General features: G+C 66.7%; 56 protein-coding genes and 1 pseudogene (1 of these 57 running past the window's edge). 37 read left to right on the forward strand and 20 right to left on the reverse strand.

Annotation, left to right across the window (positions count from 1 at the left end; translation table 11 throughout):
* The 3 genes and pseudogenes from AC0KUR_RS23175 to map form a co-directional block, all read right to left on the reverse strand.
* Window positions 1-613, reverse strand: a pseudogene (locus tag AC0KUR_RS23175) (pseudouridine synthase); the annotation flags it as partial.
* A 16-nt stretch (window positions 614-629) separates the two neighbouring features.
* Window positions 630-3,206, reverse strand: a complete 2,577-nt coding sequence (locus AC0KUR_RS23180) for a [protein-PII] uridylyltransferase (RefSeq protein WP_034188850.1) — start codon at window positions 3,204-3,206, stop codon at window positions 630-632.
* Window positions 3,207-3,251: 45 nt separating this feature from the next.
* Window positions 3,252-4,067 (reverse strand): type I methionyl aminopeptidase, encoded by an 816-nt coding sequence (gene map, locus AC0KUR_RS23185; protein ID WP_021159103.1) that lies wholly within the window; start codon window positions 4,065-4,067, stop codon window positions 3,252-3,254.
* A 377-nt stretch (window positions 4,068-4,444) separates the two neighbouring features.
* Here map and rpsB point away from each other — a divergent pair, with 377 nt between their 5' ends.
* The 16 genes from rpsB to AC0KUR_RS23265 all read left to right on the forward strand — a co-directional run bounded on the left by rpsB (window position 4,445) and on the right by AC0KUR_RS23265 (window position 20,073).
* On the forward strand, window positions 4,445-5,185 hold the full coding sequence (rpsB, locus tag AC0KUR_RS23190) for a 30S ribosomal protein S2 (RefSeq protein ID WP_006483818.1): 741 nt from the start codon (window positions 4,445-4,447) through the stop codon (window positions 5,183-5,185).
* A gap of 162 nt (window positions 5,186-5,347) precedes the next feature.
* Window positions 5,348-6,229, forward strand: coding sequence for a translation elongation factor Ts (gene tsf / locus AC0KUR_RS23195; RefSeq protein WP_034188848.1), 882 nt, complete (start codon window positions 5,348-5,350; stop codon window positions 6,227-6,229).
* Window positions 6,230-6,385: 156 nt separating this feature from the next.
* Window positions 6,386-7,099: a UMP kinase gene (pyrH, locus tag AC0KUR_RS23200; RefSeq protein WP_011352459.1), complete on the forward strand. Its 714-nt coding sequence runs from the start codon at window positions 6,386-6,388 to the stop codon at window positions 7,097-7,099.
* Between the two features lie 91 nt (window positions 7,100-7,190).
* On the forward strand, window positions 7,191-7,751 hold the full coding sequence (gene frr, locus AC0KUR_RS23205) for a ribosome recycling factor (protein ID WP_027787089.1): 561 nt from the start codon (window positions 7,191-7,193) through the stop codon (window positions 7,749-7,751).
* 49 nt (window positions 7,752-7,800) lie between these two features.
* Complete coding sequence (gene uppS / locus AC0KUR_RS23210) at window positions 7,801-8,583, forward strand: polyprenyl diphosphate synthase (protein ID WP_034188847.1); 783 nt, start codon at window positions 7,801-7,803, stop codon at window positions 8,581-8,583.
* The gene (locus AC0KUR_RS23215) at window positions 8,577-9,398 is read left to right on the forward strand and encodes a phosphatidate cytidylyltransferase (RefSeq protein ID WP_069706323.1); all 822 of its coding nucleotides are present in this window, start codon (window positions 8,577-8,579) and stop codon (window positions 9,396-9,398) included. The genes uppS and AC0KUR_RS23215 overlap by 7 nt, the downstream gene beginning before the upstream one ends.
* 15 nt (window positions 9,399-9,413) lie before the next feature.
* Window positions 9,414-10,610 carry a 1-deoxy-D-xylulose-5-phosphate reductoisomerase gene (locus AC0KUR_RS23220; RefSeq protein ID WP_049031464.1) on the forward strand — a complete coding sequence of 399 codons (1,197 nt, stop codon included), beginning with the start codon at window positions 9,414-9,416 and terminating at the stop codon, window positions 10,608-10,610.
* An 11-nt stretch (window positions 10,611-10,621) separates the two neighbouring features.
* Window positions 10,622-12,007, forward strand: coding sequence for an RIP metalloprotease RseP (rseP, locus tag AC0KUR_RS23225; protein ID WP_473376466.1), 1,386 nt, complete (start codon window positions 10,622-10,624; stop codon window positions 12,005-12,007).
* 61 nt (window positions 12,008-12,068) lie between these two features.
* Window positions 12,069-14,378 carry an outer membrane protein assembly factor BamA gene (bamA, locus tag AC0KUR_RS23230; RefSeq protein WP_034188843.1) on the forward strand — a complete coding sequence of 770 codons (2,310 nt, stop codon included), beginning with the start codon at window positions 12,069-12,071 and terminating at the stop codon, window positions 14,376-14,378.
* Window positions 14,379-14,442: 64 nt separating this feature from the next.
* Entirely contained in the window at window positions 14,443-14,940 is a 498-nt protein-coding gene (locus AC0KUR_RS23235) for an OmpH/Skp family outer membrane protein (protein WP_034188842.1), read from the forward strand.
* A 16-nt stretch (window positions 14,941-14,956) separates the two neighbouring features.
* Window positions 14,957-16,036: a UDP-3-O-(3-hydroxymyristoyl)glucosamine N-acyltransferase gene (gene lpxD, locus AC0KUR_RS23240; protein ID WP_034188841.1), complete on the forward strand. Its 1,080-nt coding sequence runs from the start codon at window positions 14,957-14,959 to the stop codon at window positions 16,034-16,036.
* Between the two features lie 129 nt (window positions 16,037-16,165).
* Window positions 16,166-16,633 (forward strand): 3-hydroxyacyl-ACP dehydratase FabZ, encoded by a 468-nt coding sequence (gene fabZ / locus AC0KUR_RS23245; protein WP_006495559.1) that lies wholly within the window; start codon window positions 16,166-16,168, stop codon window positions 16,631-16,633.
* A gap of 58 nt (window positions 16,634-16,691) precedes the next feature.
* Entirely contained in the window at window positions 16,692-17,480 is a 789-nt protein-coding gene (gene lpxA / locus AC0KUR_RS23250; RefSeq protein WP_034188840.1) for an acyl-ACP--UDP-N-acetylglucosamine O-acyltransferase, read from the forward strand.
* 3 nt (window positions 17,481-17,483) lie between these two features.
* Window positions 17,484-18,653, forward strand: a complete 1,170-nt coding sequence (gene lpxB / locus AC0KUR_RS23255; protein WP_473376467.1) for a lipid-A-disaccharide synthase — start codon at window positions 17,484-17,486, stop codon at window positions 18,651-18,653.
* Window positions 18,650-19,294 (forward strand): ribonuclease HII, encoded by a 645-nt coding sequence (gene rnhB / locus AC0KUR_RS23260; RefSeq protein WP_473376468.1) that lies wholly within the window; start codon window positions 18,650-18,652, stop codon window positions 19,292-19,294. Before lpxB ends, rnhB begins: the two co-directional genes overlap by 4 nt.
* A complete protein-coding gene (locus AC0KUR_RS23265; protein WP_049031460.1) occupies window positions 19,291-20,073 on the forward strand; it encodes a TrmH family RNA methyltransferase in 783 nt (260 codons plus the stop codon). The genes rnhB and AC0KUR_RS23265 overlap by 4 nt, the downstream gene beginning before the upstream one ends.
* A 100-nt stretch (window positions 20,074-20,173) precedes the next feature.
* On the opposite strand, the gene ppsR is transcribed toward AC0KUR_RS23265, so the two are convergent.
* Window positions 20,174-20,989: a posphoenolpyruvate synthetase regulatory kinase/phosphorylase PpsR gene (gene ppsR, locus AC0KUR_RS23270; protein ID WP_034188836.1), complete on the reverse strand. Its 816-nt coding sequence runs from the start codon at window positions 20,987-20,989 to the stop codon at window positions 20,174-20,176.
* Window positions 20,990-21,365: 376 nt separating this feature from the next.
* Between ppsR and ppsA the strand changes: the two genes are divergently transcribed.
* From ppsA to AC0KUR_RS23285, 3 genes are all read left to right on the forward strand, one after another.
* Window positions 21,366-23,768 (forward strand): phosphoenolpyruvate synthase, encoded by a 2,403-nt coding sequence (gene ppsA, locus AC0KUR_RS23275; protein ID WP_059561843.1) that lies wholly within the window; start codon window positions 21,366-21,368, stop codon window positions 23,766-23,768.
* A gap of 194 nt (window positions 23,769-23,962) precedes the next feature.
* Entirely contained in the window at window positions 23,963-24,397 is a 435-nt protein-coding gene (locus tag AC0KUR_RS23280) for an NfeD family protein (protein ID WP_473376513.1), read from the forward strand.
* Between the two features lie 33 nt (window positions 24,398-24,430).
* The gene (locus tag AC0KUR_RS23285) at window positions 24,431-25,360 is read left to right on the forward strand and encodes an SPFH domain-containing protein (RefSeq protein ID WP_473376469.1); all 930 of its coding nucleotides are present in this window, start codon (window positions 24,431-24,433) and stop codon (window positions 25,358-25,360) included.
* A gap of 155 nt (window positions 25,361-25,515) precedes the next feature.
* Here AC0KUR_RS23285 and smpB read toward each other — a convergent pair whose 3' ends face one another.
* The gene (smpB, locus tag AC0KUR_RS23290; protein ID WP_006478511.1) at window positions 25,516-25,962 is read right to left on the reverse strand and encodes an SsrA-binding protein SmpB; all 447 of its coding nucleotides are present in this window, start codon (window positions 25,960-25,962) and stop codon (window positions 25,516-25,518) included.
* Window positions 25,963-26,060: 98 nt separating this feature from the next.
* On the opposite strand from smpB, the gene AC0KUR_RS23295 reads away from it, so the two are divergent.
* Entirely contained in the window at window positions 26,061-26,498 is a 438-nt protein-coding gene (locus AC0KUR_RS23295) for a type II toxin-antitoxin system RatA family toxin (protein ID WP_034188832.1), read from the forward strand.
* A gap of 4 nt (window positions 26,499-26,502) precedes the next feature.
* Window positions 26,503-26,826: an RnfH family protein gene (locus tag AC0KUR_RS23300; RefSeq protein ID WP_034188831.1), complete on the forward strand. Its 324-nt coding sequence runs from the start codon at window positions 26,503-26,505 to the stop codon at window positions 26,824-26,826.
* A gap of 44 nt (window positions 26,827-26,870) precedes the next feature.
* On the opposite strand, the gene AC0KUR_RS23305 is transcribed toward AC0KUR_RS23300, so the two are convergent.
* The 3 genes from AC0KUR_RS23305 to AC0KUR_RS23315 all read right to left on the reverse strand — a co-directional run bounded on the left by AC0KUR_RS23305 (window position 26,871) and on the right by AC0KUR_RS23315 (window position 29,890).
* On the reverse strand, window positions 26,871-27,836 hold the full coding sequence (locus tag AC0KUR_RS23305) for a DMT family transporter (protein ID WP_049030790.1): 966 nt from the start codon (window positions 27,834-27,836) through the stop codon (window positions 26,871-26,873).
* A 115-nt stretch (window positions 27,837-27,951) separates the two neighbouring features.
* Window positions 27,952-28,638 carry a Vgb family protein gene (locus AC0KUR_RS23310; protein ID WP_343727417.1) on the reverse strand — a complete coding sequence of 229 codons (687 nt, stop codon included), beginning with the start codon at window positions 28,636-28,638 and terminating at the stop codon, window positions 27,952-27,954.
* A 31-nt stretch (window positions 28,639-28,669) separates the two neighbouring features.
* Window positions 28,670-29,890: a helix-turn-helix domain-containing protein gene (locus tag AC0KUR_RS23315; protein ID WP_124669730.1), complete on the reverse strand. Its 1,221-nt coding sequence runs from the start codon at window positions 29,888-29,890 to the stop codon at window positions 28,670-28,672.
* Window positions 29,891-30,003: 113 nt separating this feature from the next.
* Between AC0KUR_RS23315 and AC0KUR_RS23320 the strand changes: the two genes are divergently transcribed.
* On the forward strand, window positions 30,004-30,768 hold the full coding sequence (locus AC0KUR_RS23320; protein ID WP_473376470.1) for a DUF899 domain-containing protein: 765 nt from the start codon (window positions 30,004-30,006) through the stop codon (window positions 30,766-30,768).
* A gap of 30 nt (window positions 30,769-30,798) precedes the next feature.
* On the forward strand, window positions 30,799-31,602 hold the full coding sequence (locus AC0KUR_RS23325) for a DUF2182 domain-containing protein (RefSeq protein ID WP_473376471.1): 804 nt from the start codon (window positions 30,799-30,801) through the stop codon (window positions 31,600-31,602).
* Between the two features lie 42 nt (window positions 31,603-31,644).
* Here the strand turns inward: AC0KUR_RS23325 and AC0KUR_RS23330 are convergent, their stop codons facing one another.
* Complete coding sequence (locus AC0KUR_RS23330; RefSeq protein WP_034188826.1) at window positions 31,645-31,869, reverse strand: hypothetical protein; 225 nt, start codon at window positions 31,867-31,869, stop codon at window positions 31,645-31,647.
* 10 nt (window positions 31,870-31,879) lie between these two features.
* Here AC0KUR_RS23330 and guaB point away from each other — a divergent pair, with 10 nt between their 5' ends.
* The 3 genes from guaB (at window position 31,880) to guaA (ending at window position 35,679) form a co-directional block, all read left to right on the forward strand.
* Entirely contained in the window at window positions 31,880-33,340 is a 1,461-nt protein-coding gene (gene guaB / locus AC0KUR_RS23335) for an IMP dehydrogenase (protein WP_034188825.1), read from the forward strand.
* A gap of 6 nt (window positions 33,341-33,346) precedes the next feature.
* Entirely contained in the window at window positions 33,347-33,952 is a 606-nt protein-coding gene (locus AC0KUR_RS23340) for a hypothetical protein (protein WP_034188824.1), read from the forward strand.
* Between the two features lie 107 nt (window positions 33,953-34,059).
* Window positions 34,060-35,679: a glutamine-hydrolyzing GMP synthase gene (gene guaA, locus AC0KUR_RS23345; protein ID WP_034188823.1), complete on the forward strand. Its 1,620-nt coding sequence runs from the start codon at window positions 34,060-34,062 to the stop codon at window positions 35,677-35,679.
* A 150-nt stretch (window positions 35,680-35,829) separates the two neighbouring features.
* On the opposite strand, the gene AC0KUR_RS23350 is transcribed toward guaA, so the two are convergent.
* A complete protein-coding gene (locus tag AC0KUR_RS23350) occupies window positions 35,830-36,726 on the reverse strand; it encodes a LysR family transcriptional regulator (protein WP_473376472.1) in 897 nt (298 codons plus the stop codon).
* Window positions 36,727-36,843: 117 nt separating this feature from the next.
* Between AC0KUR_RS23350 and AC0KUR_RS23355 the strand changes: the two genes are divergently transcribed.
* Together AC0KUR_RS23355 and AC0KUR_RS23360 are read left to right on the forward strand one after the other, a co-directional pair.
* Window positions 36,844-37,773, forward strand: a complete 930-nt coding sequence (locus AC0KUR_RS23355) for an NmrA family NAD(P)-binding protein (protein WP_473376473.1) — start codon at window positions 36,844-36,846, stop codon at window positions 37,771-37,773.
* A complete protein-coding gene (locus AC0KUR_RS23360) occupies window positions 37,770-38,927 on the forward strand; it encodes an epoxide hydrolase family protein (RefSeq protein WP_473376474.1) in 1,158 nt (385 codons plus the stop codon). Before AC0KUR_RS23355 ends, AC0KUR_RS23360 begins: the two co-directional genes overlap by 4 nt.
* A 264-nt stretch (window positions 38,928-39,191) precedes the next feature.
* On the opposite strand, the gene AC0KUR_RS23365 is transcribed toward AC0KUR_RS23360, so the two are convergent.
* Window positions 39,192-39,755: a TetR/AcrR family transcriptional regulator gene (locus AC0KUR_RS23365; RefSeq protein ID WP_124608938.1), complete on the reverse strand. Its 564-nt coding sequence runs from the start codon at window positions 39,753-39,755 to the stop codon at window positions 39,192-39,194.
* A 159-nt stretch (window positions 39,756-39,914) separates the two neighbouring features.
* On the opposite strand from AC0KUR_RS23365, the gene AC0KUR_RS23370 reads away from it, so the two are divergent.
* Complete coding sequence (locus tag AC0KUR_RS23370) at window positions 39,915-40,352, forward strand: ester cyclase (protein WP_221623295.1); 438 nt, start codon at window positions 39,915-39,917, stop codon at window positions 40,350-40,352.
* A gap of 117 nt (window positions 40,353-40,469) precedes the next feature.
* Here the strand turns inward: AC0KUR_RS23370 and AC0KUR_RS23375 are convergent, their stop codons facing one another.
* The 9 genes from AC0KUR_RS23375 to AC0KUR_RS23415 form a co-directional block, all read right to left on the reverse strand.
* Entirely contained in the window at window positions 40,470-41,087 is a 618-nt protein-coding gene (locus tag AC0KUR_RS23375) for a 3'-5' exonuclease (protein WP_049032646.1), read from the reverse strand.
* Between the two features lie 390 nt (window positions 41,088-41,477).
* Window positions 41,478-41,927 carry an acetyltransferase gene (locus AC0KUR_RS23380; protein WP_049032644.1) on the reverse strand — a complete coding sequence of 150 codons (450 nt, stop codon included), beginning with the start codon at window positions 41,925-41,927 and terminating at the stop codon, window positions 41,478-41,480.
* A 97-nt stretch (window positions 41,928-42,024) separates the two neighbouring features.
* Window positions 42,025-42,513 carry an NUDIX hydrolase gene (locus tag AC0KUR_RS23385; RefSeq protein WP_049032643.1) on the reverse strand — a complete coding sequence of 163 codons (489 nt, stop codon included), beginning with the start codon at window positions 42,511-42,513 and terminating at the stop codon, window positions 42,025-42,027.
* An 8-nt stretch (window positions 42,514-42,521) separates the two neighbouring features.
* A complete protein-coding gene (locus AC0KUR_RS23390; RefSeq protein WP_473376475.1) occupies window positions 42,522-43,400 on the reverse strand; it encodes an NAD(P)-dependent oxidoreductase in 879 nt (292 codons plus the stop codon).
* Window positions 43,401-43,497: 97 nt separating this feature from the next.
* Complete coding sequence (locus AC0KUR_RS23395) at window positions 43,498-43,776, reverse strand: gamma-butyrobetaine hydroxylase-like domain-containing protein (protein ID WP_069706312.1); 279 nt, start codon at window positions 43,774-43,776, stop codon at window positions 43,498-43,500.
* The gene (locus AC0KUR_RS23400; RefSeq protein WP_473376476.1) at window positions 43,773-44,768 is read right to left on the reverse strand and encodes a HEAT repeat domain-containing protein; all 996 of its coding nucleotides are present in this window, start codon (window positions 44,766-44,768) and stop codon (window positions 43,773-43,775) included. Before AC0KUR_RS23400 ends, AC0KUR_RS23395 begins: the two co-directional genes overlap by 4 nt.
* Window positions 44,769-44,799: 31 nt before the next feature.
* Entirely contained in the window at window positions 44,800-45,045 is a 246-nt protein-coding gene (locus tag AC0KUR_RS23405; RefSeq protein WP_034188813.1) for a 4Fe-4S dicluster domain-containing protein, read from the reverse strand.
* 11 nt (window positions 45,046-45,056) lie between these two features.
* Window positions 45,057-46,796 carry a fumarate reductase/succinate dehydrogenase flavoprotein subunit gene (locus AC0KUR_RS23410; RefSeq protein ID WP_473376477.1) on the reverse strand — a complete coding sequence of 580 codons (1,740 nt, stop codon included), beginning with the start codon at window positions 46,794-46,796 and terminating at the stop codon, window positions 45,057-45,059.
* Window positions 46,793-47,563 (reverse strand): GntR family transcriptional regulator, encoded by a 771-nt coding sequence (locus tag AC0KUR_RS23415; protein WP_069706309.1) that lies wholly within the window; start codon window positions 47,561-47,563, stop codon window positions 46,793-46,795. The genes AC0KUR_RS23410 and AC0KUR_RS23415 overlap by 4 nt, the downstream gene beginning before the upstream one ends.
* A 289-nt stretch (window positions 47,564-47,852) precedes the next feature.
* Between AC0KUR_RS23415 and AC0KUR_RS23420 the strand changes: the two genes are divergently transcribed.
* From AC0KUR_RS23420 to puuE, 8 genes are all read left to right on the forward strand, one after another.
* Window positions 47,853-49,070, forward strand: a complete 1,218-nt coding sequence (locus AC0KUR_RS23420) for an MFS transporter (protein WP_473376478.1) — start codon at window positions 47,853-47,855, stop codon at window positions 49,068-49,070.
* 280 nt (window positions 49,071-49,350) lie between these two features.
* A complete protein-coding gene (locus tag AC0KUR_RS23425) occupies window positions 49,351-49,752 on the forward strand; it encodes a DnaJ family domain-containing protein (RefSeq protein ID WP_473376479.1) in 402 nt (133 codons plus the stop codon).
* Window positions 49,749-50,345: a tRNA adenosine(34) deaminase TadA gene (gene tadA / locus AC0KUR_RS23430; RefSeq protein ID WP_049034427.1), complete on the forward strand. Its 597-nt coding sequence runs from the start codon at window positions 49,749-49,751 to the stop codon at window positions 50,343-50,345. The genes AC0KUR_RS23425 and tadA overlap by 4 nt, the downstream gene beginning before the upstream one ends.
* 82 nt (window positions 50,346-50,427) lie before the next feature.
* The gene (ldcA, locus tag AC0KUR_RS23435; RefSeq protein ID WP_034188808.1) at window positions 50,428-51,366 is read left to right on the forward strand and encodes a muramoyltetrapeptide carboxypeptidase; all 939 of its coding nucleotides are present in this window, start codon (window positions 50,428-50,430) and stop codon (window positions 51,364-51,366) included.
* A gap of 307 nt (window positions 51,367-51,673) precedes the next feature.
* Window positions 51,674-52,378 (forward strand): GntR family transcriptional regulator, encoded by a 705-nt coding sequence (locus AC0KUR_RS23440; protein ID WP_034188807.1) that lies wholly within the window; start codon window positions 51,674-51,676, stop codon window positions 52,376-52,378.
* Window positions 52,379-52,527: 149 nt separating this feature from the next.
* Window positions 52,528-54,012: an NCS1 family nucleobase:cation symporter-1 gene (locus AC0KUR_RS23445; RefSeq protein ID WP_069706305.1), complete on the forward strand. Its 1,485-nt coding sequence runs from the start codon at window positions 52,528-52,530 to the stop codon at window positions 54,010-54,012.
* 10 nt (window positions 54,013-54,022) lie between these two features.
* Window positions 54,023-54,814, forward strand: coding sequence for an aspartate/glutamate racemase family protein (locus AC0KUR_RS23450; protein ID WP_034188805.1), 792 nt, complete (start codon window positions 54,023-54,025; stop codon window positions 54,812-54,814).
* A 148-nt stretch (window positions 54,815-54,962) separates the two neighbouring features.
* Window positions 54,963-55,433, forward strand: the beginning of a protein-coding gene (gene puuE, locus AC0KUR_RS23455) for an allantoinase PuuE (RefSeq protein WP_034188804.1). The gene runs 483 nt beyond the window's last position; the window shows 471 of its 954 coding nt (coding positions 1-471); its start codon is at window positions 54,963-54,965; its stop codon lies off the right edge, out of view.

Here is a 55,433-nt window from a genome sequence, read left to right on the forward strand (position 1 = left end):
GGTCGGACGACGGGCGGCGGTCGCCGAAGCTGCGCTTTGCACCTTCGCCGGCAGCCTTGTCGCGATAGGACGGACGTTTGTCGTTGTCGCCACCCGCGCGGCGCGGGCGCGCATCGTCATCGCGGCGCGGCGGACGATCGGACGACGTGCGGCGGTCGCCGAAGCTGCGTTTTGCACCTTCGCCGGCAGCCTTGTCGCGATAGGACGGGCGTTTATCGTCGTCGCCACCCGCGCGGCGCGGGCGGGCATCGTCGTCACGACGCGGCGGACGATCGGACGACGGGCGGCGGTCGCCGAAGCTGCGCTTCGCACCTTCGCCGGCGGCGTTGTCGCGATAAGGCGCGCGCGTGCCGCGTTCGGCACCGCCGTCACGCGGCGCACGCTTGGCCGGTGCGCGATCCGTGCCCGGGCGCTCGGCGCCGGCGGCACCGCGCGGCTTGAACGAGCGTTCGCCAGCGGCGGCCGGGGCGGCCTTCTTCGGACGGGCCGGCTTGTCCCCCGCGGGCGGCGCGGCGGGACGCACCGCCTTGCGGGCGACGAGGCTGCCGGAGCGGACAGGGGCGCGGGTCGGCGACGCCGGCTTCGGATTCTTGACGGTTAGTTTGGTGCGCATAAACGCTGGAATTCATTCAGACTGCGATCGCACGCAGCAATTCGGTTTCGAGCTGGATCTGCAGGCGGTTGTCGGACAGGCCGGCGCCCGCGAGCAGGAAGATGTCTTCGACGCGCTCGCCGAGCGTATTGATCCGCGCCGCATGGACGCCGACCCGATGCTCGGCGAGTACGCGCGCGATCGAATAGAGAAGGCCCGGCCGGTCGTTGGCCGACACGGACAGGATGTAGTACTGGCCGCGCTCGTCGGCCCGCAGGTCGACGCGCGGCGTGATCGGAAACGTCCGCGACAGCCTCGACAGGCGGCCCTTGGACGGCTCCGGCAGCGGGGCGGTTTCGGCAAGCCGCGTCGCGAGCTGCTGCTCGACGAGATTCGCGATGTCGCGGTAACGCACGTCGCGTTCGGTCTGCGTGACGATGAAGTTGTCGAGCGCATAACCGTGCCGCGTCGTGCTGACGCGTGCATCGAGCACCGACAGCCCGTTGCGGTCGAAATACGCGCAGATGCCCGCGAACAGGTCGGGGCGATCCTTCACGTAAACGAGCACCTGCAGCGCGTCGCCGATCGGCGACGGCCGCGCGCGGACGATCGCGGTTTCGGCGTTCACGTGCCGGTACAGCACGCGCGTCTGCCACGCGATGTCGGCCGCATCGTGACGCAGGAAGAAGCCGACGTCGAGCTGATCCCACAGCGCGCGATGCGCGTCGTCGGGCACGGTCTCGAGGCGCAGCAGCGCGAGCGCCTGTTCCTGCCGCGACTTCAGCTCCGAGTGCGCGTCGGGGTTCGCGCCGCCGAGCACCGCGAGCGTGATGCGGTACAGGTCCTCGAGCAGCTTGCCCTTCCACGTGTTCCACACCTTCGGGCTCGTGCCGCGGATATCGGCGACGGTCAGCAGGTACAGCGCGGTGAGGTAGCGTTCGTTGCCGACGACTTCGGCAAAGCGCTTGATGACCTCGGGGTCGCTCGTGTCCTGTTTCTGCGCGACCTGGCTCATCGTCAGGTGATGCTGGACGAGCCACACGATCAACGACGCGTCGTCGCCGGCGATGCCGTGCTCGCGGCAGAAGCGCCGCGCATCGGCCATCCCGAGCGTCGAATGGTCGCCGCCGCGGCCCTTCGCGATGTCGTGGAACAGCGCCGCGACATACAGCACCCACGGGCGCTCGAAGTTGCCGATCAGCTGGCTGCAGAACGGATATTCGTGCGCATGCTCGGCCACCGCGAAGCGGCGGATGTTGCGCAACACCATCAGGATGTGCTGGTCGACCGTGTACACGTGGTACAGGTCGTGCTGCATCTGGCCGACGATGCGGCGGAAGTTCAGCAGATAGCGGCCGAGCACGCTCGTCTGGTTCATCAGCCGGAACGCGTGCGTGATGCCCTCGGGCTGCTGCAGGATCCGCATGAACGTGTCGCGGTTCTGCGGATCGCGGCGCCACGCGTTGTTCATGATTTCGCGCGAGTTGTACAGCGCGCGCAGCGTGCGGGCGGAGAAGCCCTTCACGCCGCGGGTCGTCTCGTACAGCAGGAACGCTTCGAGGATCGCGTCGGGATGACGCTCGAACACGCCGTCGTCGACGATCTCGAGCATCCCCTGCTTCTCGACGAAGCGATCGGGCGACAGCACGCGCGTGATGCCGCTCGTCGCGGGGAAGAGCTGCGCCTCGATGTTCTGGATCAGGATCGTCGCGAGCTGCGTGACGGCCTTCGCGGCCCAGTAGTAGCGGCGCATCAGCTGCTCGCTCGCTCGCTTGGTCTGCGTCGGCTGGTAGCCGAAGCTCTCGGCGGCCTGCGTCTGAAGGTCGAACACGAGCATGTCCTGGCGGCGGCCGGCGATCACGTGCAGCCGCGCGCGCAGCGTCTTCAGGAAGCCCTCGTTGCGGCGCAGCTCGCGTGCTTCGCGATCGGTGATGAGGCCGCGCGTGTCGAGTTCGCGCCAACTGCTGCCGAAGCCCGCCGCGCGCGCGATCCACAGGATCGTCTGCAGGTCGCGCAGCCCGCCGGGGCTTTCCTTCACGTTCGGCTCGAGACTGTACGGCGTGTCCTGGAACTTCGCGTGGCGCTGGCGCATCTCGAGCACCTTCGCGGTGAAGAACGCGCGGGCGTCGAGCGCCTCGTGGTAGCGCACCGTGAAGCGCTCGAACAGCGCGGTGCTGCCGACGATGCGGCGAGCCTCCAGCAGCGAGGTCTGCACCGTGACGTCCTGCGACGCCTCCTCGATGCACTGCGCGACCGTGCGCACGCTGCTGCCGATCTCGAGGCCGAGATCCCACGCCATCCCGATGAAGCGCTCGATGCGCGCGTCGAGCGCCGGGTCGTGCGCATCGGGCAGCAGCACGAGGATATCGACGTCGGAATAGGGCGCGAGCTCGCCGCGCCCGTAGCCGCCGACGGCGACGAGCGCGAGCGTCGCGGGCAGCCCGCAGTCGTCCCACACGCGCTTGAGCGCATCGTCGGTGAGTTTCGACAGCGCGTGCATCAGCGATGCCACGGTCGTTGCGTGGCGAAAACGCTCGAGCAACTCCGTCTTGGCGGCCTTGAATTCGGCGCGCCGCGACAGCGCGTCGGGCGAGGGGGCGGCGTGAGCGCTCATGGGCAGCCGTTCAGGTGCGGGCGGGGCGGGCGGGCGCGACGGCGCTCAGACCGCGGCAGCCGGTTGCGCGAACACGGGGCGCGCCGGCGTGCCGGCCGACACGGTCAGCACCTCGTAGCCGGTTTCGGTGACGAGCACCGTGTGCTCCCACTGCGCCGACAGGCTGCGGTCGCGCGTCTTGACCGTCCACTGGTCGGGCATCGTGCGGATGTCGCGCTTGCCGGCGTTGATCATCGGCTCGATCGTGAAGATCATCCCGGCCTTCAGCTCGATGCCGGTGCCCGGGCGGCCGTAATGGACGACCTGCGGATCCTCGTGGAACACCGTGCCGATGCCGTGGCCGCAGTATTCGCGCACGACGCTGTAGCCCTGCGCTTCCGCGTGCTTCTGGATCGCGTAGCCGATGTCGCCGAGGTGCGCGCCGGGCTTGACCTGGTCGATGCCGAGCCACATGCACTCGTAGGTGGTCTGCACGAGGCGCTTCGCGAGGATCGAACCTTCGCCGACGATGAACATCCGGCTGGTGTCGCCGAAGTAGCCGTTCTTGATCACGGTGATGTCGATGTTCAGCGCATCGCCGTTCTTGATCACCTTCTCGCCGGGAATGCCGTGACAGATCACGTCGTTGACCGAAATGCAGGTGGCCTTCGGGTACGGCGGATAGCCGGGCGGCTGGTAGTTCAGCGGCGCGGGGATCGTGCCCTGTTCGTTGAGCATGAACTCGTGGCAGAGACGGTCGAGTTCGGCGGTCGTGATGCCCGCGACGACGTGCGGCGTGATGAAATCGAGCACTTCGCTCGCGAGACGGCAGGCGACGCGCATCTCCGCGATATCGTGTTCGTTTTTGAGCGTAATAGCCATCGAGGTATGCCTGGAATGCGGTGAATTGACGGATTATCGCACCTTATGGCTGCCCTCGCAGCCCCTGCCGGCCGCGCGGATGCGGGTTTTCGCGGATTGTCCGGCCGGCTGGCGCGCGGCAGCGAAAGTGTCGGGCGACTTGAGGGCGGACAACTCGGCGTGCTATACTCTTTGGCTAAGTCGATGTCCAAATGCCGAACTTGCCTCATTTTGGGGCGGCATGGCGATGAAAGGCTTGCGGCGCGGGCGTTTTGCACGTGCCGAATCGCAAGCCGGCGCAACCAGGGTGCCGGCCGCGCGGAATTCGCGCCCTTCGGGGCGGGTTCGCGCGGCGGTACGGCGGCCGGCTTAAGACCCAACCCTCGTGGAGAATTTACATGGCAGTTACGATGCGCCAAATGCTGGAAGCGGGTGTCCACTTCGGTCACCAGACGCGCTTCTGGAACCCGAAGATGGCTCCGTTCATTTTCGGTCACCGCAACAAGATTCACATCATCAACCTCGAAAAGACGCTGCCGATGTTCACGGACGCACAGAAGTACGTGCGCCAGCTGGCAGCGAACCGCGGCACGATCCTGTTCGTCGGCACGAAGCGTCAATCGCGTGACACGATCGCCCAGGAAGCGCAGCGCGCAGGCATGCCGTACGTCAACGCACGCTGGCTCGGCGGCATGATGACCAACTTCAAGACGCTGAAGGTATCGATCAAGCGCCTGAAGGACATGGAAGCGGCAGTCGAGGCGGGCGAGCTCGAGAAGATGAGCAAGAAGGAAGCGCTGCTGTTCGAACGCGAAATCGCCAAGCTGCAGAAGTCGATCGGCGGCGTGAAGGACATGGGCGGCATTCCGGACGCCATCTTCGTCGTCGACGTCGGCTACCACAAGATTGCCGTCACGGAAGCGAACAAGCTGGGCGTGCCGGTCATCGCCGTGGTCGATACGAACCACTCGCCGGAAGGTGTGGACTACGTGATCCCGGGTAACGACGACTCGAGCAAGGCAGTCGCGCTGTACGCCGAAGGCGTGGCCGACGCGATCCTCGAAGGCCGTGCGAACGCGGTCAACGAAGTGGTCCAGGCCGCACGCGGCGACGACGAGTACGTCGAGGAAAACGCGTAACTGGCCCCGAGCCGGCGCAAAAAGGGGGCTCTCAACAGGCCCCCTTTTTTTAAGCTTGTGCGCCGGACCTGATCGCGCCGAATCGGCGCGGGTCCGGAAACGAATCTCGGCCGTTCGCGTCCAAGCGGGCGGCGTTGTGAATACAGACTCAAGGAGCGAATGATGGCGGCAATTACCGCAAGCATGGTGGCAGAACTGCGCGCGAAGACCGACGCACCGATGATGGAGTGCAAGAAGGCGCTGACGGAAGCCGACGGCGACCTGGCCAAGGCTGAAGAGCTGCTGCGCGTCAAGCTCGGCAACAAGGCGAGCAAGGCGGCATCGCGCGTGACGGCCGAAGGCGTCGTCGCATCGTTCGTCGGCGGCAACGCAGGCGCGCTGGTCGAACTGAACTGCGAAACCGACTTCGTCGCGAAGAACGACGACTTCCTCGCATTCTCGAAGACGGTGGCGGAGCTCGTCGCGACGCAAAACCCGGCCGACGTGGCTGCGCTGTCGGCGCTGCCGCTCGACGGTTCGACGGTCGACGCGGTGCGTCTGGCACTGATCGGCAAGATCGGCGAGAACGTGTCGATCCGCCGTTTCGTCCGTTTCGAAACCGCGAACAAGATCGCCACCTACCTGCACGGCGCGCGGATCGGCGTGATCGTCGAGTACACGGGCGCGGAAGAGCAGGTCGGCAAGGACGTCGCGATGCACATCGCGGCCATGAAGCCGGTCGCGCTGTCGTCGGCCGACGTGCCGGCGGAACTGATCGAAACGGAACGCCGCGTGGCCGAGCAGAAGGCTGCCGAATCGGGCAAGCCGGCCGAAATCGTCGCGAAGATGGTCGACGGTAGCGTCCAGAAGTACCTGAAGGAAGTGTCGCTGCTGAACCAGACGTTCGTGAAGAACGACAAGCAGACGATCGAGCAGATGCTGAAGGCAGCCAATGCCGCCGTGCAGAAGTTCGCGCTGTTCGTCGTCGGCGAGGGCATCGAGAAGCGCCAGGACGACTTCGCCGCCGAAGTGGCCGCGCAAGTCGCAGCAGCAAAGCAGCAGTAAGCAGTCAGGCAGTATCCGCGGCGGGCGTCCGCTCCGCCGCGGCCGGCGCCGCCGCCGGCCGGCCGGGAACCCCGGTCCGGTCGGCGGCGCTTGCCCGAATCAGTATTTCGCCCCTACAGTTCGTGGTTGTCATCCTCTCGTCGCTCGGAAGCCCCTATGTCCAATGCCTATAAACGCGTCCTCCTCAAACTCTCCGGCGAAGCGCTGATGGGCGACGATGCCTTCGGCATCAATCGCGCGACGATCGAACGGATGGTGGCCGATATCGCCGAAGTCGTGCGTCTCGGTACGCAGCTCGCGGTCGTGATCGGTGGCGGTAATATTTTCCGCGGTGTCGCGGGCGGCGCGGCCGGCATGGACCGCGCGACGGCCGACTACATGGGGATGCTCGCGACGATGATGAACGCGCTGGCGCTGCAGGACGCGATGCGCCACGCCGGCATCGAGGCGCGCGTGCAGTCCGCGCTGCGCATGGACCAGGTCGTCGAGCCGTACATCCGGCCCCGCGCGATCCGCCAGCTCGAGGAAGGCCGCGTCGTGATCTTCGCGGCCGGTACCGGCAACCCGTTCTTCACGACGGATACCGCCGCCGCGCTGCGCGGGTCGGAAGTGGGTGCCGAGGTCGTGCTGAAGGCAACCAAGGTCGATGGCGTATATTCTGCCGATCCGAAGAAGGATCCGTCGGCTACGCGCTACACGACGATCACTTTCGACGAGGCGATCAGCCGCAACCTGCAGGTGATGGACGCGACGGCCTTTGCGCTGTGCCGCGACCAGAAGCTGCCGATTCGCGTGTTTTCGATCAACAAGCCGGGCGCGCTCAAGCGCATCGTGCTGGGCGAGGACGAAGGTACGCTCGTCCACGTGTAAACTCCCGCGGATGCGGGTCATCGGCCGCGGCGTATCTCCTGCGCCGGGCGGGGCCCGCGTTCTTTGAAGGTTTGAAGGTTCGGAGGTTGAAATGAGTGTCGCTGATACCAAGAAGGGCGTCGAGCAAAAGATGCAGCGCTCGATCGAAGCGTTCAAGAACGATCTGGCCAAGATCCGTACGGGCCGTGCACACACCGGTCTGCTCGATCACGTGCAGGTCGACTACTACGGCTCGATGGTGCCGATCTCGCAGGTCGCGAACCTGACGCTCGTCGACGCGCGCACGATCGGCGTGCAGCCGTGGGAAAAGAACATGGTCGCGAAGGTCGAGAAGGCCATCCGCGAAGCCGACCTGGGCCTGAACCCGGCAACGGCCGGCGACCTGATCCGCGTGCCGATGCCCGCGCTGACGGAAGAGCGCCGCCGCGAGCTGACCAAGGTCGTGAAGGGCGAAGGCGAGACGGCCAAGGTCGCGATCCGCAACCTGCGCCGCGACGCGAACGAAGCGCTCAAGAAGCTCGTGAAGGACAAGGAAATCTCGGAAGACGACGAGCGCCGTGCGAGCGACGACGTGCAGAAGCTGACCGACAAGCACGTCGCCGAAATCGACAAGCTCGTGCAGACCAAGGAAGCCGAGATCATGACGGTCTGACGACCGTCCTCGCGCGCCGCCTTCCTCCCGCATTACTGTCTCAACGGCCATGACCTATACCAGCTCTACCGTTCGCGTGCCTGACGTCGGCGTCGTGCCGCGTCACATCGCGATCATCATGGACGGCAATGGCCGTTGGGCGACCGAACGCCGCTTGCCGCGCGTCGCGGGGCACACCCGCGGCGTCGATGCCGTACGGGCAGTGGTCGAAGGTTGCGCGCGCGCCGGTGTCGAATACCTGACGCTGTTCGCGTTCAGTTCCGAAAACTGGCGCCGGCCGAACGACGAAGTGTCGTTCCTGATGCGGCTGTTCATCACCGCGCTCGAGCGCGAGGTCGGCAAGCTGCATGCAAACGGGATCCGCCTGCGTGTCGTCGGCGATCTCGACCGTTTCGAGCCGCGCATCCGCGAGCTGATCCGCCGCGCCGAAACCAAGACGGCGCGCAATACGCGCCTGACGCTCACCATCGCGGCCAACTACGGCGGCCGGTGGGACATCCTGCAGGCGACGAAGAAGCTCGTCGAGCAGGCCGTGCGCGAGGGGCGCGAGGTCGAGGTGACCGAGGACGCATTCGCGCCGCACCTGGCGATGGCCTATGCGCCGGAGCCCGACCTCTTCATCCGTACGGGCGGCGAGCAGCGCGTCAGCAACTTCCTGCTGTGGCAGCTCGCGTACGCCGAGTTCTATTTCACCGACAAATACTGGCCGGATTTCGACGGCGCGGCCCTGGCCGACGCGTTGGCGTCGTATACCGAGCGCGAGCGCCGTTTCGGGCGCACGAGTGCGCAGCTCGAACCGCAATCGCAGAACGCCGACTCCCTTTCATGCTGAAAACCCGTGTGATCACGGCGATCGTGATGCTGGCAGTGCTGCTGCCGGTGACGCTGTTCGCGCCGCTCACGGCGTTCGGCGCGCTGATCGGCGCCGTGCTCGTGTTCGCCGCGTGGGAGTGGGCGCGCCTGCTGAAACTCGGCGGCGCCGGCTCCGTCGTCTATGCAGTCGTCGCGGCGCTTGCGCTGGCGGCCACCACGCCGCTCGGCATCGACGCGGCCGGATCCCGTCCCCTTTTCATGGCAGCCGGCGTGTTCTGGCTGCTGGTCGGCCCGTTCGCGCTGCGGCGCAAGCCCGAACTCGCGGGCGGCGTCTGGCGGCCGTTCCTGCTCGCCGCCGGCCTGATCGTGTTCGCGGCCTGCTGGCATGCGCTTGTCGCGGCACGCGCGCAAGGCGTGCCGTTCGTGCTGTCGCTGCTGCTGGTCGTCTGGCTGGCCGATATCGGCGCATACTTCGCGGGCAAGGCCTTCGGAAAGCGTAAACTGGCCGTGACGATCAGCCCCGGCAAGAGCTGGGAAGGCGCGATCGGCGGCTGGCTGGCCGTGATGATCGTCGCCGGTGTCGCGATGGCCGCGCATGCGTTCGAGCCGACCCTGTTTTCCGCATTTGCCGCCCGCTACGGGATGCCCGGCGCGTGGGCCGCGCTGACGCTACTGGTCGTGTACAGCGTGATCGGCGACCTGTTCGAGTCACTGTTGAAGCGGCAGGCGGGCGTGAAGGATTCGAGCGGACTGCTGCCGGGCCATGGCGGCGTGCTCGACCGGGTCGACGCGCTGCTGCCGGTGCTGCCGCTCGCGATGCTGCTGCTTGGTTAAACCATTCATTCTTTTATGCAAAAACGTCTGACATTGCTCGGTTCCACGGGCTCGATCGGAGACAGCACGCTCGACGTGGTCGCGCGCCATCCCGAACGCTTCTCGGTCTACGCGCTGACCGCGCACCGCAACGGCGACAAGCTCGTCGAGCAGTGTCTGCGCTTCGCGCCCGAAGTGGCGGTGGTCGGCGATGCCGCGACGGCCGCGCACGTCGAGGCGAAGCTGCGCGCGGCGGGCAGCAAGACGACCGTGCTGTACGGCCCGCAGGCGCTCGTCGACGTGTCGAAGAGCGACGGCTGCGATACGGTGGTCGCGGCGATCGTCGGCGCGGCCGGCCTCGCGCCGAGCCTCGCGGCCGCGCGCGCCGGCAAGCGGATCCTGCTCGCGAACAAGGAATCGCTCGTGATGTCGGGCGCGATCTTCATGGACGCCGTACGCGATCATGGCGCGATCCTGCTGCCGGTCGACAGCGAACACAACGCGATCTTCCAGTGCATGCCGCGCGACGCGGCCGAGCACGGCGGGATCTCGAAGATCATCCTGACCGCGTCGGGCGGCCCGTTCCGCACGCGCGAACCGGCCACGCTCGCCGACGTGACGCCGGACGAGGCGTGCAAGCATCCGAACTGGGTGATGGGCCGCAAGATCTCGGTCGATTCGGCGACGATGATGAACAAGGGCCTCGAGGTGATCGAGGCGCACTGGATCTTCGGGTTGCCGGGCGATCGCATCGACGTGCTGATCCATCCGCAGAGCGTGATCCATTCGCTCGTGTCGTACCGTGACGGTTCGGTGCTCGCGCAGCTCGGCAACCCCGACATGCGCACGCCGATCGCGCACGCGCTCGCGTTCCCCGAGCGCGTCGACGCGGGCGTCGGCCCGCTCGACCTCGCGCAGATCGCGCAGCTGTCGTTCGAGAAGCCCGATTACGCGCGCTTCCCGTGCCTCGCGCTCGCGCTGAAGGCGCTCGAGGAAGGCGGCATCGCGAGCGCCGCATTGAACGCGGCGAACGAGGTTGCGGTCGAAGCATTTCTCGAGCGCCGGATCGGCTTCATGGCGATCGCGGCGACGGTCGACGCGGTGCTCAACGCGCTGCCGAACCGTGCGCCCGACGGGCTCGACGACGTCCTGGCGGCGGACGCCGAGGCACGCCGCCTCGCCGCCGAAATCATTGCAAAAGCGCCTGCGCCACGCGTGGAGCGTACCGTCTGAATGGAGTGCTCATGAACGTGCTGGTCGAACTGGTCGCGTTTGCGGTGGCGATCGGGGTACTGGTCGTCGTGCATGAGTACGGGCACTATCGTGTCGCGCGCTGGTGCGGCGTGAAGGTCCTGCGATTCTCCATCGGCTTCGGCCAGCCCCTCGCACGCTGGGTCAGCCGCCGCACGGGCACCGAGTGGACGCTGTCCGCGCTGCCGCTTGGCGGCTACGTGAAGATGCTCGACGAGCGCGATCCGGGCCCCGGCATCCGGCCCGACGAACTCGGGCAGGCGTTCAACCGGCAGTCCGTCTACAAGCGGATCGCGATCGTCGCGGCCGGCCCGATTGCGAACTTCCTGTTGGCAATCGCGCTGTTCTCGATCGTGTTTGCCACCGGCGTGACCGAGCCGGCCGCGGTCGTCGCGCCGCCGGCCGCCGGAACGGTGGCGGCCCGTGCGGGCTTCGACGGCGGCGAGACGGTCGTGTCGATCCGCGACGCGCGCACCGGCGACGCGCAGGGCGGCGAGTCCGAGCCGGTGCGGTCGTGGTCGGACCTGCGCTGGAAGCTGCTGTCGGCCGCGTTCGATCACCGCGAGATCGTGCTCGGCGCACGCGACGGCAACACGACGTTCGATTTCCGCGTCGACCTCCGGCAGGTTCCCGACAGTCAGCTCGACGACGATTTCATGGCCCATCTGGGCTTCGAGACCGGCGGCGGCACGCTGTCGGTCGCGTCCGTGCAGCCGGGCAGCGCGGCGGAGCAGGCGGGCCTGAAGGCCGGCGACACGCTGGTGGCGCTCGACGGCAAGCCGATCGGCGGCGCGACGCGTTTCATCGATTCGGTGAAGCACCATGCGGGGCAGGCGCTCGACCTGCGGATCGAGCGCAACGGCGCCGCGCAGACGGTGTCGATCGTGCCGCAGATGCAGCGCGACGACGAATCGGGGCAGCAGGTCGGCCGGATCGGCGCGGCGCTGTCGATGCACGCGCCGTCCGTCGACGTGCGCTACGGGCCGATCGAGAGCCTGCGGCTCGGCGCGCACCGCACGTGGGACATCTCCGTGTATTCGCTGAAGATGTTCGGGCGCATGATCACGGGCAACGCGTCGCTGAAGAACCTGTCCGGCCCGGTGACGATCGCCGACTACGCGGGCAAGAGCGCGCGGCTCGGACCGTCGGCGTTCCTGTCGTTCCTCGCCCTTGTCAGCATTAGCCTTGGCGTCCTGAACTTGTTGCCGATTCCCGTTTTGGACGGGGGGCATCTGTTATATTATGCGGTTGAAGCCGCGACCGGGAAAGCCGTCTCGGAGCGCTGGCAGCTGATTCTGCAAAGAGCCGGGTTGATCTGCATCGTCGCATTGTCGGCGATCGCGCTGTTCAACGATCTGGCTCGGTTAATCCATTTCTGAAGCGTCAGGCGGCCGCCGCTCGGCAGTCGCCCGATTTGATGCAGCTAAATATTGGGGATGCATGTTGTTCAAACCTCATCGCTTTGTACCTAAGACAGTTGCAGCGGCCGCGCTCGCCGCTCACGGCCTCGCGGCGCATGCAGCGGCACCGTTCGTGGTGCAAGACATCAAGATCGAGGGGCTGCAGCGCGTCGAAGCGGGTTCGGTGTTCGCCTATCTGCCGATCAAGCAGGGCGATACCTTCACGGACGACAAGGCATCCGAAGCAATCCGCGCGTTGTACGCGACGGGCTTTTTCAACGACGTGCGCATCGCCACGCAAGGCAACGTCGTCATCGTGCAGGTGCAGGAGCGTCCGGCCATCGCGTCGATCGACTTCACCGGCACGAAGGAATTCGACAAGGACAACCTGACGAAGGCGCTGCGCGCGGTCGGTCTCGCCGACGGCCGCTACTACGACAAGGCGCTCGTCGACAAGGCCGAGCAGGAGCTCAAGCGCCAGTACCTGACGCGCGGCTTCTATGCGGCCGAAGTCAAGACGACGATCACGCCGGTCGACGCGAACCGCGTGTCGATCCTGTTCGCGGTGGCCGAAGGCCCGAGCGCGAAGATCCGCCAGATCAACTTCATCGGCAACAAGGCGTTCAGCACCAGCACGCTGCGCGACGAGATGCAGCTGTCGACGCCGAACTGGTTCTCCTGGTACACGAAGAACGACCTGTACTCGAAGGAAAAGCTCACGGGCGACCTCGAGGCCGTACGCTCGTACTACCTGAACCGCGGCTACCTCGAGTTCAACATCGAGTCGACCCAGGTGTCGATCTCGCCCGACAAGAAGGACATGTACCTGACGGTCACGCTGCACGAAGGCGAGCCGTATACGGTGTCGGGCATCAAGCTGTCGGGCAACCTGCTCGATCGCGAAGCCGAACTCAACAAGCTGATCAAGATCAAGCCGGGCGATCGCTTCTCGGCCGAAAAGCTGCAGCAGACCACCAAGTCGATCGTCGACAAGCTCGGTGAATACGGTTACGCATTCGCGACCGTCAACGCGCAGCCGGACATCGACCAGGCGAACCACAAGGTGAACCTGAACCTCGTCGTCGATCCGAGCCGCCGCGTGTACGTGCGCCGCATCAACGTGGTCGGCAACACGCGCACGCGCGACGAAGTGGTGCGTCGCGAAATGCGCCAGCTCGAAAGCTCGTGGTTCGATTCGAACCGCCTCGCGCTGTCGAAGGACCGCGTGAACCGTCTCGGCTACTTCACCAACGTCGACGTGACGACGGTGCCGGTCGAAGGCACGAACGACCAGGTCGACGTGAACGTGAAGGTCGACGAAAAGCCGACCGGCGCGATCACGCTGGGCGCCGGCTTCTCGTCGACGGACAAGGTCGTGCTGTCGGCCGGCGTGTCGCAGGACAACGTGTTCGGTTCGGGTACCAGCCTGTCGGTGAACGTCAACACCGCGAAGAGCTACCGGACGCTGACCGTCACGCAGGTCGACCCGTACTTCACGGTCGACGGCATCAAGCGGATCACGGACGTCTACTACCGCACGTACCAGCCGCTCTACTATTCGACCAGCTCGAGCTTCCGGATCATCAGCGCGGGCGGCAACCTGAAGTTCGGCATCCCGTTCTCGGAAGTCGACACCGTCTACTTCGGCGCGGGCTTCGAGCAGAACCGCCTCGACGTCGATTCGAACACGCCGCAGAGCTACCAGGATTACGTGAACCAGTTCGGCCGCGTGTCGAACACGGTGCCGCTGACGGTGGCATGGTCGCGCGACGCGCGCGACAGCGCGCTGATTCCGAGCCGCGGCTACTTCACGCAGGCGAACATGGAGTACGGCGTGCCGGTCGGCAAGATCCAGTACTACAAGGCCGACCTGCAGGCGCAGTACTACTATTCGTTCTCGCGCGGCTTCATCCTGGGCCTGAACCTGCAAGGCGGCTACGGTAACGGTATCGGCAACCCGTACCCGATCTTCAAGAACTACTACGCGGGCGGTATCGGCTCCGTGCGTGGCTACGAGCCGAGCTCGCTGGGCCCGCGCGACACGAAGACGAACGACCCGATCGGCGGTTCGAAGATGGTCGTCGGCAACATCGAACTGACGTTCCCGCTGCCGGGCACGGGCTACGACCGCACGCTGCGCGTGTTCACGTTCCTCGACGGCGGTAACGTGTGGGGCAACGCGCCGGGCGGCACGAGTACGGGCGCGAACGGCCTGCGCTACGGCTACGGTGTGGGTCTCGCGTGGATCTCGCCGATCGGCCCGCTGAAGCTGAGCCTCGGCTTCCCGCTGCAGAAGCACGAAGGCGACCAGTACCAGAAATTCCAGTTCCAGATCGGGACGGCGTTCTGACCGAACGCATGACAACAGCAACGAGAGGGTAATTTTGCTAACCGGTAAGTTTTCGAAACGAGTGATGTGCGCGCTGACCGTTGCGCTGGCCCTGGGCGCGGCAACGGTGCACGCACAGGACGTCGCCCGCATCGCGGCGGTCAATTCGGATCGGATCCTGCGCGAGTCGGCGCCCGCGAAGGCGGCGCAGACGAAGCTCGAAGCCGAGTTCGCGAAGCGCGACAAGGATCTGCAGGACCTGGCCGCACGCCTGAAGTCGATGTCCGACTCGCTGGACAAGAACGGCACGTCGCTGTCGGCGGCCGACCGCGCGCAGAAGCAGCGCGACCTCGCCCAGCTCGATACCGACTTCCAGCGCAAGCAGCGCGAGTTCCGCGAGGACCTGAACCAGCGTCGCAACGAGGAGCTGGCGGCCGTGCTGGAGCGGGCGAACAAGGTCATCAAGCAGATCGCCGAGCAGCAGAATTACGACCTGATCGTGCAGGAAGCCGTGTACGTCAGCCCGCGCATCGACATCACCGACAAGGTGCTCAAGGCGCTCGCGTCCGGCTCGGCGAACTGAACGGAGCAGACGACGAATGGCATTGACGCTTGAGGAACTCGTAAAGCGGTTCGGCGGCGAGATCGCCGGCGACGCACAGTGCAAGGTGGGCGGGCTCGCGCCGCTCGACCAGGCCGGCCCGCAGCAGCTCGCGTTCCTCGCGAACCCGAAGTACCTGTCGCAGGTCGAGTCGACCCGCGCGGGCGCGGTGCTGATCGCACCGAAGGATCTCGAAAAGCTGGGCGCGGCGGCCGGCGGCCGCAACTTCATCGTGACGCCCAATCCGTACGCGTACTTCGCGCGCGTCGCGCAGATGTTCATCGACCTGGCCACGCCGCAGCGCGCCGCCGGCGTGCATCCGAGCGCGACGATCGATCCGGCCGCGAAGGTCGCCGCGAGCGCGGTGATCGGCCCGCACGTGACGGTCGAGGCCGGTGCGGTGATCGAGGACGGCGTGCAACTCGACGCGAACGTCTTCGTCGGCCGCGGCACGACGATCGGCGCCGGCTCGCACTTCTATCCGAACGCATCGGTGTACCACGGCTGCAAGATCGGCCCGCGCGCGATCGTCCATGCGGGCGCCGTGATCGGCTCCGACGGTTTCGGCTTCGCGCCGGATTTCGTCGGCGACGGCGATGCGCGCACCGGCAGCTGGGTCAAGATCCCGCAGGTCGGCGGCGTGACGATCGGCCCGGACGTCGAAATCGGCGCGAACACGACGATCGACCGCGGTGCGATGGCGGATACCGTCATCGACGAATGCGTGAAGATCGACAACCAGGTGCAGATCGCCCACAACTGCCGGATCGGCGCGTACACGGTGATCGCCGGCAAGGCGGGCATCGCGGGCAGCACGACGATCGGCCGCCACTGCATGATCGGCGGCGCGGCCGGGATCGCCGGCCACGTGACGCTCGGCGACTATGTCATCATCACCGCGAACTCGGGCGTATCGAAGTCGCTGCCGAAGGCCGGCATCTATACCAGCGCGTTCCCGGCCGTCGATCACGGCGAATGGAACAAGAGCGCCGCACTCGTGCGCAACCTCGACAAGCTGCGCGAGCGCATCAAGGCGCTCGAAGCCGCGCTCGCCGCCCAGGGCGGCACGGGCGCCTGAGCGCATCATGCGAGACCACCAACCGGGCACGGCCAGCGCAACCGGCCCGGTTTGCCAGACTGGGCCGCGCGGCGGCCCGCTTCAGCCTTTGCATCACCACCGCGCAGCCTCTGCGTGAGACGAACCATCATGAGCACTGAAAAAATCAATCTCGACATCCACAAGATCCTCACGCTGCTGCCGCATCGCTACCCGATTCTGCTCGTCGACCGCGTGCTCGAACTCGAACCGCACAAAGGGATCAAAGCGCTGAAGAACGTGTCGATCAACGAGCCGTTTTTCCAGGGGCATTTCCCGAAGCGGCCGGTGATGCCGGGCGTGCTGATCCTCGAGGCGCTCGCGCAGGCGGCTGCGTTGCTGACCTTCGCGGAAGAGCAGCCGAAGGATCCGGAGAACACGCTGTACTACTTCGTCGGCATCGACGGCGCGCGGTTCAAGCGCGTGGTCGAGCCGGGCGATCAACTGATTCTGAACGTGACGTTCGAACGCTACATCCGCGGCATCTGGAAGTTCAAGGCGGTGGCGGAAGTGGACGGCAAGGTGGCGGCGGAAGCCGAACTGATGTGCACGGTCAAGACGGCCGACGCGGCGCCCTGAGCGACGCGGCACGCATGGGCAACGCAACGCGACACATCACATCGAGAGGCAACGGCGCATGACCAGGATTCATCCCACCGCGATCGTCGAGCCGGGCGCGCAGATCGACGAATCGGTCGAGATCGGCCCGTACGCGATCGTCGGTCCGCACGTCACGATCGGCGCGCGCACGACGATCGGCTCGCACAGCGTGATCGAAGGCCATACGACGCTCGGCGAAGACAACCGCATCGGCCATTACGCGTCGGTCGGCGGCCGTCCGCAGGACATGAAGTACAAGGACGAGCCCACGAAGCTCGTGATCGGCAACCGCAACACGATCCGCGAGTTCACGACGATCCACACGGGTACCGTGCAGGACCTCGGCGTGACGACGCTCGGCGACGACAACTGGATCATGGCCTACGTGCACATCGGCCATGACTGCCGCGTCGGCAACCACGTGATCCTGTCGAGCAACGCGCAGATGGCCGGCCACGTCGAGATCGGCGACTGGGCGATCGTCGGCGGCATGTCGGGCGTCCACCAGTTCGTGCGCATCGGCGCGCACTCGATGCTGGGCGGCGCATCGGCGCTCGTGCAGGACATCCCGCCGTTCGTGATCGCGGCCGGCAACAAGGCCGAACCGCACGGGATCAACGTCGAGGGGCTGCGCCGGCGCGGCTTCTCGCCCGATGCGATCTCGGCGCTGCGCAGCGCGTACCGCGTGCTCTACAAGAGCGGCCTGTCGTTCGAGGAAGCGAAGGTGCAGTTGCGCGAGCTGGCGGAGGCGGGCGGCGACGGCGACGTGCCGGTGAAGGCGTTCGTCGATTTCATCGACGCGTCGCAACGCGGCATCATCCGCTAAGCGATGCCGCTTCCGACCAATCAGCTCCGGCTCGCGATGGTGGCCGGCGAGCCGTCGGGCGACCTGCTCGGGGCGTCGCTGCTCGGCGGGCTGCGCGAGCGGCTGCCCGAATCGGCCCAGTATTACGGGATCGGCGGGCAGCGGATGATCGCGCACGGCTTCGACTCGCACTGGCAGATGGACAAGCTGACCGTGCGCGGTTATGTCGAGGCGCTCGGCCAGATTCCCGAGATCCTGCGGATTCGCGGCGAACTGAAGCGCCAGCTGCTCGCCGAGCGGCCTGACGCGTTCATCGGCGTCGACGCGCCCGACTTCAACTTCAACGTCGAACAGGCCGCGCGCGACGCGGGCATTCCGTCGATCCACTTCGTGTGCCCGTCGATCTGGGCATGGCGCGGCGGCCGGATCAAGAAGATCGCCAAGTCCGTCGACCACATGCTGTGCCTGTTCCCGTTCGAGCCGGCGATCCTCGACAAGGCCGGTGTCGCATCGACCTATGTCGGCCATCCGCTGGCCGACGAGATTCCGCTCGAACCCGACACGCACGGCGCGCGCATCGCACTGGGGCTGCCCGCGGACGGCCCCGTGATCGCGGTGCTGCCGGGCAGCCGGCGCTCCGAGATCGCGCTGATCGGCCCGACCTTCTGCGCGGCGATGGCGCTGATGCAGCAGCGCGAGCCCGGCGTGCGGTTCGTGATGCCGGCGGCGACGCCCGCCCTGCGCGAACTGCTGCAGCCGCTCGTCGATGCGCATCCGCAACTCGCGCTGACGATCACCGACGGCCGCTCGCAGGTGGCGATGACGGCCGCCGACGCGATCCTCGTGAAGAGCGGCACCGTCACGCTGGAAGCCGCGCTGCTGAAGAAGCCGATGGTGATCTCGTACAAGGTGCCCTGGCTGACCGGGCAGATCATGCGCCGGCAGGGCTACCTGCCGTACGTCGGCTTGCCGAACATCCTGGCGGGGCGGTTCGTCGTGCCCGAGCTGCTGCAGCATTTCGCGACGCCCGAGGCGCTCGCCGATGCGACGCTCACGCAGTTGCGCGACGATGCGAACCGTCGCACGCTGACCGAAGTGTTTACCGAAATGCATCTTTCGCTGCGGCAGAATACGGCCGTGAAGGCGGCCGAAGCCGTCGTGCGCGTGCTTGAACATCGCAAGGGGCGCGCATGACCGCAGTACGCGTCCCACGCAGGCGCGCGTCGATCGACGTGCAGGGCGGTTTCGACTTCAGCCGCCCCGACGAGATCGTCTGCGGCGTCGACGAAGCCGGCCGCGGCCCGCTCGCCGGGCCGGTGGTGGCCGCCGCGGTGATTCTCGATCCGGCGCAGCCGATCGACGGGCTCGACGATTCGAAGGCGCTGTCCGCGAAGAAGCGCGATGCGCTGTACGAGCTGATCGTCACGCGTTCGCGCGCGTATTGCGTGGCGTCGGCGAGCGTCGACGAGATCGACACGCTGAACATCCTGCACGCGACGATGCTCGCGATGAAGCGGGCCGTGGAGGGCCTGTCGGTCCTGCCGACGCTCGCGCAGATCGACGGCAACCGCTGCCCGACGCTGACCGTGCGGGCCGAGGCGATCGTCAGCGGCGATGCGCTCGTGCCGAGCATCTCGGCCGCGTCGATCCTCGCGAAGGTCACGCGCGACCGCATGCTCGTCGACCTGCACGAACGCTACCCGGTGTACGGTTTCAACGTGCATGCGGGCTACGGCACCGCGAAACACCTTGCCGCACTGCGCGAGCACGGCCCGTGCGAAGCGCATCGACGCACTTTCGCACCGGTGCGTGCGGCACTCGACCTGATTCGATGAAAAGCATTACTTCCCGCGACAACCCGTTGTACAAGCGCCTGAAGGCGCTGGCGGGTTCGACGCCCCATCAGCGCCGCAGCGGCCAGGCGCTGCTCGAAGGCTTCCATCTCGCGAGCGCGTACCTCGATACGGGCGCGACGCCCGAGCTGTGCGTGACGACCGAGGGCGCGCTCGGCCACGCGGAAGCGCAGACGATCGTCGCGCGTATCGACGCGCAGCGGGTCGTCACGCTGCCCGACGCACTGTTCGGCCAGTTGTCGAACGTCGTCAACGGCGTCGGCTTCCTGCTGCTCGTCGACCGGCCCGAACATCCGCTGCCCGCGCGCGTCGCGCATACGTCGATCGTGCTCGACGGCGTGCAGGATGCCGGCAACGTCGGCTCGATCCTGCGCAGCGCGGCGGCGGCCGGCGTGCGCCACGTGTTCTGTGCGCCGGGAACGGCATACGCGTGGTCGTCGAAGGTGCTGCGCTCGGGCATGGGCGCTCATTTCCTGCTGTCGATCCACGAGGATGTCGACGCTGCCGCGCTCGCCGAACGGCTCGACGTGCCGGTCGCGCTGACCGACTCGCACGGCGCGCAGGCGGTCTACGACTGCAACCTGTCGGGGCCGGTTGCCTGGGTGTTCGGCAACGAGGGCGCCGGCGTGTCGGCGTTCTGGCGCGACGCGGCCACGCATCGCGTGACGATTCCGCAGCCGGGCGGAATGGAGTCGCTGAACGTCGCAGCGGCGGCCGCGGTGTGCCTGTTCGAGCAGGTGCGCCAGCAGCGGCCTGCCTGACGCACGGCGCGCGCCAAGCGCCGCACGACGAAAAAAGGCCGCGTTCGACGCGGCCTTGCCGTTTCCGGCGGCGGCCATGCGGCCGCCCGTGCGCCGGTGCTCAGTACGACTGCCGGTCGAGACGGATTTCCTGCAGGATCGTCGTCGCGATTTCCTCGATCGACTTGTGCGTCGACGACAGCCACTTGATCCCCTCGCGACGCATCATCGCCTCGGCCTCGTTGATCTCGTAGCGGCAATTCTCGGGGGCCGCGTACTTGCTGCCGGGACGGCGCTCGTTGCGGATCTCCGACAGGCGCTGCGGGTCGATCGACAGCCCGAACAGCTTCTCGCGGTGCGGGGAGAGTGCCGACGGCAGCTTGCCGCGCTCGAAATCCTCCGGAATCAGCGGATAGTTTGCCGCCTTCACGCCGTACTGCATCGCAAGGTACAGGCTCGTCGGCGTCTTGCCGCTGCGCGACACGCCGACGAGGATCACGTCGGCTTCCGACAGGTTGCGGTTCGACTGGCCGTCGTCGTGCGCGAGCGAGAAGTTGATCGCCTCGATCCGCGTCTTGTACTCCTCGGTGTCCGCATTCTGGTGGCCGCGGCCCATCGCGTGGCTCGACTTGAGCTCCAGTTCCTGCTCGAGCGGTTCGACGAAGCGCTGGAACATGTCGAGCACGAGCGCGTTCGAGCGCTTGACGATGTCGTTCGATTCGCTGTCGACGAGCGTCGTGAACACGATCGCGCGGCGGCCATCGTGCACGGCGGCCTCGTTGATCTTCTCGACGGTCGCATAGGCCTTGTCGGGCGAGTCGACGAACGGCACGCGCACGAGACGGAATTTCTGGTCGAACTGGGAGAGGATCGAGTGCGCGAAGGTTTCGGCAGTGATCCCGGTGCCGTCGGAGACGATGAATACGGTAGGCAGCATGAATCTGGACGTCGAGCGTGAAGGGCGGTTGCGCGGGCGGCTGGAGGCGCGCCTCCAGACCCAGTGACAAGGTCGCGCCACATCCGGCAGCCGGCACGGTAGAATAGCGGCAACCTGTTGGATAAGCAATTGCGGGGGCAGGGCGCGAACGGCGCCCGCGGCTTGACCGCTGGATTCCAGAATTCCCGGCAAGTCTGGCGATTTGTCTGCATATATCGCCCTTCTGCCGGGATTTTTGCAAATCGGGTCGGAATATTTTCCGCCGCTGCGAGTGTTTATCTAACAGGTTGCGCAAGACGCGCCGCGCCTTTTTGCAAGCGCCCGCGTTCGAGCCCACTTGCGCGATCGAGCATTTTTTTCACACTTAGGGGCTTGTATGACTAACGCAGCAAACGTCGCAAAGGACCAGGCGTATGTAATTCCGTTCGAGCAGTTGCGGATGACCGATGTGGAGATCGTGGGCGGCAAGAATGCGTCGCTCGGCGAGATGATCAGCCAGCTTTCCGAAGCAGGCGTTCGCGTACCCACCGGTTTCGCCACGACCGCGCTCGCGTTCCGCGATTTCCTCAAGCACAACGACCTCACCGATCGTATCGCCAAGCGTCTCGAGTCCCTCGACATCGACGACGTGAAGGCGCTCGCCGAAGCCGGTGCCGAGATCCGCAAGTGGATCGTCGACGCACCGCTGCAGGCGCGCCTCGAGGAAGAAATCCGCGCGCAGTTCGACATCCTCAAGAACGGCTCGCCGAGCGAACTGTCGTTCGCCGTGCGTTCGTCCGCGACCGCGGAAGACCTGCCCGACGCATCGTTCGCCGGTCAGCAGGAGTCCTACCTGAACGTCGTCGGCATCGAGGACGTGCTCGACCGCATGAAGCACGTGTTCGCGTCGCTGTACAACGACCGCGCGATCTCGTACCGCGTGCACAAGGGCTTCACGCACGCGGAAGTCGCGCTGTCGGCCGGCGTGCAGCGCATGGTCCGCTCGGACGTCGGCGCCGCCGGCGTGATGTTCACGATCGACACCGAATCGGGCTTCAAGGACGCCGTGTTCATCACGTCGAGCTACGGCCTGGGCGAAACCGTCGTGCAGGGCGCGGTGAACCCGGACGAGTTCTACGTGTTCAAGACGACGCTCGCCCAGGACAAATACCCGATCATCCGCCGCTCGATCGGCTCGAAGCTGATCAAGATGGAATTCACGCAGCCGGGCGAGCCGGGCCGCGTGAAGACGGTCGACGTGCCGCACGAACAGCGCAACCGCTACTCGATCACCGACGAGGACGTGATCGAGCTGGCGAAGTACGCGGTCATCATCGAGAAGCACTACCAGCGTCCGATGGACATCGAGTGGGGCAAGGACGGCCGCGACGGCAAGATCTTCATCCTGCAGGCACGTCCGGAAACGGTGAAGAGCCAGGCAACCGGCAAGGCCGAGCAGCGCTTCAAGCTGAAGGGCCAGTCGCAGGTGCTGGCGACGGGCCGTGCGATCGGTCAGAAGATTGGCGCGGGCCCCGTGCGCGTGATCCAGGATCCGTCGGAAATGGAACGCGTGCAGCCGGGCGACGTGCTGGTGGCCGACATGACCGACCCGAACTGGGAGCCGGTGATGAAGCGTGCGGCCGCGATCGTCACGAACCGCGGCGGCCGTACCTGCCACGCGGCGATCATCGCGCGTGAGCTCGGCGTGCCGGCAGTCGTCGGCTGCGGCGACGCGACCGACGTGCTGAAGGACGGCGCGCTCGTCACGGTATCGTGCGCGGAAGGCGACGAAGGCAAGATCTACGACGGCCTGCTCGAGACGGAAGTCACGGAAGTGCAGCGCGGCGAACTGCCGGAAATCCCGGTCAAGATCATGATGAACGTCGGCAACCCGCAGCTCGCGTTCGATTTCTCGCAACTGCCGAACGGCGGCGTGGGTCTCGCGCGTCTCGAGTTCATCATCAACAACAACATCGGCGTTCACCCGAAGGCGATTCTCGAGTACCCGAACATCGACCAGGACCTGAAGAAGGCGGTCGAGAGCGTCGCGCGCGGTCACGCATCGCCGCGTCAGTTCTACGTCGACAAGCTGACCGAAGGCGTCGCGACGATCGCGGCGGCGTTCTATCCGAAGCCCGTGATCGTGCGCCTGTCCGACTTCAAGTCGAACGAGTACAAGAAGCTGATCGGCGGTTCGCGTTACGAGCCGGACGAGGAAAACCCGATGCTGGGCTTCCGCGGCGCGTCGCGTTACATCGCCGAGGACTTCGCGCAGGCGTTCGAGATGGAGTGCCGTGCACTGAAGCGCGTGCGCGACGAGATGGGCCTGACCAACGTCGAGATCATGGTGCCGTTCGTGCGGACCGTGAAGCAGGCGGAGCGTGTCGTCGGCCTGCTCGAGAAGTTCGGCCTGAAGCGCGGCGAAAACGGCCTGCGCCTCGTGATGATGTGCGAAGTTCCGACCAACGCGATCCTCGCCGAAGAGTTCCTGGAGCACTTCGACGGTTTCTCGATCGGCTCGAACGACCTCACGCAGCTCACGCTCGGCCTCGACCGCGACTCGGGCATGGAACTGCTGGCCGTCGACTTCGACGAACGCGACCCGGCCGTCAAGTTCCTGCTCAAGCGTGCGATCGATACCTGCCGCAAGATGGGCAAGTACGTCGGTATCTGCGGCCAGGGCCCGTCCGATCACCCGGACTTCGCGCAGTGGCTGACCGACGAAGGCATCGTGTCGATCTCGCTGAACCCGGACACGATCATCGACACGTGGCAAGCGCTCGCCGCGAACCGGAAGTAACGCCCGGTAATGCATCTTCGGCGAAGGAGCGGCAACGTCGCTTCTTCGATGAAGGCAAAATGCAAGGTTCATGCTATAAACACCCCGGTAATCACCGGGGTGTTTTTGTTTGTCGGTACAGGTACACGCCGGGCCGCCCCCGCGGGGAGTAGCGAGCGAGAGCAAGCGCGGGGGGCGTTTTCGAGGAGACCACAATCATGTCGGGGCATCTGTTCTGGTGGGTCGCGGTGGGCGTGCTGGTCGTCGCCGAGTTGCTGACCGGTACGTTCTATCTGCTGATGATCGCGCTCGGCTTTCTCGCGGGCGGGTTGCTGCAGCTGGCCGGTTTCGCGCCGCACGTGCAGTTCGGCGCGGCGGCCGCGGTCGCGATCGTCGCGATGATCGCGCTGCGCCGTTCGGGGCTCGGCCGCAAGCAGAAGCGCGACACGTCGACGAATCCCGACGTCAATCTCGATATCGGCTCGACCGTCACGGTCGACGCGTGGCACGACCGCCGCGCGCGCGTGCAGTATCGCGGCGCCGACTGGGATGTCGAGCTCGCGCACGGCGAGCGCGACGATGCGCACGTCTATCAGGTGAGCGCCGTGCGCGGCAATTGTCTCGTGGTCGTGGCGAAACCCGCGGGCTGATCGTCCGCTGATACAACAAGGAGGGAATACTTCATGGATTCGCTGATCATCTGGGTTGTCCTGCTCGTCATCGCGATCGTGATCGTGTCGAAGACGGTGAAGATCGTGCCGCAGCAGCATGCATGGGTGCTGGAGCGCTTCGGGCGCTATCACGCGACGCTGTCGCCCGGCCTGAACATCGTGCTGCCGTTCGTCGATCGCATCGCGTACCGGCACGTGCTGAAGGAAATTCCGCTCGACGTGCCGAGTCAGGTCTGCATCACGCGCGACAACACGCAGCTGCAGGTCGACGGCGTGCTGTACTTCCAGGTGACCGATCCGATGAAGGCGTCGTACGGGTCGAGCAACTTCGTGCTCGCGATCACGCAGCTCGCGCAAACCACGCTGCGCTCGGTGGTCGGCAAGCTCGAACTCGACAAGACGTTCGAGGAGCGCGACTTCATCAATCACAACATCGTGTCGGCGCTCGACCAGGCCGCGGCGAACTGGGGCGTGAAGGTGCTGCGCTACGAGATCAAGGACCTGACGCCGCCGAAGGAAATCCTGCACGCGATGCAGGCGCAGATCACCGCGGAGCGCGAGAAGCGCGCGCTGATCGCCGCTTCGGAAGGCCGCAAGCAGGAGCAGATCAACCTCGCGTCGGGCGCGCGTGAAGCGGCCATCCAGAAGTCCGAAGGCGAGCGGCAGGCCGCGATCAACCAGGCGCAGGGCGAGGCCGCCGCGATCCTGGCGGTGGCCGAGGCAAACGCGCAGGCGATCCAGAAGATCGCGAATGCGATCCAGTCGCAAGGCGGGATGGATGCGGTGAACCTGAAGGTCGCCGAGCAGTATGTGAACGCGTTCTCGAATCTCGCGAAGCAGGGCAACACGCTGATCGTGCCGTCGAACCTGTCGGACCTCGGTACGGCGATCTCGTCGGCGCTGACGATCGTCAAGAAAGCATCGACGCCCGTGAAGGGCTGAACCGCGCGCAACCGCGGCCCAGGCGGCCGCCGCGTGCGATCGGCGTGCGGCGAATCGTCGCGCAGCCGGGCGACCGGCAGGCAGGAATCAGATCGCCCAAAGCAACACGGCCCGCTTCGAGCGGGCCGTGTCGTTTGCGTGGCGGGTCGCGCGCGTCAGGTGCCGGCGCGCATGATGCGTGCCTTTTCGCGTTCCCAGTCGCGCTTTTTCTCGGTTTCGCGCTTGTCGTGCAACTTCTTGCCCTTCGCGAGCGCGATGTCGCACTTCACGCGACCACCCTTGTAGTGGAAGTTCAGCGGCACGAGCGTGTAGCCGCGCTGCTCGACCTTGCCGATCAGTTTCTTGATTTCCTCGCGGTGCAGCAGCAGCTTGCGCGTGCGAACCGGGTCGGGCTTGATGTGCGTCGAGGCTTCGGGCAGCGGGCTGATATGGGTACCGATCAGGAAGATCTCGGCGTTCTTCACCACGACGTAGCCTTCCTTGATCTGGCCGCGCCCGGCGCGCAGCGCCTTGACTTCCCAGCCCTCCAGCACGAGCCCCGCCTCGTAGCGTTCCTCGATGTGATAATCGAAGTGCGCTTTCCTGTTGTCGATGATGCTCATGAAAGGATCGGCCCAACTCGTTTAAAATCACGATTTTAGCAAAGCGGGGCGGGAATCGCCCGGCTTGCGTTCCCACCTCAAGCGATGCCGCGCGATTTATGGCAGATGTCCAAAAAACCGTATTGATCCGCCATTCGGCGGAACAGATGTTCGACCTCGTCACCGACGTGGCCGACTACCCCAATTTCCTGCCCTGGTGCGGCGGTGTCGAGATTCGCCGTCAGGACGAGAGCGGGATGGAAGCGCGCATCGACATCAACTTCAAGGGCATCAAGCAGCATTTCGCGACGCGCAACACGCAGCAGCGCCCGACGCGGATCGACATGGAGTTCACGGACGGCCCATTCAAGAAGTTCACGGGCTCGTGGCGCTTCACCGCGCTGCGCGCCGATGCGTGCAAGATCGAATTCGCGCTGCATTACGAATTTTCGAGCATCCTGCTCGAAAAGATCATCGGGCCCGTGTTCAGCCACATCGCGAACACGTTCGTCGATTCGTTCGTGAAGCGCGCGGACCAGCGCTACGGGAAGGGGTGACGCGATGCTGTCGATCGAAGTCTGCTATGCGCTGCCGGACCGCCAGACGCTGATTCCGCTGTCGCTGCCCGAAGGCGCGACCGTACGCTCGGCGATCGACGCGAGCGGCGTGCTTGCGCTGCATCCGGAGATCGATCTCGCGCACGCGAAGACCGGCGTGTACGGCAAGCTCGCGCCGCTCGACGCGCCGCTCGCCGATCACGATCGCGTCGAGATCTACCGCCCGCTGATCGTCGACCCGAAGCTGGCGCGTCAGCGGCGCGTCGACAAGTCCCGCCGCGACGGCTCGATCGAGGGCCGCAAGTGGATGCACAAGGACGCGCGCTGACGCGTTTTTCGTTCCGATTCGCCTGATCGCACGCCGCGGCGCGCTCAGTGGGCCGCGGCGTTTGCGTTTGTCGGCGCGCTGCCCGGCGTGTCGCCGTGCTGCCGCACCGAGCCGTACACGCCGGCGAGCAGCAGCACGAGCGCGGTGATTTCGAGGGCGTGCGGCATCCGCTGGTCGTACACGAACGCGTACAGCATCGCGAACACGGTTTCGAACACGATCAGCTGTCCCGACAGCGTGAGCGGCAAGCGCTTCGACGCCGCATTCCACAGGCCGTTGCCGAGCCACGACGCGCCGATCGCGAGCCCGAGATTCAGCAGCCAGAACAGCTGCCAGCGCGACGCCGGGACGGCCGCCTGCACCGTGCCGGCGGGCAGCGCGAGGATTGCGATCCAGCAGAGCGCGCCGATCAGGCCCGTCACGACACCCCATAGCACCGACCATTCGTTGCCGTCGAAATGATGATGGCGCTGCAGGTAGCGTGCGTTCGCGACCGCGTACCAGGTCCAGCTGGCGAGCGCGCCGGCCGCGCAGGCGATGCCGGCGAGTTTCTGGCCGAGGGTGGTCGCATGCGCGGCTTCGGACGTGAACAGGTCGACGTTGATGCAGGCGATGCCCGCGATCACCAGCGCGAGCGGGGCGGCGAGCCGCCGCAGCGGCACGGCGCCGTGGTCGCCGAGGCCCGCGAGCGTGACGGTCACGGGCAGCACGCCGACGATCAGCGAGCTGGGCGCGATACCGATCAGATGCACGGCGCCGGACAGCAGCATGTAATACGCGACGTTGCCGATGACGGCGAGCCTTACCAGCGCGACGAGGTCTTCGCGGGTCAGCCGCGCGAGCAGCGAGCGGGCGGCGGGCAGGGCGGCCGCGAGCGACACGAGGCCGTACATCGCGTAGCGGCCGGCGCTCAGCAGCAGCGGCGAGAAGTCGGTCAGCAGCCGCGGAACGAGAAACACCATGCCCCACAGGGCGCCTGCCAGGACACCGTAAACCACGCCGCGCTGCATCGACCGCTCCGAACGAATGACTGATGTGCGCGCATCTTAGCGACGCCGTCGCGGCGGTGTCTTGTTCATTCCTGCACTCGGCATGGGGCGCGGCGCGTCGGCCGGCGGCAGCGAATCAGCCCTCGGTCGGATCGGGCGAGGCGGGCGCGCCGTCGCCCGCTGCACGCGCGCGTGCCGGGCGCCGCACGGCGCGCAGCGTGCCGCTGTTGCCGCCGCCGCAGTAGAAGCGGTCGCGGCCGTCGGATTCGAGCCCCGATACGCCGACGCCAGCCGGCATGTCGACCTGTTCGAGGACCTGGCCCGTGTGCGGGTCGACGTGCCGCAGGTCGCTCTGGTCGGCTTCCCACGTGCCGTGCCACAGCTCGCCGTCGACCCACGTCACGCCGGTGACGAAGCGGTTCGATTCGATCGTGCGCAGCACGGCGCCCGATTCCGGATCGATCTGATGAATCTTGCGTTCGCGGTACTGGCCGACCCACAGCGTGCCTTCGGCCCACGCGAGCCCCGAGTCGGCGCCGCCGCCGGGGGCCGGGATCGTCGCGAGCACGCGACCCGATTCGGGATCGAGCTTCTCGATGCGGTCCTCGACGATCTGGAACAGGTGGCGGCCGTCGAACGCCGTGCCTGCATGCGCGGCAACGTCGAGCGAGCGCACGGTCGTGCCGCGCTCGGGATCGAGCGCATTCAGCTTGTCGCCGGACGCGTACCACACGTGCCGTCCGTCGAACGTGACGCCGTGCACGCCGTCGACGCCCGGAAACGGGCCGTATTCGCGAATGATCTCTGCCGTGGAGCGTTTCATGTTCGTCCCCTCGTCGTTCGATGCGGCCATCCTAATCGCCCGGCAGCGGCGCCGGGAGTAACAAGGTCGTCGCGAATCCGGGCAGCGGCGGCGTCATCCAGCGGCGCGCGCGGCCGCGGCCGAGCGCCTGCACCTTGCCGGCCTCCGCGAGCGTGTCGAGCGCGCGTTGCACGGTGCGCTGGCTCGCGCCGAGCGCGAGCGCCAGCGCGGAACTCGACCACGCTTCGCCGTCGGCGAGCAGCGCGAGGACGGCCGCGTGGCGATCGTCGACCGGGCGTGCGAGGACGACGGTCTCGCGTACGCCGAGCGGTTCGAGCGCAAAGCCGCGCGGTGTCGCGACGACGTTCGCGAGCGGGCGCAGCACCGCGCGCAGCCGGCCGATCTCGACGCGCAGCCGCGCGCGATGCGATTCGTCCGCCTGTTTGGCGCGGAATGCGGCGGCCACGAGCGCATTGCGCGACACGTCGGCCGGCCAGGCTTCGCCGAGCGCGCGGGCGAGCACGAACAGCACGGGGCGGCGCGCGAGCGACACGGTCGTGCGCGCATCGCGCACGGTGTGGCGGCACGCGTCGACGACGAGCGAGTTCGACGCGAACAGCGTCTCGACTTCGTCGAGCGGCACGAGCCGCGACGTGCCGCGTGCGATGAGTCGCGCGGCCGGTGCGTCGAGCACGCGGGCGGCGGTGTCGACCTCGGCCGTCAGCGCGGCGATACCGGCGTCGCGGGCGGCCGCGCGTGCCCGGGCGAGCGCCGCGCGGGCCGCGTGCGTGCGGAGGCGGCGCATCGCGATGCCGGCCGCGATCAGTTCATGGGCGGCGCGCGACGCGGACGGCAGCGGCGCGGGATCGAGATGCGCGAGCAGCCGCTCGGCGTCGTCGACATGGCCGATCAGCAGCAGTCGGCGTACGCCGAGATAGCGTGCATGCGCGGCATTCGCGCGGTCGCCGTGCGCGTCGAGCGTCGCGCAGGCCGCATCGAGTGCGCGCGTCGGCCAGCGCAAGTCGCGCGACGCGAGGGCGATCTCCGCTTCCGCGACGACGCAGCGCGCGCGTGCGACGGCTTCCTTCGTGCCGAATGCGCGGGCGGCGCTGCGCACGAGGGTGCGCGCGCGCTCGAAATCGCCGAGCTGCGCCATCGCGATGCCGCGCAGCGCGAGCGCCGGCGCATCGTCGCGCAGCGCGACGCGGTTCAGCGCGCCGAGCGCGTCACCGGCCGCGAGCGCGCGCGCGGCCGCGGTGATCAGCGAATCCATCCGAATCCCGACACACTTGTCACTCCCTCCGGTCCGATGTCCGCCACTAATCTAGCACCACGCACACGGCGCCGTCCGCCGTGCCCGGATACCCACCGAAGGAGGACCCCGCAATGACGACCCATCTCACCGGAACACGCGACGAATGGCTGGCCGAGCGCCGCGCCTTGCTCGATGCCGAAAAGGCGCTGACGCGGCAAAGCGACGAACTCGCGCGGCGGCGCCAGGCGTTGCCGTGGGTGCGTGTCGACAAGACCTACCGGTTCGACACCGAAGACGGGCAGGCGACGCTCGACGACCTGTTTCGCGGCCGCTCGCAACTGCTCGTCTATCACTTCATGTTCGGCCCCGACTACAAGGCCGGCTGTCCGTCGTGCTCGGCGCTTGCCGACGGCTTCGACGGTTTTGCCGTGCATCTCGTGCACCACGACGTGACGCTTGCGGCCGTGTCGCGCGCCCCGCTCGCGAAGCTGCTCGCCTACCGCGAGCGGATGGGGTGGGCCTTCCCGTGGGCGTCGTCGGTCGGCAGCGATTTCAACTTCGATTTCAACGTGTCGTTCACCGAAACGCAGCAGCGCGCGGGCGACGTCGAATACAACTACGCGCGGGCCGGCCACGCGATGGACATGGATCCGCCGCCGGCGCCCGTCGTGCAGTTCGCGGCGACGTGCGGCACCGACGCGCGCACCTATTCGCTCGACCGGCCGGGGATGAGCGCGTTCGTGCGCGAGGACGGCGCCGTCTATCACACGTATTCGACCTATGCGCGCGGGCTCGACGGGCTGTGGGGGATGTACCAGTGGCTCGATCGCGCGCCGCGCGGGCGCAACGAGGCCGGCCCGTGGTGGCGCCGCCACGACGAGTACGCGCGCGGCTGAGCGGGCCGGCGACGGACGAGGCGTGCGACGATGCGACCGCCGACCGGCGACACCGGCCCCGATCCGCGGGCATTCGGTGGGGTGGTCGCCGTCGTGTTCGTCGTCGCGGTCATGGCGACCCTCGCGCAGCACGCGTCGATGGCCGCGATGGGCAGCGAACCGATGGCCGGCGGCTGGATGGCTTCGGCCGCATGGCTGCGGCCGTGCGGGCGGGGCGCCGGGCACGCGTTCGCGGCGTTCGCCGGAATGTGGGGAGCGATGACGGTGGCGATGATGCTGCCGGTGCTGGCGCCGACGCTCTGGCGATATGCACGGCGCGTCGGCCCGCTGGCCACGGCGCGTTCGGCCTGGCTTGTCGTCGTCGCGGGCGTCGGGTATTTCTCGGTGTGGATGGCGCTCGGGGCCCTCGTGTTTCCGGCTGGCGCGGCGCTGACGGCCGCCGCCGCGCGGCTGCCGGTGCTGGCGCGTGCACTGCCGTTCGCGGCCGGTGCGGTCGTATTAGCCGCGGGCATGCTGCAATTCACCACGTGGAAGGCGCGGCGGCTGGCGTGCTGCCGGCACGCGGCAGGCGACACGCACCGGCCGCCGGTTGTTGCCGGCGCAGCCTGGCGGTTTGGCGTGCGGGCCGCCAGGCACTGCAGCGCCTGTTGCGGGAACCTGATGGTGGTCGCGCTGGCGGCCGGCATGATGGACTTGCGCGTCATGGCCGCCGTGACGGTCGCCATCGCCGCCGAGCGCCTTGCGCCGGCCAGTTGGCGCGTGGCGCGGATCGCCGGCTGCGCGGCGGTCGGCGGCGGCATCGCGATGATCGCGCGCGCGGCAGGGCTGCTGTAACACATGGCAGACAGGTCGCCTCGACACGTCGCCGGCCTCGCTTCAGCGCGGCGGCGACCGCCGCGTGGCCTGCTCACAACAGGCGGGACGGCCGTTTTGCCGGCCGTTGCGCGAATCGTTCGATGCGGCGGTGAAACGAAAGGCGATCGAAAACGAACCGAACGGCGATCCGAACGATTCGGCCCCCGAACGGCCGAAACCGGCTAAGCCGTTGTTCGTGTTGTGAAAATTCACGGCGCTTCGCGTATAATTCGCTTTTGCGCCCATAGGATTTGCCATGCGTCTGATCCAAAAAGCACTCACTTTCGATGACGTGCTCCTCGTTCCCGCCTTCTCCGACGTTCTCCCGCGCGACACCAGCCTCAAGACCAAGCTGACCCGCAACATCTCCCTGAACATGCCGCTCGTGTCCGCCGCGATGGACACGGTCACCGAAGGTCGCCTCGCGATCGCGATGGCACAGCAGGGTGGCGTCGGTATCGTCCACAAGAACCTCACGCCGGCCGAACAGGCCCGCGAAGTCGCGAAGGTCAAGCGTTTCGAGTCGGGCGTCGTCCGCGACCCGATCACCGTGCCGCCGCAAATGAAGGTGCGCGACGTGATCGCGCTGTCGCGCCAGCATGGCATCTCGGGTTTCCCGGTCGTCGAAGGCCCGCAGCTCGTCGGGATCGTCACGAACCGCGACCTGCGCTTCGAAACGCGCCTCGACGAACCGGTCAAGTCGATCATGACGCCGCGCGAGCGCCTCGTCACGGTCAAGGAAGGCACGCCGCTCGCCGAAGCGAAGGCGCTAATGCACAGCCACCGCCTCGAGCGCGTGCTGGTCGTCAACGACGCGTTCGAACTGCGCGGCCTGATGACCGTCAAGGACATCACGAAGCAGACCGAGCACCCGGACGCGTGCAAGGACGAACATGGCAAGCTGCGCGCTGGCGCGGCGGTCGGTGTCGGCCCGGACAACGAAGAGCGTGTCGAGCTGCTGGTGCAGGCCGGCGTCGACGTGATCGTCGTCGATACCGCGCACGGTCACAGCAAGGGCGTGCTCGAGCGCGTGCGCTGGGTCAAGCAGAACTTCCCGCACGTCGAGGTGATCGGCGGCAACATCGCGACGGCCGCCGCCGCGAAGGCGCTGGTCGAATACGGCGCGGACGCGGTCAAGGTCGGTATCGGCCCGGGCTCGATCTGCACGACGCGGATCGTCGCGGGGGTCGGCGTGCCGCAGATCAGCGCGATCGCGAACGTCGCGGATGCGCTGAAGGGTACCGGCGTGCCGTGCATCGCCGACGGCGGCGTGCGTTTCTCGGGCGACGTGTCCAAGGCTCTCGCGGCCGGCGCGAACGCGGTGATGATGGGCAGCATGTTCGCGGGCACCGAAGAGGCGCCGGGCGACGTGTTCCTGTACCAGGGCCGCCAGTACAAGTCGTACCGCGGCATGGGTTCGGTCGGCGCGATGAAGGACGGTGCGGCGGACCGCTACTTCCAGGACAACTCGGCGAACATCGACAAGCTCGTGCCGGAAGGCATCGAAGGCCGCGTCGCGTACAAGGGTTCGGTCAACGCGATCCTGTTCCAGCTGGTCGGCGGCGTGCGCGCCAGCATGGGCTACTGCGGCTGCCGCACGATCGACGAGCTGCACGACAAGGCCGAATTCGTCCAGATCACCGCGGCGGGCATGCGCGAGTCGCATGTGCACGACGTGCAGATCACGAAGGAAGCGCCGAACTACCACGTGGACTGATCGCCGATGAAACCGCTGCTGCGAGCCGTGCTGATCCTCGATGCCGTGCTGCTGCTGGCGTTCGGCGTGCTGTTCGTGCTGACGCCCTGGCAGTCGCTGTTCAACGCGCTGCAGTTGCAGAACATCCAGCCGGTCATGCTTGGCCAGGCGTTCGGCATCGCGTTGCTCGGGCTCGCGTGGCTCGCGTTTCATGCGGCGTTCAACGGTGACCTCACGGCGCCGGTGGCGCGGTCGGTCGGCCACGTGTACTGGCTGACCGGCGTGCTGACGATCGTCTGGTCGCTCGGCGCCGGCAGCGGTCCCGCGCTGGCGGCCGCCGGCAGGGTGCTGTCGGTCGTGGCCGGCGTCGCGCTGATCGTGCTCGGCCTCGGCGGCGTGCGGATCGCAGCGGCCGTGCGCCGGCGGGAGAAGGCGCAGGCGCTCGAGGCACGCGCACCGGCCCAGCGTCCGGCCGAGCCGGCGATGGCGCCGGCGGCGTCGCCCGCACCGCAGCGCGTGGAGCCCGTCGTCGGCCGTCCCGCGGCACCCGAAGCATCGTCGCCGGCGTCATCCGGTTCCAGTCGATCGTCCGGCGGCGTCGCACTCGACGAACGCCCGCCGATGCAGGATTGACCGGCGATGCGTCGCGCGAGCCGCCTGCCGCCCGACGCCGCTGTCCATGCTTTTGACGCAGCGCTCGATGCGCTGCTTTTCTTATTCTCTTCATCCCGTCCGCAGCCATGCACGACAAAATCCTGATTCTCGACTTCGGTTCGCAAGTCACCCAACTGATTGCGCGGCGCGTGCGTGAAGCGCACGTCTACTGCGAAATCCACCCGAACGATGTGTCCGACGACTTCGTCCGCGAGTTCGCGCCGAAGGCGGTGATCCTGTCGGGCAGCCACGCGAGCACGTACGAAGACCATCAGCTGCGCGCGCCGCAGGCCGTGTGGGATCTCGGCGTGCCGGTGCTCGGCATCTGCTACGGCATGCAGACGATGGCCGTGCAGCTCGGCGGCAAGGTCGAGTGGAGCGACCATCGCGAATTCGGCTACGCGGAAATGCGTGCGCACGGCCATACGCGCCTGCTCGACGGCATCGAGGATTTCACGACGGCCGAAGGCCACGGGATGCTGAAGGTCTGGATGAGCCACGGCGACAAGGTTGCCGAGCTGCCGCCGGGCTTCGCGCTGATGGCGTCGACGCCGAGCTGCCCGATCGCCGGCATGGCCGACGAGGCGCGCGGCTACTATGCGGTGCAGTTCCACCCGGAAGTCACGCACACGGTGAAGGGCCGCCAGATCATCGAACGCTTCGTGCTGCAGATCGCCGGCGCGAAGCCCGACTGGATCATGAAGAACCACATCGAGGAAGCCGTCGCGAAGATCCGCGAGCAGGTCGGTGACGAGGAAGTGATTCTCGGCCTGTCGGGCGGCGTCGATTCGAGCGTCGCGGCCGCGCTGATTCACCGCGCGATCGGCGACCAGCTCACCTGCGTGTTCGTCGACCACGGCCTGCTGCGCCTGAACGAAGGCAAGATGGTGCTCGACATGTTCGAGGGCCGCCTGCATGCGAAGGTCGTGCACGTCGATGCGTCCGACCAGTTCCTCGGCCACCTGGCCGGCGTGACCGATCCGGAAGCGAAGCGCAAGATCATCGGCCGCGAGTTCGTCGAGGTGTTCCAGGCCGAGGCGAAGAAGCTGTCGAAGGCGAAGTGGCTCGCGCAGGGCACGATCTACCCGGACGTGGTCGAATCGGGCGGCACGAAGACGAAGAAGGCAACGACGATCAAGAGCCACCACAACGTCGGCGGCCTGCCGGAAACGCTCGGCCTGAAGCTGCTCGAACCGCTGCGCGACCTGTTCAAGGACGAAGTGCGCGAGCTGGGCGTCGCGCTCGGCCTGCCGCCGGAGATGGTGTACCGCCATCCGTTCCCGGGCCCGGGCCTCGGCGTGCGGATTCTCGGCGAAGTGAAGCGCGAGTATGCGGACCTGCTGCGCCGCGCGGACGCGATCTTCATCGAGGAACTGCGCAACACGACCGCGACCGCGCAGGACGCGGCGGCCGGCCTGTGCGGCGAAGCCGATGTCGGCAAGAGCTGGTACGACCTGACGAGCCAGGCATTCGCGGTGTTCCTGCCGGTCAAGTCGGTCGGCGTGATGGGCGATGGCCGCACGTACGACTACGTGACGTCGCTGCGCGCGGTGCAGACGACCGACTTCATGACCGCGCACTGGGCGCACCTGCCGTACGCGCTGCTCGGCCGTGCGTCGAACCGGATCATCAACGAGGTGCGCGGGATCAATCGCGTGGTGTACGACATTTCGGGCAAGCCGCCGGCGACGATCGAGTGGGAGTGATTCACAATCGGCTCACGTCGTCTCGAGCAGTATCAAAAATCGACCGTGAGCCTTTTGTGTCAAGGGATTGAGTGATTCAGCGCGCATCCTGTTTCACTCAATCCCGGTCATTCGGGCGGTACGAATGACGGTACCGCATGAGACGGCTGGCTAGTCGCGCGAGGACGTTAGCCTGACCGTATCAAGGTGACCAATAAGGGCATCGATGAAAGCCCGGACCTTTGCCGACATGCTGCGGTGCGTCGGATACAACGCGTGAAGCTCGATGGGTTCCCGTCGCAATGACGGAAGGACCCGCACCAGGGTGCCCGCCGTCAAGGCGGGAGCCGCGAGGTAGCTTGGAAGAAAACCAATCCCGCCGCCGCCTTCAAGAACGATCTTCTGCGCAGCCGCGTCCGGGATGATTGCCTTGCCACGCGGCTGTATGGTCAATTCCGCTTTGCCATCCTGAAAAATCCAGTTCGTGGGCGCCTCCCGAACGATGAGCGCATGTCCGTGAAGTTCATCTGCCTCCATCGGAACGCCCGCTCGCGCCAGGTAGGACGGACTTGCGCATAACCACAATTCAACGGGTGGCAGCCTGCGAGCGATGAGCGACGAGTCAGGCAGTGTGCCGACGCGCACCGCTACGTCGATACCGTCGCGCGCAATGTCGACGTAGTTCGAGTCCGTGGTCAGCTCCACGGCGAGTTCCGGATAGCGGTCGAGAAATTCAGGCAGCATGGGCGCCACGAGTCCCTGCGCGAACGATTGCGTCGTGTTGATCCGTAGAAGCCCGCGCGGTTTTCCCGCGTAGCCATCGATGATCGCCTGCGCTTCCTGCAGGTCCTGAACTGCCCGCGACGCGTAGGGCAGCAGCAGTTTTCCCGCGTCAGTCAGCCGGAAATGTCGTGTGGACCGGTCGAAGAGCGCTGATCCAATCTCCGTCTCCAATCGTACGAGTGCCCGGCTGACGGACGATTTGGGCGTCTTCAGCGCCCGTGCGGTGCCGGAAAGGCTGCCGCTATCGGCTAATCGAAGAAAGATGATGAGGTCGGCCTGATCCATTTCGTATCGTTTTCCGGAACAGCGAGTCGCGATTCAGCCATCTTATATTCAAACCCGGAACAACCTAGACTTCTTCTCAACGGCGTACACCGCGCGTCATGACGAACCGAGGAAGTCATGGAGAACACGCAAACGAGCTATCTGGTCGCCGGCGCCGCCGGCAATCTTGGGCGCAGGGTCATTGATGCGTTGCTTCGCGCGCGGCCCGCCAGTGAGATCCGTGCGGGTGTTCGCGGCGGTTCAGCAGGCAAACATGCCCATCGTGCAAAGGGGTGGGCAGCGAACGGCGTAACCGTCGTCAATATGGATCTGGACGACCCGCTCAGCCTCAGGCACGCCTGTGCCGGCGTCGGTACCGTCATTTCGGCAGTTCAGGGCGGACCTGACACCATCATTGACGGCCAGTCCCGTTTGCTCGATGCAGCGCTCGCGGCGAACGTCGGGCGATTCGTCCCGTCGGACTTCTCGGAGAACCTGTTCTCGATTCCTGAAGGCATTAACCCTTACCTCGACATGCGGCGGACCTTCGATCGCAAGGTCGCCCCGAGTGGCATCGGCTATACCCACATCCTGAACGGTGGATTCATGGAGGCCGTGTTCTCCCACCCCGGCCTGATCGATGCCAACGCGGGCACGATCACTTACTGGGGGGACGACGAGGTGCCGCTCGATTTCACTTCCATGAGCGACGTCGCGGCCTGGACGGTGGCGGTCGTCGAGGATCCGGCATCGGCCAACCGGGTGGTGTCCGTGGCAGGTGACTGCCGCACCATTGCCCAGATCGCAGGTGACTATGCGGCAGCGACGGGCAGCGCGCTTCATCGGATTCGTCGAGGCTCGATCGCGGACGGATACGCCGAACTACGGCGAATGGCGAAGGCCGGTGCTCATCCGACGGCGATGCTGTCGCTCCAGTATCTGCTACCGATGATGTCGGGCGAAGGGACTTTGCGCGACATCGCGAATGACCGATATCCGGCGGTGCGGCCGACATCGCTCGTCGACTTCATGAAACGTCGCTACGCAACTAAAGGCAGCAAGTCATGAGTGATCTGATCAAGCCGTTTCATCTCGATGTGCCCGAGCACGAATTGTCCGATTTGCGCGAGCGACTGCGGCGGGTGCGCTGGCCCGACCCTGAGACCGTCAATGACACGAGTCAGGGTCCGCGGCTTTCAAAGCTGCAGGCACTGGTCGCGCATTGGATAGAGGGTTACGACTGGCGTCGCTGCGAGTCGATGTTGAATGACTTCGGGCAGTTCAAGACGACCATTGACGGCCTTGACATCCACTTCCTCCACATTCGGTCACCTGAACCCGATGCCGTTCCATTGCTGATGGCGCATGGTTGGCCCGGTTCCGTGCTTGAGTTCCGCAAGGTGATAGGGCCGCTCGGCAATCCCGCCGCACATGGCGGCGATCCGAGGCAGGCGTCTCACCTCGTCATTCCGTCGATGCCGGGATTTGGTTTTTCCGACAAACCTGATGAACCCGGATGGGACATGTCGCGCATTGGGCGCGCTTACGTTCAACTGATGCACCGACTGGGCTATGACCGTTGGGCCATGCAAGGTGGTGATCTTGGCGCAGGCGTGACGGACGAAGTCGCGTCACTGGCGCTCCCCGAGCTTATGGGTATCCATCTGAACTTCGCGATGTTCATGCCCACGCCGGACGAAATGCGCGACGCGACGCCGGATGAGCAGGGCATGCTCGACAGTGCCCGGTATTTCTGGAGCACGCTATCCGGATACGCTCAACAGCAGCAGACGCGACCGCAGACGATAGGCTACGCGCTCGCGGATTCTCCGGTTGCGCAGGCAGCGTGGATTTACGCGATGTTCCAGGACACGTGCGGCACCGCGGGCAACGCGGAAGCTTCCTTCACGCTCGACGACATGCTCGACGACATCATGTTGTACTGGATACCCAATACGTCGGCTTCGTCAGCACGACTGTATTGGGAACTGAAGCGATCCAGCTGGTCCTCCGCGGCTCGTATCGATCGTCCCATTGCCGTGCCGTCTGGATTCACCATGCTTGCTGGCGAACACGTACGAAAATCGCGGCGGTGGATCGAACGACGCTACCGCGATGTGCGGCACTTCGGCGAGCACGAGCAGGGTGGCCATTTCGCCGCGTTGGAAAATCCGAATGCGCTGGTAAGCGATATTCGCGCGACATTTGCGAGCATCCGTTAAAGAAGAGCCAATGGCCCATCTGCTTCCGAACGTTGTTCGGAAGGGATTTAGCTCGGCCGCAAAAGCCTGGACGGCGAACACGATTGCGGCGGACGCAGACGAAACAGTGGGTTCCTGGCCGGCCGATGCCGCAATCGTGCGTCAATCAACGTAGGGGGTGCGCCGCACGAATTTCATCCGCCACCTTTGGCGGACTGTCACGCCGTCCAAACCGAGCGGCGTGAACGGCTTGATCGGACCGGCCTGAAATAGCAGGAGGATCGCTCATCCGAACAGGCCGCGAATAACCAATGCTACCCGCGCCAGCCGCGTGCTGTGCTTGATCCGGCCTGAGCTTTCGAGCTGAGCCAGCCCATGAAGGGTTGCCCAAAACGTCTCCGTCGCCACGTCGACATTCAGACTCGACGGCACGACAGCGGCAAGCACCTCGAAGGCTTCTCTCAGTTCGGGCCTGGTGTCGGCTTCTGCGAAAAGCAAGTCGGTCGGCATCGTGAACATCGCCTCGTAGAGCGCGGGATTGTCGCGAGCGAAGTCGAGATAGGCGATCGCAACGCTTTCGCACGCCTGGCGGGGATCGTTTGATCGCTGCGCCGCTTGATGAAGCGCCGCCTTGATTTCCCGAAAGCCTTCGAGCGCAACGGCGCCGACGATCGCGTCCCGGTTCCTGAAGTGCGAATAGAGTACGGGCTGGCTGTACTCGATCTCGTCAGCCAGGCGGCGAACGGTAACGGCGCTCCAGCCCTCTGCCTCCGCAATTTGTCGGGCCGCTGCGGTGATGCGCTGCTCGCGTGCGTCCCGGTCCCTGTTCTTGCGCTCGGCGACCCCCATCACTGATTCCCCCAAAAGCCTCTTTGACCCGAAATTATACCGATGCTTGAAGATATAGCATTGCTAGACTATGATTCTAGCGTTGCTAGATATTTTTGCTCAGATAGAGCTCCGAAGCAGGCAGTGATGTGACCCCCTAACCGCAAAAGGACTTCATCCATGACCAGCGCTACCTCCCCTGATCTGACCAGGCTCGGCTACCTCTTTGCCGAGATCATGTCCAACCACGATGTATCGCGCCTCGACGAGATCAAGGCCCCGAACTACGTGAACCACAACGCATTCGCTGAGCCCGGACTGGAAGGTTCCAAGAAGGTACTTGGGGCCATCATCGCGGGCGTTCCCGACCTGAAGGTCACCGCGGAGGACGTTTTCGTGTCGGCCGACGGCTCCCGCGTGGTCGGTCGCTATCGCTACGAGGGCACCCACACCGGCAACCTTCTCGGCTACCCCGCGACCGGCAGGCCCTTCGTCATGCGCTCGATCGACATCTGGCGGGTGGAACACGGCCGCTTCGTCGAACACTGGGACGAACTCAACACCCTCGAGGTCTTCATCCAGATCGGCGCCGTCCAGCCGCCCAAGCAGCCTGCGTAAGCTTCCGGGTCGGGTTCACGTCCGGGCAAAAAAACGGCTTGGCGCTTGCCAAGCCGTTTTTGCATTCACGCATCGCGTGGAACGGGACGCGTCGTGTCACCGGGCGCGACCGGATGCCTACGCGTGCGCGCACCCGAGCGAACGCAGATACGTCGGCACCTTCGCCTTGCTCGTTGCCTGGACCCGCGACATCAGCGCGTGATCGATGCGATCCAGCCCGTACGTCCGGGCGATGTCGTGCTGCAATCGGCACCACAGATGGCCGGCCATTTCGGCATCGACCATCGCCCGGTGCGCGCGGCCCGATTTCGGTAACCGCAGCATCTCGACCAGGCTCGACAGGCGATGACTGCGAGCGTCCGGGTAGATCCGTCTCGCCACCAGCATCGTGCAGGCGAACGCATGCTCGGCCGGCATGCCGAGCTGCCCGAGCTCCGACTGCCAGAAGCGTTTGTCGAAACCGGCGTTGTGGGCGACGACCGCATGCTTGCCGACGAACGCCGCGGCTTCCTTCATCACTTCGGACGCCGGCGGTGCCGACGCGATCATGTCGTTCGTGATGCCGGTGAGCGCGACGACATCGGACGGGATGCGCCGGCCCGCATTCATCAGGCTCTGGAAGCGGTCGACGATCTGCCCGTCACGCAGAAGGATGACGGCGATTTCGGTCGCACGGTCGCCCATGTTCGGCGACAGCCCGGTGGTTTCGAAGTCCAGTACCGCGACGGTCTGCATGGTTGAATCCTGCTGCTTCATGGGGTGACGTTTGGGTTGGCCGAGAGAGTAGCATCATCGGGGCGGAGATAGGCTCGTTTGGCCCGAGAAACGCGCGTTCTCGCTATTGCACCGTTTGTGACTGGCTGCGATGCAGGGGCGTGATCCGACTGACGTTGTTCCACGCGTGATCGTCGCGCGGCAAGCTCACCCGGACCTTCGGCCATCCGGATCAAGATCGGATGACGGCAGGAAATCCGGGCTTGCCAGCGCGGCGGCTATCCGTTACCTGCGCTCGAGAACGACATGGCATCGGCGCGATTGGCGTCCGACAGCGGGCCGCGAACGGGAATCGAGATGTCATCGCTCGGATAACGTGCGAATGGATGTCGCACCGGTTCCCGATCCTGCTCAGGATCGTTCGCTACCGCGATAACGAAGGTGAATCAGCGGATACGGCCGCCCTTGTCCGTCGCAGGCCGATCGTCCGCAGCGCTCGAACCCGAGCCGCTCGTAGAATGCCGTGGCCGCTTCGTTCTGCTCGTTGACGTCGGTCGTCAAATCGGGGTGGCGCCCGAGCGCAGCTTCGACAAGCCGCCGACCGACACCCGTCCCATGATGGGCGGGATCGACGAACAGCGCTTCCATGTGACTGCCGTCGAGCAGCATGAAGCCGATCGGCCGATCGTGCGCGTCGACAGCGAGGTCGAGCGGCGCGGCCGGCAGGAACGTGACGACTTCGGCTTCGATGGCGCGGCGGTCGTCGTCGCTCAGGAAGGGGTGGGTTGCGTCGACGGCACGGCGCCAGATATCCAGCACGCGTGTGCCGTCTGCCTCGGTGGATTGGCGAATTCTGATCATGATTGGATAGGTTGTGATCCGGTGCCCGGCGGGTAGCCCGCACCGCGATGGATCGGGCGCATCGTCCGCACGGTAGCGCGGAAACGACGGCGAAGCGTCAAACGGGCGAGCGCCGCGCGTCGCCCAGGGATGCCGACCGTTCGATCGCCCGTCGCGCGACGTCGCGCACGCCCGCACTCATCGGCACGTCATCACGATCGAGCTCGTCGAGGGCGAACCAGCGCGCATCGAGCGCATCGTCGCCGGCGGCGGGCGTGCCGCGCAGCCATCGGCACAGCACCGCGACCATGATGAAATGCTGGCGCACGGCGCCGCCCGCATCGTAATCGAACGCATCGAGCGCGGTAAAGGCGTCGAGTGCATCGACCGCGACGGTCGTCTCTTCGGCGATCTCGCGAACGACCGCGTCCGCGATCGGTTCGCCCGGTTCGATCTTGCCGCCGGGGAACCCCCAGCAGCCCGCGTCGGGCGGATTCGCGCGGCGCACGAGCAGCACGTCGCGCTCGCGCAGCACGATGCCGATCACGGCGGGAACGGGGCGCACGGTTGCGGCGGCGCCGATTGCGGAGGGCTGCGTTCCGGACATGGGCGTGTCTATGCGTTGGTGCGTCGTTCGATCGCGCGAATCACCGCGACCATGTCGTCCGATCCATGTCCGGCTTTTTCGGTCTCGCCGTAAAGCGCGTGACAGACGTCGAGCAGCGGCGACGCGATGCCGGTGCCGCGCGCGGATTCGGCGACGAGGCGCGCGTTCTTCAGCACGTCGGTGATCGCGGCCTGCACGGAGAAATCTTCCGCGACGAGCTTGCCGAGTTTCACGCGCGATACGTCGCTTGCCATCGGGCCGGCGTTCAGCACGTCGGCGAAACGTGCGAGATCGATACCGTGACGTTGTGCGAAATGCGTGGCTTCGGTCAGGCCGGTGACCATCGTGATCAGGAACAGGTTGACGGCCAGCTTCATCGTCAGCGCCGACGGCACGTCGCCGCACACGAAGCTGTCGCGGCACAGCGGCTTCACGAGCGCGCGCACGGCGTCGACGTCGTCCGGCGCACCGGCCAGCATCACGACGAGCTGGCCCGCTTCGGCCGGCTTGCGCGACCCCGATACGGGCGCCTCGACGTAGCGGCCCGACGCGGCGGCGATTTCATCGGCGAGCGCACGCGAATACCCGGGTGCGTTGGTGCCCATGTTCACGATCGTGTGGCCGCCGACGCGCGCGGCAAAACCGGGTGTGCCGCGCGCGAGGACGGCGTCGATCGCCGCGTCGTTCGCGAGCATCAGGATCACGGTGCGGCACGCCGCGAACACGTCGTCGACGTGCTCGGCGATGCGCGCGCCGGCGGCGCGCAGCGCATCGTCGCTGCCGCGCGACCGGCTCCACGCGACGAGCGGCGTGCCGGCACGCGCGAGATTGAGCGCCATCGGCGTGCCCATCACGCCGAGGCCGATGAATCCGACTGCGGTTTGCATGTCCTTGCTCCCACGGTGGGTGGAGACGTTCGTGGGCGTCAGTATCGCAGCGTTTCCACACGCGTGCCATCGCGCCCGCGAACCCGCGCGGCGGCTGCTAGTCGATATCCGCCAGATAGGGCCACGGATAGATGCCGCGCGCGTGGCCGTCGCCGAACATGAAGCGCACGCCGTAGCCGGCCGGCTCCACGCCTTCGAGCGTCAGGTCGGGCCGGGCATCGACGCGACCGCCGTCACGCCGGATGCGTCGGCATGCCGCGCACGGGCATTCGGAGCGCAATCGCGCATAGCCGATGCGCTGCGTTGCGCCGTCGGGCCAGCGCAGCATGAGCGCGCCTGCCGGATGGTCGAGCGCGATTTCGGTTGGCGCGATCATCGGGGCGTGTCGCCGATTTGCCGGATCGCGATCCGTACGGCCTTGCGGACTTCCGGGTCGCGATCCTCGAGCACATCGTTCAGGGCGGGCAGCGTCGCAGGGTCGCGCAATTCGCCGAGCGCGAGCGCGGCTTCCTTGCGCAGATTGCTGATCGCATGCGAGAGCAGCGCGACGACGGCCGGCGCCGCAGCCGCGTCGCGCAACTGCCCGAGTGCGCGTGCTGCGCGCAGACGCACCTGCCAGTAGTCGTCGTCGAGCGCGGCGACGAGCGGCTCGCGCGCCAGCGTCACGCGCAGCTTGCCGAGCGTGGTGGCTGCTTCCTCGCGTACTTGCCATGCGTGATCGCGCAGCGCGGCGAGCAGCGCATCGATGACGGCCGCATCGCCGGCTGCCGCGAAGCCGATCGAGCCGACCGCGGCACGTCGCACGTCCGCATCGGTATCGGCCGTCGCGATGCGCGCGAGCGGCGAAAGCGCGCGCGGATCCTTGAGCCAGCCGAGCACCGTGACGGCTTCGGCGCGCACGGCGGGGGGCTCGGCCTCGAGCGCATGCAGCGCGGGTGCGAACGCACCGGGGTCGCGCAACTCGCGCAATCCGCGCAGCACGGCACGGAGCACGAACGGCTCGGGCCGGTCGGCCCAGCGGCACAGTACGGGACCCGACGCCGGATCCTTCAGTTCGGACAGGCTCTGGGCGGCGGCGGCGCGCACGTCGTCGTCCGGATCGAGCAGCGCGCCGCACAGCGCCTCGACGACGTCGGGCTGTTCCCACGCACCGAGTACGCGGGCGGCTTCGCCGCGCACGTCGGCCGACGGGTCGGTGCGCAGCGCGGCGACGAACGCCGGCACGCGTTCGGGATCCTCGAGATCCGCGAGTTCGAACAGCGCGACGCGGCGCACGGATGCGTCGGACGCGGCGAGGCGGGCGACGAGCGCGGCCGGGTCGCGCTCGTGTGCGCCGGGTAGCGGGGCGGCGAAAGGAGAGTCGGTCATGAGCGAAGAAAAAGGGCGTTGACGTACGCGGTCAGCGCAGCAGGTAAGGGATCTCGACCTTGACTGCGCCGGTCGGGCAATCGCGCTCGCACGGCATGCAGTACCAGCATTCGTCGAACTGCATGTAGGCCTTGCCCTTGGTCACGTCGATCGCGAGCAGGTCGAGCGGGCACACGTCGACGCAGACGGTGCACCCCTTGTCGGCGATGCAGCGTTCCTCGTCGATCGTCACGGGTGCGCTGCTGCGCAGGAAGATGTCGTGCGGGGTATGGGGCACGGTAGGGCTCCTTAGAGGGCAGTCGCGAGCGCGGCCGGTTCGCGGATGCGCAGATTCGTGTAGGCACCGCGATCGTCGTCGGCCAGCGGCACGACGTACGGTTCGACCGGCCGCTTCTCGCTGCGCATCGCGCCATCGGCATCCTTGCGCAGCCACGTGTGGCAGAACCATTCGGCGTCGTCGCGATGCGGGAAGTCGACGCGATGGTGGTACAGCCCCCAGCGGCTCTCGGTGCGGAACAGCGACGCGCGCGCGGCCATTTCCGCGCAGTCGCGGATCGCGCGCACTTCGGCCGCCCGCATCAGTTCGTGCGGATGATCGGCCTTGATCTGTTCGATATCCTCAGTAATACCGTCAAGGCGTTGCAGCCCGATTTCCATCTTGCGCGTCACCTTCGGCGGTTGCAGGTAATCGTTCACCATGCGGCGCAGCTTGTATTCGACCTGCGCCGGCGCGAGGCCGTGTTCGCGCAGAAGCGGGGCCATCACGCGGGCGCGTTCGGCCTCGACCTGTTCGTCGTCCACCGGCGCAAGGTCGCGTCCGGCCACGTCGTCGGCCGCGTTCTGCCCGGCGAACCAGCCGTACGTGAACGCGCCGAGCATGTAGTTGTGCGGGACGGCCGCCATGTCGCCGGCCGCGTAGAGCCCCGGCACGGTCGTCTCCGCGCGCGCGTTCACGTACACGCCCGATGCGCTGTGACCGCTGCAGAAGCCGATCTCGGAGATGTGCATCTCGACCATCTGGCTGCGGTAGTCGGTGCCGCGCCCCGCGTGGAAGCGGCCGCGGCTCGGCCGTTCGTTCGTATGCAGGATCTGCTCGATGGTCTGGATCGTTTCTTCCGCGAGATGGTCGAGCTTCAGGAACACCGGGCCGTTGCCGCTCTGCAGTTCCTGGTAGAACTCCCACATCATCTGGCCGCTCCAGTAGTCGCATTCGATGAAGCGCTCGCCCTTGCCGTTCGCGGTGAAGCCGCCGAGCGGGCCCGTCACGTACGCGCACGCCGGGCCGTTGTAGTCCTTGATCAGCGGATTGATCTGGAAGCATTCGAGATTCGCGAGCGCGGCGCCCGCGTGATAGGCCATTGCGTAACCGTCGCCCGCGTTGGTCGGGTTCTCGTAGGTGCCCATCAGGTAACCCGATGCCGGCAAGCCGAGGCGGCCGGCCGCGCCGCAGCAGAGGATCACGGCCTTCGCGCGGATCACGTGAAACTCGGCGGTGCGGCAGTCGAAACCGAGCACGCCGCTTGCGCGGCCCTGCGTATCGGTCAGCACGCGCGTCGCGACGATCCGGTTCGTGATCGCGATGCGCGCGCGCTTCAGTTGCCGGTACAGCACCTTCTTGATGTCGTGCCCCTCCGGCATCGGCAGCACGTACGAGCCCATGTGATGGACCTTCCTCACCGCGTAGTCGCCGGTGCCGTCCTTCTCGAACTTCACGCCCCAGCGGTCGAGCTGCTCGATCGTCGTGAAGCTGTGCGCCGCGTACGCGTACACGGCTTCCTGGTCGACGATGCCGTCGTTGGCGATCGTGATTTCGCGCGTGTACTGTTCGGGCGTCGCGTGACCGGGGATCACCGCGTTGTTCAGGCCGTCCATGCCCATCGAGATCGCGCCGCTGCGCTTCACGTGGGCCTTCTCGAGCAGCAGCACACGCAGGGACGGGTCGCGCTCCTTCGCCTTGATCGCCGCCATCGGCCCGGCCGTGCCGCCGCCGACCACGACGACGTCGTATTCGTGAACCTGGGTTGTCATCGCTGTTTCCTTGCAGATTTGCGTGGTTTTTGCCGGTCGATGCGCAGCCGGTACTGGAATGCGTCGCCACGGAAGTAGAGGTATTCGTAGTCGATCGGGGCGCCCGACGCGTCGTGCGTGAGGCGCTCGATGCGCAGCACGGGGCTGCCGTCCTCGACGTGCAGCGCATCGACGATCTCGTCGTCGGCGAGGATCGCGTCGATCGACACGTCGGCATGACCGAGCGGGATGCCGCAGTCGTTTTCCAGCACGAGGAAGATGTCGCGGGTCGTGAGGTCGGCGCCCGCGAGGCGCTTGCCGAGCGCTTCCGGCACCCAGGTCTGTTCGAGCGACACCGGTTCGCGGTTCAGCAGCCGCACGCGGTGGATTTCGACGAGCGGCGCGCCCTCCGGCACGTTCAGCTTGGTCGCGAGATGGCGGTCGGCTTTCACGGTGCGCAGGCTGCGCAGCTGGTTGACGATCTCGTAGCCCATCGACGACATCGCCTCGGCGAAGCCCTGCAGCGACGTCACGTTCTGGAACGCCTTCGGCTTCGACACGAACGTGCCCTTGCCGTGCAGCTTGAACAGCAGTCCTTCCTTCTGCAGGTCGCCGAGCGCCTGGCGCACCGTGATGCGGCTGACATCGAACATCGCGCACAGCTCGTGCTCGGACGGCATCCGGCTGTGCGGCGCATAGGTGCCGTCGAGAATGCGCGCGCGCAGCATGTCCTTGATCTGCACGTAGAGCGGGGCCGCCGATAGCGGCACGACGTTGGATGCGGTCATCGATCAACTTGTTATGACAAGATGGTTCGAGTGTAGTCAGCGTGGCCGCGCGGCCAAACCAACCATTTCCGATAACGAATTTCCGATTCCGGCAAAGCGGGGCGAACGCGTGACCGGTTCGTTGCCGGCCGCGCGGATTGGCCGACAATGAAAAATCGCCGGCCCGTGACCCGCGGATGTCGATTTCCCGATGATTCGCCCGTCGTATCCATGTCGACCGGGTATGGCGCCGCACATGCGGCCTGTACCCGGTTTCCGAGGATGGCCGAAACGGACAAGGAGGCGCCAAATGACGGATTCCCGTTACCGCTGGGTGATCGTCGCCGCGGGCGGCCTGATGGGCTGCGTCGCGATCGGCGCGATGTTTTCCCTGCCGGTGTTCCTGCGCGCGATTGCGCGCGACACGGGCTGGTCGATGACCGGCATTTCCACGGCGATGACGCTCGGCTTCATCGCGATGGCCTTCGCGAGCATGGCGTGGGGCATCCTGTCGGACCGGATCGGCACGCGGCCGGTCGTCCTCGCGGGCGCGGTGCTGCTGTCGGCGAGCCTCGCGCTGGCGAGCAGCGTGCCGTCGCTGTTCGCGTTCCAGCTGACCTTCGGCCTGGCCGTCGGCGGCGCGACGGCCGCGATATTCGCGCCGATGATGGCGTGCGTAACGGGCTGGTTCGACACGCACCGCAGCCTCGCGGTGTCGCTCGTGTCGGCCGGCATGGGAATGGCGCCGATGACGATGGCGCCGCTCGCCGCGTGGCTCGTATCGGTGCGCGACTGGCGCACGTCGATGCTGCTGATCGCCGGGCTGGCGGCCGTCGTGATGATTCCGGTGTCGCTGCTGGTACGGCGGCCGCCCGCGCTCGACCCTGCCTCCGCGCACGCCGCGCCTTCGGCTGCCGGCGCACCGGCGGCGATGTCGGTCGCGGATGCGCTGCGCTCGCCGCAGTTCATGATCCTGCTGCTGACCAACTTCTTCTGCTGCGCGACGCACTCGGGCCCGATCTTCCACACGGTCAGCTACGCGGTCACGTGCGGCATCCCGCTGATCGTCGCGGTGTCGATCTACAGCGTCGAGGGGCTCGCCGGGATGGGCGGCCGGATCGCGTTCGGCATGCTCGGCGACCGCCTCGGCGCGAAGCGCATGCTGGTGGCGGGGCTGCTCGCGCAGGCGCTCGGCGCGCTCGGCTATTACTTCGTGCGCTCGCTCGACGGGTTCTACGCGGTCGCGACGCTGTTCGGCTTCATCTATGCGGGCGTGATGCCGTTGTATGCGGTGCTCGCGCGCGAGAACTTCCCGCTGCGGATGATGGGCACCGTGATCGGCGGTTGCGCGATGGCCGGCAGCCTCGGGATGGCCGCGGGCCCGGTCGCCGGCGGCCTGATCGTCGATACGTTCGGCAGTTACGGCTGGCTGTACCTCGGTTCGTTCGCGATCGGCCTCGGCGCGTTCCTGATCGCGATGATGTTTCGCCCGTTCGCGAAAACGCGGCCGGAAACGGCGGCCGCTTGATGCGGCGGCGGAAACGGGACGGCTGCCGTTTCGACGGACCGGCGCGGTCCGGCGCGCCTCGTCACGAATAGAAAACAGGGCCCGACGCCGTTTGCGTCTGGAGCGGCCCGCACGGCGCTCGGCCCGCTGCGGCGCAGCAGAGCGGCATTTGACGGTGATCGGCGTGCATGCGTGGCGATTCGGCCCCTAAAAAGCACAATATCGAGCATATATTCGAAGGGCCTGTCATAGCCGCGTCACCCTGCTAGAATTCGGCCTGCCGCATTGTTCCGATTGACTGATGAGATTGCTTGACGCCCTGGTCGAACAACGTATCGCCGCCGCCGCCGCGCGGGGCGAGTTCGACGATTTGCCGGGTACCGGCGCGCCGCAGGCGCTGGATGACGACCTGCTCGTGCCCGAGGAGGTGCGGGTGGCCAACCGTATCCTGAAGAACGCGGGCTTCGTGCCGCCGGCCGTCGAACAATTGCGCGCGCTGCGCAACCTGCATGACGAAGTGCAGGCGGTCAGCGACCGTGCCGCGCGCTGCCGGCTGCAGGCGAAGATTCTCGCGCTCGACATGGCGCTCGAATCGCTGCGCGGCGGCCCGATGGTGATGCCGCGCGACTACTGCCGGCGCATCGCGGAGCGCCTGTGCGAGCGCGGGCTCGACGAAGCGCCCGCCGACATGGGGCCGATGTGACGTCCGACGCGCTGCACGACGCAGCCCGGTCGGCAACCGCTCCGGCGGCCGAACCGGCCACCGATACACCTGTTCCCGAAGCCACGCCCGTGTCGGCGCGCGACCTGCATTTCATGCGGCTCGCGCAGGCCGCCGCCGAAGAGGCGCGCGCGGCCGGCGAGGTGCCGGTCGGCGCGGTGCTCGTGCGCGGCGACGAAGTGATCGCGCGCGGTTTCAACCATCCGATCGGCGGGCACGACCCGTCCGCGCATGCGGAAATGGCCGCGCTGCGGATGGCCGCGCAGCATCTGCGGAATTACCGGATGCCCGGCTGCGAGTTGTACGTGACGCTGGAGCCGTGCCTGATGTGCGCGGGCGCGATCATGCATGCGCGCATCGCGCGGGTCGTCTACGGCGCCGCCGATCCGAAGACGGGCGCGTGCGGCAGCGTGATCGACGCGTTCGCGAATCCGCAGCTCAACCACCATACCGAAGTGACGGGCGGCGTGCTCGCCGACGAGTGCGGCGCCGCGCTGAAGTCGTTCTTCGCCGAGCGCCGTCGCGCGCTGCGCGAGGCGCGGCTCGCCCGCGATGCCGCACCCGGCGCGTCATAAGCCCACCCGTCAGGCACGACGCCGTGAACCGGAGACGGTTCGGACCCTCTAAGCAGGTTTGACGACCCGACACCTTTCCCCCATGTCCTTCCAGCCCGCCGCGTCCTATACCATCCGCCTGCTGGCGCCGTCCGGTTATCCGCACGACCCGGACGCGATCAATCGCGCGCTCGAACGCCTCAGCACCGCGCAGCATCGCATCGAGAACATCGAGGCGACGCAGCGGCGCTACCAGCGGTTCGGCGGCACCGACGGGGAGCGGGCAGGCGACCTGAACCGCCTCGCCGATCCCGAGCGGCCGCTGCCGGACATCGCGCTCGCGGTGCGCGGCGGCTACGGCGCCGCGCGGATCCTGCACGGGCTCGACTACCGCGGGCTCGAGCGCCGGCTGCGCGACCAGCCGGTCGCGCTCGTCGGCCACAGCGACTTCACCGCGATCCAGCTCGCGCTGTATGCGAAGGCGCGCATCAAGACGTTCGGCGGCCCGATGCTGTCCGCCGACTTCGGCGCGGAAACGCCGAGCGACTTCACGATGCAGCACTTCTGGCAGACGCTGACGCAGCCGGGCACGACGATCGTCACCGAGGCGCCGCAGGTGCAGGCGGCGAACGTGACGGGCACGCTGTGGGGCGGCAACCTCGCGATCCTGACGTCGCTGATCGGCACGCCGTACATGCCCGACATCGAAGGCGGCATCCTGTTCATCGAGGACGTCAACGAGCAGCCGTTCCGGATCGAGCGGATGATCTACCAGTTGCACCTGTCGGGGCTGCTCGCGCGCCAGCAGGCGCTCGTGCTCGGCCAGTTCACCGGCGCGCGGCCGTTCGAGTACGACAACGGCTACGACATGCAGGCCATGATCGACCAGGTCCGAGCGGTGATCGGGATCCCGGTCGTCACGGGGCTCCAGTTCGGCCATGTGCCCGACCTGCTGACGCTGCCGTTCGGCGCGCAGGCGCAACTGGTCGCGAATGCGCACGGCTTCCGGCTGACCTTGTCGGACTACCCGCATCTCGGCTGATGCAGGCGCGATCGATCGAAAGGCGGGTTTCCCGCCTTTTTCTTTATGTAAATGCGCAACTAACGGTCGAAAATTTTCATCGACACACGACCGATTGTTGCCCGGGTATGCACCAGTTTTGTCAACAAAATGGCCGGTCGGGTATACGACAGGAAAGGCCTCAGACAGGCATGTGAGGCTTGTCTTGCATGGAATAAGCGCATCCTGCACCGAACCGGGTCGCGTCGATGCACGCCGATTGTGCGAAATCCCGGAAAAGAATTGTTGACAATCTTTATGTCCGCCCTAGGATGAGGACCATCACACGATGCAGATCATGAACGAGCCCGATTCCCAGCCGTCCGGCGCAGCCGGTCCCGAAGCGATCGCCGAGCGGATCCGCACCGCGATCCTCGAGCACCGGCTCGCGCCCGGCGCGAAGCTGACGGAGGCGCAGCTCTGCGACGTGTTCGGCGTGAAGCGCGGGACGATCCGCCAGGCGCTCGCGCAGCTCGCGACCGACAAGCTGGTCGATCTCGAGCCGAACCGTGGCGCGTTCGTCGCGAGCCCGACGCTGCAGGACGTGCACGAGGTGTTCGAGATGCGCCGGATCATCGAGCTGGCGGTGGTCGAGCGGCTGGCAACCGGGCCCGGCGCGAAGCGGCTCAAGGGCGTCGCCGCGCTGATCGACAAGGAACGCAAGGCGTTCGAGCGGCACGACTTCGCGGCGTGGATCCGGCTGTCGGGCGAATTCCACACGGCGCTCGCCACGCTGATGGGCAATGCGACGCTCAGCGCGTGCCTCGAAGGGCTCGTCGCACGCTCGACGCTGATGTCGGCGCTGTACGAATCGCACGGGCGCAGCCCGTGCTCGTGCGACGACCACGACGAGATCCTCGCCGCGCTGGAGGCGGGAGACCCGAAGCAGGCGGTGACGCTGATGGCGCGCCACCTGCAGCATGTCGAACTGAAGATGCTGGACCGGCCCGCGCAAGGGCAGGTCGATTTGCGCGAAGTGTTCGGCGGCGCCTGAGCGGCGACGCGAACCCGGCCGCGCGCCACAGAACGAGCGAAATGCAGGCCCGCGGTATTTGCCGCGGGCCGCTGGTCCGACTCCGGGCGACGATCCGGAGCGATATCGATGACGGTGGAGCGGCCGCCCGGCCGCGTCAAGGAGAAGTCATGGCTCAGTTCAGTGTGGCGCACGAGAGCGCCTTTCCGGCGAAAGAAGGCGGCGAGGGCGGCGATCCGACGCTGCCGGACGGTTACAGCGAACGTCTGTACAACGAAGATTTGGCACCCCTGAAGAATCAGACGTGGGGCGCGTACAACATCTTCGCGTTCTGGATGTCGGACGTGCACAGCGTCGGCGGCTACGTGTTCGCGGGCAGCCTGTTCGCGCTCGGGCTGACGAGCTGGCAGGTGCTGATCGCGCTGATCGTCGGCATCGGCCTCGTGAACGCGCTGTGCAACCTGATCGCGCGGCCGAGCCAGCAGATCGGCGTGCCGTATCCGGTCGCGTGCCGCGCGACCTTCGGCGTGCTCGGCGCGAACGTGCCGGCGGTGATCCGCGGGCTGATCGCGATCGCGTGGTACGGCATCCAGACCTATCTCGCGTCGAGCGCGCTCGTGATCGTCGTGCTGAAGTTCTTCCCGCAATGGCTGCCGTACGCGGACGTCCATCGCTACGGCTTCCTCGGGCTGTCGGCGGTCGGCTGGGCCGGCTTCATGCTGCTGTGGGTGCTTCAGGCGTTCGTGTTCTGGAACGGGATGGAGACGATCAAGAAGTTCATCGACTTCGCCGGCCCGGCGGTCTACGTCGTGATGTTCATCCTCGCCGGCTACATGGTGTGGCGCGCGGGCTGGCGCAACATCGGCATCAACCTCGGCGGCGTCAAGTATCACGGCGCGGAAGTGATCCCGGTGATGATCACGGCAGTGTCGCTGGTCGTGTCGTACTTCTCCGGGCCGATGCTGAACTTCGGCGACTTCTCGCGCTACTGCCGCTCGTTCGGCGACGTGAAGCGCGGCAATTTCTGGGGGCTGCCCGTCAACTTCCTCGCGTTCTCGCTCGTCACGGTGATCACGACGGCGGCGACCTTGCCGGTGTTCGGCGAACTGATCACCGACCCGGTCGAGACGGTCGGTCGCATCGACCATCCGACCGCGGTGATCCTCGGCGCGCTGACGTTCACGATCGCGACGATCGGCATCAACATCGTCGCGAACTTCGTGTCGCCCGCGTTCGACTTCTCGAACGTCGCGCCGCGGCTGATCAGCTGGCGTGCGGGCGGGATGCTCGCGGCCGTCGCGTCGATCTTCATCACGCCGTGGAACCTGTTCAACAACCCGGCCGTGATCCACTACACGCTCGACGTGCTCGGCGCGTTCATCGGCCCGCTGTACGGCGTGCTGATCGCCGACTTCTATCTCGTCAAGCGCGGCCGGCTCGTGCGCGACGACCTGTACACGATGTCGGAGAGTGGCAGCTACTGGTATACGGGCGGCGTGAACCGCCGCGCGCTCGCCGCGCTGCTGCCGGCGGCCGTGATCGCGGTCGTCTGCGTGATGGTGCCGGGCTGGCAGGCCGCCGCGAATTTTTCCTGGTTCATCGGCGCGGGGCTCGGCTTCGTGTTCTACCGGCTGCTCGTGAGCACGAAGGCGTGAGGAGCGTGCGATGAAGATCCGACTGATCAATCCGAATACGACGCAGCGGATGACCGATGCGATGGGGCGCTGCGCCCGCGAGGTCGCGGCCGCGGGCACGGAGATCGTCGCGGTGAGCCCGCCGATGGGGCCGCCGTCGATCGAAGGTTATTACGACGAGGCGCTCGCGACGCCGGGGCTGCTCGCCGAGATCGCGCAGGGCGAGCGCGACGGCTGTGACGCCTACGTGATCGCGTGCTTCGGCGACCCGGGCCTGTACGCGGCGCGCGAACTCGCGCGCGGGCCGGTGATCGGCATCGCCGAGGCCGCGATGCATGCGGCGAGCGTGCTCGCGCCGGGCTTCTCGGTCGTCACGACGCTCGCGCGCACCTGCGGGATGGCGTGGCACCTCGCGGAGCGCTACGGGATGAAGCGCTTCTGCCGCAACGTGCGCGCGACCGACGTCGCGGTGCTCGAACTCGACCGGCCGGGCTCGGCCGCGCGCCGGATCATCGTCGACGAATGCCGGCGCGCGCTCGACGAGGACGGCGCCGACGCGATCGTGCTCGGCTGCGCGGGGATGGCCGAGTTCGCGCACGAGATCGAGCAGCAGATCGGCGCGCCGGTGGTCGAAGGCGTCACGGCGGCCGTCAAGTGGGCCGAGGCGCTCGTCGCGCTGCGCCTCGCGACCGCGAAACGCGGCGATTACGCGCGGCCGCTGGCGAAACGCTACGACGGCGCATTCGCCCGCTTCAGCCCGCCGGACGGGGAGGCGGCGGAGCCGGTCCCGAATTTGCCGCAACCGCATATACACACCGTCTGACACGCACTATCTGCGTCGCTGTATGGGCGCGTATGAACGTTTTCGCTACACTGGGCCGTCATCGCATCGGCTCGTGCGGCCGGCTTCCGGCGCCGCGCGGTCGATGCGAACCCATTATTTCAGCCCGCTTGCGCCGTACTTCGAACCCATGTCACTCGATCCCAACTATCCTCGCGACCTGATCGGCTACGGCCGCCATCCCGTTCAGGCGAACTGGCCGGGGCGCGCCCGCGTCGCCGTGCAATTCGTGCTGAACTACGAGGAGGGCGGCGAGAACTGCGTGCTGCACGGCGATCCGGGCTCCGAGCAGTTCCTGTCCGAAATCGTCGGCGCGGCCGCGTATCCGGACCGCCACATGAGCATGGAGTCGATCTACGAATACGGTTCGCGGGCCGGCGTGTGGCGCATCCTGCGCGAATTCGAGAAGCGCGGGATGCCGCTGACGGTCTTCGGCGTCGGCATGGCGATCGAGCGTCATCCGGAGCTCGCGCGCGCCTTCGTCGAGCTCGGCCATGAAATCGCGTGCCACGGCTGGCGCTGGATCCACTACCAGAGCATGACGCCGGAACTCGAAGCGGAGCACATGCGCCTCGGGATGGAAGCGATCGAGCGTGTGACG

It is taken from the genome of Burkholderia sp. YHN3-13, from assembly GCF_055810675.1.

Excerpts from the sequence above, each read along its gene's own strand:
- AC0KUR_RS23340 (WP_034188824.1), top strand. The coding sequence starts at position 33,347 with ATGAAACCGCTGCTGCGAGCCGTGCTGATCCTCGATGCCGTGCTGCTG.
- guaA (WP_034188823.1), top strand. The coding sequence starts at position 34,060 with ATGCACGACAAAATCCTGATTCTCGACTTCGGTTCGCAAGTCACCCAA.
- ppsR (WP_034188836.1), bottom strand. The coding sequence starts at position 20,989 with ATGCTGCCTACCGTATTCATCGTCTCCGACGGCACCGGGATCACTGCC.
- AC0KUR_RS23425 (WP_473376479.1), top strand. The coding sequence starts at position 49,351 with ATGAGATTGCTTGACGCCCTGGTCGAACAACGTATCGCCGCCGCCGCC.
- smpB (WP_006478511.1), bottom strand. The coding sequence starts at position 25,962 with ATGAGCATCATCGACAACAGGAAAGCGCACTTCGATTATCACATCGAG.
- AC0KUR_RS23330 (WP_034188826.1), bottom strand. The coding sequence starts at position 31,869 with ATGGGCGCAAAAGCGAATTATACGCGAAGCGCCGTGAATTTTCACAAC.
- lpxB (WP_473376467.1), top strand. The coding sequence starts at position 17,484 with ATGCCGCTTCCGACCAATCAGCTCCGGCTCGCGATGGTGGCCGGCGAG.
- AC0KUR_RS23380 (WP_049032644.1), bottom strand. The coding sequence starts at position 41,927 with ATGATCAGAATTCGCCAATCCACCGAGGCAGACGGCACACGCGTGCTG.
- map (WP_021159103.1), bottom strand. The coding sequence starts at position 4,067 with ATGGCTATTACGCTCAAAAACGAACACGATATCGCGGAGATGCGCGTC.
- AC0KUR_RS23375 (WP_049032646.1), bottom strand. The coding sequence starts at position 41,087 with ATGCAGACCGTCGCGGTACTGGACTTCGAAACCACCGGGCTGTCGCCG.
- AC0KUR_RS23365 (WP_124608938.1), bottom strand. The coding sequence starts at position 39,755 with ATGGGGGTCGCCGAGCGCAAGAACAGGGACCGGGACGCACGCGAGCAG.
- AC0KUR_RS23445 (WP_069706305.1), top strand. The coding sequence starts at position 52,528 with ATGGCTCAGTTCAGTGTGGCGCACGAGAGCGCCTTTCCGGCGAAAGAA.
- uppS (WP_034188847.1), top strand. The coding sequence starts at position 7,801 with ATGACCTATACCAGCTCTACCGTTCGCGTGCCTGACGTCGGCGTCGTG.
- AC0KUR_RS23310 (WP_343727417.1), bottom strand. The coding sequence starts at position 28,638 with ATGAAACGCTCCACGGCAGAGATCATTCGCGAATACGGCCCGTTTCCG.
- AC0KUR_RS23395 (WP_069706312.1), bottom strand. The coding sequence starts at position 43,776 with ATGATCGCGCCAACCGAAATCGCGCTCGACCATCCGGCAGGCGCGCTC.
- AC0KUR_RS23415 (WP_069706309.1), bottom strand. The coding sequence starts at position 47,563 with ATGACCGCATCCAACGTCGTGCCGCTATCGGCGGCCCCGCTCTACGTG.
- AC0KUR_RS23220 (WP_049031464.1), top strand. The coding sequence starts at position 9,414 with ATGCAAAAACGTCTGACATTGCTCGGTTCCACGGGCTCGATCGGAGAC.
- tsf (WP_034188848.1), top strand. The coding sequence starts at position 5,348 with ATGGCGGCAATTACCGCAAGCATGGTGGCAGAACTGCGCGCGAAGACC.
- rseP (WP_473376466.1), top strand. The coding sequence starts at position 10,622 with ATGAACGTGCTGGTCGAACTGGTCGCGTTTGCGGTGGCGATCGGGGTA.
- AC0KUR_RS23295 (WP_034188832.1), top strand. The coding sequence starts at position 26,061 with ATGGCAGATGTCCAAAAAACCGTATTGATCCGCCATTCGGCGGAACAG.
- ldcA (WP_034188808.1), top strand. The coding sequence starts at position 50,428 with ATGTCCTTCCAGCCCGCCGCGTCCTATACCATCCGCCTGCTGGCGCCG.
- AC0KUR_RS23360 (WP_473376474.1), top strand. The coding sequence starts at position 37,770 with ATGAGTGATCTGATCAAGCCGTTTCATCTCGATGTGCCCGAGCACGAA.
- AC0KUR_RS23285 (WP_473376469.1), top strand. The coding sequence starts at position 24,431 with ATGGATTCGCTGATCATCTGGGTTGTCCTGCTCGTCATCGCGATCGTG.
- bamA (WP_034188843.1), top strand. The coding sequence starts at position 12,069 with ATGTTGTTCAAACCTCATCGCTTTGTACCTAAGACAGTTGCAGCGGCC.
- AC0KUR_RS23320 (WP_473376470.1), top strand. The coding sequence starts at position 30,004 with ATGACGACCCATCTCACCGGAACACGCGACGAATGGCTGGCCGAGCGC.
- AC0KUR_RS23315 (WP_124669730.1), bottom strand. The coding sequence starts at position 29,890 with ATGGATTCGCTGATCACCGCGGCCGCGCGCGCGCTCGCGGCCGGTGAC.
- AC0KUR_RS23385 (WP_049032643.1), bottom strand. The coding sequence starts at position 42,513 with ATGTCCGGAACGCAGCCCTCCGCAATCGGCGCCGCCGCAACCGTGCGC.
- guaB (WP_034188825.1), top strand. The coding sequence starts at position 31,880 with ATGCGTCTGATCCAAAAAGCACTCACTTTCGATGACGTGCTCCTCGTT.
- AC0KUR_RS23325 (WP_473376471.1), top strand. The coding sequence starts at position 30,799 with ATGCGACCGCCGACCGGCGACACCGGCCCCGATCCGCGGGCATTCGGT.
- AC0KUR_RS23180 (WP_034188850.1), bottom strand. The coding sequence starts at position 3,206 with ATGAGCGCTCACGCCGCCCCCTCGCCCGACGCGCTGTCGCGGCGCGCC.
- lpxA (WP_034188840.1), top strand. The coding sequence starts at position 16,692 with ATGACCAGGATTCATCCCACCGCGATCGTCGAGCCGGGCGCGCAGATC.
- lpxD (WP_034188841.1), top strand. The coding sequence starts at position 14,957 with ATGGCATTGACGCTTGAGGAACTCGTAAAGCGGTTCGGCGGCGAGATC.
- ppsA (WP_059561843.1), top strand. The coding sequence starts at position 21,366 with ATGACTAACGCAGCAAACGTCGCAAAGGACCAGGCGTATGTAATTCCG.
- AC0KUR_RS23215 (WP_069706323.1), top strand. The coding sequence starts at position 8,577 with ATGCTGAAAACCCGTGTGATCACGGCGATCGTGATGCTGGCAGTGCTG.
- AC0KUR_RS23370 (WP_221623295.1), top strand. The coding sequence starts at position 39,915 with ATGACCAGCGCTACCTCCCCTGATCTGACCAGGCTCGGCTACCTCTTT.
- frr (WP_027787089.1), top strand. The coding sequence starts at position 7,191 with ATGAGTGTCGCTGATACCAAGAAGGGCGTCGAGCAAAAGATGCAGCGC.
- AC0KUR_RS23440 (WP_034188807.1), top strand. The coding sequence starts at position 51,674 with ATGCAGATCATGAACGAGCCCGATTCCCAGCCGTCCGGCGCAGCCGGT.
- AC0KUR_RS23265 (WP_049031460.1), top strand. The coding sequence starts at position 19,291 with ATGAAAAGCATTACTTCCCGCGACAACCCGTTGTACAAGCGCCTGAAG.
- AC0KUR_RS23450 (WP_034188805.1), top strand. The coding sequence starts at position 54,023 with ATGAAGATCCGACTGATCAATCCGAATACGACGCAGCGGATGACCGAT.
- AC0KUR_RS23390 (WP_473376475.1), bottom strand. The coding sequence starts at position 43,400 with ATGCAAACCGCAGTCGGATTCATCGGCCTCGGCGTGATGGGCACGCCG.
- AC0KUR_RS23350 (WP_473376472.1), bottom strand. The coding sequence starts at position 36,726 with ATGGATCAGGCCGACCTCATCATCTTTCTTCGATTAGCCGATAGCGGC.
- rnhB (WP_473376468.1), top strand. The coding sequence starts at position 18,650 with ATGACCGCAGTACGCGTCCCACGCAGGCGCGCGTCGATCGACGTGCAG.
- AC0KUR_RS23420 (WP_473376478.1), top strand. The coding sequence starts at position 47,853 with ATGACGGATTCCCGTTACCGCTGGGTGATCGTCGCCGCGGGCGGCCTG.
- AC0KUR_RS23300 (WP_034188831.1), top strand. The coding sequence starts at position 26,503 with ATGCTGTCGATCGAAGTCTGCTATGCGCTGCCGGACCGCCAGACGCTG.
- AC0KUR_RS23305 (WP_049030790.1), bottom strand. The coding sequence starts at position 27,836 with ATGCAGCGCGGCGTGGTTTACGGTGTCCTGGCAGGCGCCCTGTGGGGC.
- AC0KUR_RS23400 (WP_473376476.1), bottom strand. The coding sequence starts at position 44,768 with ATGACCGACTCTCCTTTCGCCGCCCCGCTACCCGGCGCACACGAGCGC.
- AC0KUR_RS23355 (WP_473376473.1), top strand. The coding sequence starts at position 36,844 with ATGGAGAACACGCAAACGAGCTATCTGGTCGCCGGCGCCGCCGGCAAT.
- rpsB (WP_006483818.1), top strand. The coding sequence starts at position 4,445 with ATGGCAGTTACGATGCGCCAAATGCTGGAAGCGGGTGTCCACTTCGGT.
- AC0KUR_RS23235 (WP_034188842.1), top strand. The coding sequence starts at position 14,443 with ATGTGCGCGCTGACCGTTGCGCTGGCCCTGGGCGCGGCAACGGTGCAC.
- fabZ (WP_006495559.1), top strand. The coding sequence starts at position 16,166 with ATGAGCACTGAAAAAATCAATCTCGACATCCACAAGATCCTCACGCTG.
- pyrH (WP_011352459.1), top strand. The coding sequence starts at position 6,386 with ATGTCCAATGCCTATAAACGCGTCCTCCTCAAACTCTCCGGCGAAGCG.
- AC0KUR_RS23410 (WP_473376477.1), bottom strand. The coding sequence starts at position 46,796 with ATGACAACCCAGGTTCACGAATACGACGTCGTCGTGGTCGGCGGCGGC.